Origin of the sequence: Gordonia insulae (genome assembly GCF_003855095.1) — a bacterium.
Taxonomy (GTDB): domain Bacteria; phylum Actinomycetota; class Actinomycetes; order Mycobacteriales; family Mycobacteriaceae; genus Gordonia; species Gordonia insulae.
Map to the genome: position 1 here is coordinate 5913182 of NZ_CP033972.1, position 48995 is coordinate 5962176.

At 67.7% G+C, this 48995-nt stretch carries 48 protein-coding genes, 2 tRNA genes and 1 pseudogene; 32 read left to right on the top strand and 19 right to left on the bottom strand.

What is annotated here, in order from left to right; genetic code table 11:
- The first annotated feature begins 166 nt into the window (after positions 1-166).
- The 9 genes and pseudogenes from D7316_RS26775 (at position 167) to D7316_RS26815 (ending at position 9041) form a co-directional block, all read left to right on the top strand.
- Positions 167-952 (top strand): electron transfer flavoprotein subunit beta/FixA family protein, encoded by a 786-nt coding sequence (locus tag D7316_RS26775; protein ID WP_124710959.1) that lies wholly within the window; start codon positions 167-169, stop codon positions 950-952.
- 59 nt (positions 953-1011) lie between these two features.
- Positions 1012-1967 (top strand): annotated as a pseudogene (locus D7316_RS26780) (electron transfer flavoprotein subunit alpha/FixB family protein).
- Positions 1968-2222: 255 nt separating this feature from the next.
- Positions 2223-3026: a GNAT family N-acetyltransferase gene (locus D7316_RS26785; protein WP_232017100.1), complete on the top strand. Its 804-nt coding sequence runs from the start codon at positions 2223-2225 to the stop codon at positions 3024-3026.
- The gene (locus D7316_RS26790; protein ID WP_124710960.1) at positions 3023-3919 is read left to right on the top strand and encodes a lysophospholipid acyltransferase family protein; all 897 of its coding nucleotides are present in this window, start codon (positions 3023-3025) and stop codon (positions 3917-3919) included. Before D7316_RS26785 ends, D7316_RS26790 begins: the two co-directional genes overlap by 4 nt.
- 109 nt (positions 3920-4028) lie before the next feature.
- Complete coding sequence (locus D7316_RS26795; RefSeq protein WP_124710961.1) at positions 4029-4514, top strand: DUF4334 domain-containing protein; 486 nt, start codon at positions 4029-4031, stop codon at positions 4512-4514.
- A gap of 4 nt (positions 4515-4518) precedes the next feature.
- Positions 4519-5604: an NAD(P)-dependent alcohol dehydrogenase gene (locus D7316_RS26800; RefSeq protein ID WP_124710962.1), complete on the top strand. Its 1086-nt coding sequence runs from the start codon at positions 4519-4521 to the stop codon at positions 5602-5604.
- A 70-nt stretch (positions 5605-5674) separates the two neighbouring features.
- On the top strand, positions 5675-6883 hold the full coding sequence (locus D7316_RS26805) for a cysteine desulfurase family protein (RefSeq protein ID WP_124710963.1): 1209 nt from the start codon (positions 5675-5677) through the stop codon (positions 6881-6883).
- Positions 6883-8022 (top strand): tRNA 2-thiouridine(34) synthase MnmA, encoded by a 1140-nt coding sequence (gene mnmA, locus D7316_RS26810; RefSeq protein ID WP_197718310.1) that lies wholly within the window; start codon positions 6883-6885, stop codon positions 8020-8022. Before D7316_RS26805 ends, mnmA begins: the two co-directional genes overlap by 1 nt.
- Positions 8019-9041, top strand: a complete 1023-nt coding sequence (locus D7316_RS26815) for a uroporphyrinogen decarboxylase/cobalamine-independent methonine synthase family protein (RefSeq protein WP_269462518.1) — start codon at positions 8019-8021, stop codon at positions 9039-9041. Before mnmA ends, D7316_RS26815 begins: the two co-directional genes overlap by 4 nt.
- An 8-nt stretch (positions 9042-9049) precedes the next feature.
- Here D7316_RS26815 and D7316_RS26820 read toward each other — a convergent pair whose 3' ends face one another.
- Positions 9050-9436 carry an MmcQ/YjbR family DNA-binding protein gene (locus D7316_RS26820; RefSeq protein WP_124710964.1) on the bottom strand — a complete coding sequence of 129 codons (387 nt, stop codon included), beginning with the start codon at positions 9434-9436 and terminating at the stop codon, positions 9050-9052.
- A gap of 43 nt (positions 9437-9479) precedes the next feature.
- On the opposite strand from D7316_RS26820, the gene ligA reads away from it, so the two are divergent.
- Positions 9480-11567 carry an NAD-dependent DNA ligase LigA gene (ligA, locus tag D7316_RS26825; protein WP_232017101.1) on the top strand — a complete coding sequence of 696 codons (2088 nt, stop codon included), beginning with the start codon at positions 9480-9482 and terminating at the stop codon, positions 11565-11567.
- Between the two features lie 8 nt (positions 11568-11575).
- Here ligA and D7316_RS26830 read toward each other — a convergent pair whose 3' ends face one another.
- Positions 11576-12244 (bottom strand): ACT domain-containing protein, encoded by a 669-nt coding sequence (locus tag D7316_RS26830; protein WP_124710966.1) that lies wholly within the window; start codon positions 12242-12244, stop codon positions 11576-11578.
- Positions 12245-12334: 90 nt separating this feature from the next.
- Between D7316_RS26830 and D7316_RS26835 the strand changes: the two genes are divergently transcribed.
- The 3 genes from D7316_RS26835 (at position 12335) to gatA (ending at position 14819) form a co-directional block, all read left to right on the top strand.
- Entirely contained in the window at positions 12335-12919 is a 585-nt protein-coding gene (locus D7316_RS26835) for an antibiotic biosynthesis monooxygenase (RefSeq protein WP_124710967.1), read from the top strand.
- 98 nt (positions 12920-13017) lie between these two features.
- The gene (gatC, locus tag D7316_RS26840; protein WP_124710968.1) at positions 13018-13332 is read left to right on the top strand and encodes an Asp-tRNA(Asn)/Glu-tRNA(Gln) amidotransferase subunit GatC; all 315 of its coding nucleotides are present in this window, start codon (positions 13018-13020) and stop codon (positions 13330-13332) included.
- Positions 13329-14819 carry an Asp-tRNA(Asn)/Glu-tRNA(Gln) amidotransferase subunit GatA gene (gene gatA, locus D7316_RS26845; RefSeq protein ID WP_124710969.1) on the top strand — a complete coding sequence of 497 codons (1491 nt, stop codon included), beginning with the start codon at positions 13329-13331 and terminating at the stop codon, positions 14817-14819. The genes gatC and gatA overlap by 4 nt, the downstream gene beginning before the upstream one ends.
- Positions 14820-14839: 20 nt before the next feature.
- On the opposite strand, the gene D7316_RS26850 is transcribed toward gatA, so the two are convergent.
- On the bottom strand, positions 14840-16069 hold the full coding sequence (locus D7316_RS26850) for an alpha/beta-hydrolase family protein (protein ID WP_124710970.1): 1230 nt from the start codon (positions 16067-16069) through the stop codon (positions 14840-14842).
- Positions 16066-16728 carry a hypothetical protein gene (locus D7316_RS26855; RefSeq protein WP_124710971.1) on the bottom strand — a complete coding sequence of 221 codons (663 nt, stop codon included), beginning with the start codon at positions 16726-16728 and terminating at the stop codon, positions 16066-16068. Before D7316_RS26855 ends, D7316_RS26850 begins: the two co-directional genes overlap by 4 nt.
- 180 nt (positions 16729-16908) lie before the next feature.
- On the opposite strand from D7316_RS26855, the gene D7316_RS26860 reads away from it, so the two are divergent.
- From D7316_RS26860 to D7316_RS26870, 3 genes are all read left to right on the top strand, one after another.
- Positions 16909-18225: a sensor histidine kinase gene (locus D7316_RS26860; RefSeq protein ID WP_124710972.1), complete on the top strand. Its 1317-nt coding sequence runs from the start codon at positions 16909-16911 to the stop codon at positions 18223-18225.
- A 9-nt stretch (positions 18226-18234) separates the two neighbouring features.
- Complete coding sequence (locus D7316_RS26865) at positions 18235-18894, top strand: response regulator (RefSeq protein ID WP_124710973.1); 660 nt, start codon at positions 18235-18237, stop codon at positions 18892-18894.
- Positions 18895-19016: 122 nt separating this feature from the next.
- A complete protein-coding gene (locus D7316_RS26870) occupies positions 19017-20051 on the top strand; it encodes a 6-phosphofructokinase (RefSeq protein ID WP_124710974.1) in 1035 nt (344 codons plus the stop codon).
- 1 nt (position 20052) lies between these two features.
- On the opposite strand, the gene D7316_RS26875 is transcribed toward D7316_RS26870, so the two are convergent.
- Positions 20053-20307 carry a PspC domain-containing protein gene (locus tag D7316_RS26875; RefSeq protein ID WP_124710975.1) on the bottom strand — a complete coding sequence of 85 codons (255 nt, stop codon included), beginning with the start codon at positions 20305-20307 and terminating at the stop codon, positions 20053-20055.
- 144 nt (positions 20308-20451) lie between these two features.
- Between D7316_RS26875 and gatB the strand changes: the two genes are divergently transcribed.
- On the top strand, positions 20452-21954 hold the full coding sequence (gatB, locus tag D7316_RS26880; protein ID WP_124711608.1) for an Asp-tRNA(Asn)/Glu-tRNA(Gln) amidotransferase subunit GatB: 1503 nt from the start codon (positions 20452-20454) through the stop codon (positions 21952-21954).
- A gap of 10 nt (positions 21955-21964) precedes the next feature.
- Here the strand turns inward: gatB and D7316_RS26885 are convergent, their stop codons facing one another.
- The 3 genes from D7316_RS26885 to D7316_RS26895 form a co-directional block, all read right to left on the bottom strand.
- Complete coding sequence (locus D7316_RS26885; RefSeq protein WP_124710976.1) at positions 21965-22423, bottom strand: Imm63 family immunity protein; 459 nt, start codon at positions 22421-22423, stop codon at positions 21965-21967.
- Positions 22423-23154 carry a TNT domain-containing protein gene (locus D7316_RS26890; RefSeq protein WP_124710977.1) on the bottom strand — a complete coding sequence of 244 codons (732 nt, stop codon included), beginning with the start codon at positions 23152-23154 and terminating at the stop codon, positions 22423-22425. Before D7316_RS26890 ends, D7316_RS26885 begins: the two co-directional genes overlap by 1 nt.
- A gap of 141 nt (positions 23155-23295) precedes the next feature.
- Complete coding sequence (locus D7316_RS26895) at positions 23296-24393, bottom strand: PQQ-dependent sugar dehydrogenase (RefSeq protein WP_124711609.1); 1098 nt, start codon at positions 24391-24393, stop codon at positions 23296-23298.
- A gap of 163 nt (positions 24394-24556) precedes the next feature.
- On the opposite strand from D7316_RS26895, the gene D7316_RS26900 reads away from it, so the two are divergent.
- Positions 24557-25693: a DoxX family protein gene (locus tag D7316_RS26900; RefSeq protein ID WP_124710978.1), complete on the top strand. Its 1137-nt coding sequence runs from the start codon at positions 24557-24559 to the stop codon at positions 25691-25693.
- A gap of 14 nt (positions 25694-25707) precedes the next feature.
- Here the strand turns inward: D7316_RS26900 and ilvD are convergent, their stop codons facing one another.
- The 3 genes from ilvD to D7316_RS26915 all read right to left on the bottom strand — a co-directional run bounded on the left by ilvD (position 25708) and on the right by D7316_RS26915 (position 29600).
- Entirely contained in the window at positions 25708-27552 is a 1845-nt protein-coding gene (ilvD, locus tag D7316_RS26905) for a dihydroxy-acid dehydratase (protein WP_124710979.1), read from the bottom strand.
- 186 nt (positions 27553-27738) lie between these two features.
- The gene (gene mgtE, locus D7316_RS26910) at positions 27739-29079 is read right to left on the bottom strand and encodes a magnesium transporter (RefSeq protein ID WP_124710980.1); all 1341 of its coding nucleotides are present in this window, start codon (positions 29077-29079) and stop codon (positions 27739-27741) included.
- Positions 29080-29156: 77 nt separating this feature from the next.
- Positions 29157-29600 (bottom strand): PH domain-containing protein, encoded by a 444-nt coding sequence (locus D7316_RS26915; protein ID WP_232017102.1) that lies wholly within the window; start codon positions 29598-29600, stop codon positions 29157-29159.
- 282 nt (positions 29601-29882) lie between these two features.
- Between D7316_RS26915 and D7316_RS26920 the strand changes: the two genes are divergently transcribed.
- The 3 genes from D7316_RS26920 to ilvC all read left to right on the top strand — a co-directional run bounded on the left by D7316_RS26920 (position 29883) and on the right by ilvC (position 33448).
- Positions 29883-31844, top strand: a complete 1962-nt coding sequence (locus D7316_RS26920; RefSeq protein WP_197718312.1) for an acetolactate synthase large subunit — start codon at positions 29883-29885, stop codon at positions 31842-31844.
- Positions 31841-32344: an acetolactate synthase small subunit gene (gene ilvN, locus D7316_RS26925; protein WP_124710982.1), complete on the top strand. Its 504-nt coding sequence runs from the start codon at positions 31841-31843 to the stop codon at positions 32342-32344. The genes D7316_RS26920 and ilvN overlap by 4 nt, the downstream gene beginning before the upstream one ends.
- Before the next feature lie 90 nt (positions 32345-32434).
- The gene (gene ilvC / locus D7316_RS26930) at positions 32435-33448 is read left to right on the top strand and encodes a ketol-acid reductoisomerase (protein WP_124710983.1); all 1014 of its coding nucleotides are present in this window, start codon (positions 32435-32437) and stop codon (positions 33446-33448) included.
- Between the two features lie 201 nt (positions 33449-33649).
- On the opposite strand, the gene D7316_RS26935 is transcribed toward ilvC, so the two are convergent.
- The gene (locus D7316_RS26935; protein WP_124710984.1) at positions 33650-34315 is read right to left on the bottom strand and encodes a chymotrypsin family serine protease; all 666 of its coding nucleotides are present in this window, start codon (positions 34313-34315) and stop codon (positions 33650-33652) included.
- Between the two features lie 310 nt (positions 34316-34625).
- Here D7316_RS26935 and serA point away from each other — a divergent pair, with 310 nt between their 5' ends.
- Both serA and D7316_RS26945 read left to right on the top strand, forming a co-directional pair.
- On the top strand, positions 34626-36221 hold the full coding sequence (gene serA / locus D7316_RS26940; protein WP_124710985.1) for a phosphoglycerate dehydrogenase: 1596 nt from the start codon (positions 34626-34628) through the stop codon (positions 36219-36221).
- Positions 36218-37228, top strand: a complete 1011-nt coding sequence (locus tag D7316_RS26945; RefSeq protein WP_124710986.1) for a 3-isopropylmalate dehydrogenase — start codon at positions 36218-36220, stop codon at positions 37226-37228. Before serA ends, D7316_RS26945 begins: the two co-directional genes overlap by 4 nt.
- Positions 37229-37333: 105 nt before the next feature.
- Here D7316_RS26945 and D7316_RS26950 read toward each other — a convergent pair whose 3' ends face one another.
- Entirely contained in the window at positions 37334-38533 is a 1200-nt protein-coding gene (locus D7316_RS26950; protein WP_197718405.1) for an MFS transporter, read from the bottom strand.
- A gap of 166 nt (positions 38534-38699) precedes the next feature.
- Between D7316_RS26950 and D7316_RS26955 the strand changes: the two genes are divergently transcribed.
- The 9 genes from D7316_RS26955 to D7316_RS26995 all read left to right on the top strand — a co-directional run bounded on the left by D7316_RS26955 (position 38700) and on the right by D7316_RS26995 (position 43524).
- Positions 38700-39473: a fumarylacetoacetate hydrolase family protein gene (locus D7316_RS26955; RefSeq protein ID WP_124710987.1), complete on the top strand. Its 774-nt coding sequence runs from the start codon at positions 38700-38702 to the stop codon at positions 39471-39473.
- Complete coding sequence (locus D7316_RS26960; RefSeq protein ID WP_232017103.1) at positions 39470-40300, top strand: alpha/beta fold hydrolase; 831 nt, start codon at positions 39470-39472, stop codon at positions 40298-40300. Before D7316_RS26955 ends, D7316_RS26960 begins: the two co-directional genes overlap by 4 nt.
- A 38-nt stretch (positions 40301-40338) precedes the next feature.
- Positions 40339-41814, top strand: coding sequence for a glutamate--tRNA ligase (gltX, locus tag D7316_RS26965; RefSeq protein ID WP_124710988.1), 1476 nt, complete (start codon positions 40339-40341; stop codon positions 41812-41814).
- A gap of 109 nt (positions 41815-41923) precedes the next feature.
- Positions 41924-41995, top strand: a tRNA-Gln gene (locus D7316_RS26970).
- Positions 41996-42080: 85 nt separating this feature from the next.
- A tRNA-Glu gene (locus tag D7316_RS26975) sits at positions 42081-42153 on the top strand.
- 158 nt (positions 42154-42311) lie between these two features.
- Entirely contained in the window at positions 42312-42602 is a 291-nt protein-coding gene (locus D7316_RS26980; RefSeq protein ID WP_124710989.1) for a hypothetical protein, read from the top strand.
- A 12-nt stretch (positions 42603-42614) separates the two neighbouring features.
- The gene (locus tag D7316_RS26985) at positions 42615-42839 is read left to right on the top strand and encodes a hypothetical protein (protein ID WP_124710990.1); all 225 of its coding nucleotides are present in this window, start codon (positions 42615-42617) and stop codon (positions 42837-42839) included.
- A 182-nt stretch (positions 42840-43021) separates the two neighbouring features.
- Positions 43022-43285 carry a type II toxin-antitoxin system RelE family toxin gene (locus D7316_RS26990; protein WP_124710991.1) on the top strand — a complete coding sequence of 88 codons (264 nt, stop codon included), beginning with the start codon at positions 43022-43024 and terminating at the stop codon, positions 43283-43285.
- Positions 43282-43524, top strand: coding sequence for a type II toxin-antitoxin system Phd/YefM family antitoxin (locus D7316_RS26995; protein ID WP_124710992.1), 243 nt, complete (start codon positions 43282-43284; stop codon positions 43522-43524). Before D7316_RS26990 ends, D7316_RS26995 begins: the two co-directional genes overlap by 4 nt.
- A 250-nt stretch (positions 43525-43774) precedes the next feature.
- Here the strand turns inward: D7316_RS26995 and D7316_RS27000 are convergent, their stop codons facing one another.
- The 6 genes from D7316_RS27000 to D7316_RS27240 form a co-directional block, all read right to left on the bottom strand.
- Positions 43775-45085: a glycine-rich domain-containing protein gene (locus tag D7316_RS27000; protein ID WP_124710993.1), complete on the bottom strand. Its 1311-nt coding sequence runs from the start codon at positions 45083-45085 to the stop codon at positions 43775-43777.
- 233 nt (positions 45086-45318) lie between these two features.
- Positions 45319-45603: a phage fiber-tail adaptor protein gene (locus tag D7316_RS27005; RefSeq protein ID WP_124710994.1), complete on the bottom strand. Its 285-nt coding sequence runs from the start codon at positions 45601-45603 to the stop codon at positions 45319-45321.
- Between the two features lie 13 nt (positions 45604-45616).
- Complete coding sequence (locus tag D7316_RS27010; protein WP_124710995.1) at positions 45617-46045, bottom strand: hypothetical protein; 429 nt, start codon at positions 46043-46045, stop codon at positions 45617-45619.
- A 37-nt stretch (positions 46046-46082) separates the two neighbouring features.
- The gene (locus D7316_RS27015) at positions 46083-47879 is read right to left on the bottom strand and encodes a hypothetical protein (RefSeq protein ID WP_124710996.1); all 1797 of its coding nucleotides are present in this window, start codon (positions 47877-47879) and stop codon (positions 46083-46085) included.
- Positions 47876-48589, bottom strand: a complete 714-nt coding sequence (locus D7316_RS27020) for a cutinase family protein (RefSeq protein ID WP_164473856.1) — start codon at positions 48587-48589, stop codon at positions 47876-47878. The genes D7316_RS27015 and D7316_RS27020 overlap by 4 nt, the downstream gene beginning before the upstream one ends.
- Positions 48586-48888, bottom strand: a complete 303-nt coding sequence (locus tag D7316_RS27240) for a putative phage holin (RefSeq protein ID WP_164473857.1) — start codon at positions 48886-48888, stop codon at positions 48586-48588. Before D7316_RS27240 ends, D7316_RS27020 begins: the two co-directional genes overlap by 4 nt.
- Positions 48889-48995 lie beyond the last annotated feature (107 nt).

Consider the following 48995-nt stretch of genomic DNA (forward strand, 5'->3'; position numbering starts at 1 on the left):
CGTGGCCCATCGCTGACAACGCGATGGGCCACGGTGCGTCTGTGCGGCGTTATGTGAGGTAGTCGATGTTTTGTGCCGAGATGGCAGACGCTAAAGTAGGGGAGACCGAGAGCAACTTACTTGTCGGTAAGGTGCTTACACCGACGCAGGAGGTCGACGCAGACCCATGACAAACATTGTCGTTCTGATCAAGCAGGTTCCCGATACGTGGTCCGAGCGCAAGCTGTCCGATGGTGATTACACCCTGGACCGCGAGGCCGCCGACGCCGTTCTCGACGAGATCAACGAGCGCGCGGTCGAGGAGGCCCTGAAGATCAAGGAGGCCGACGGCGGCGAGGTGACCGTGCTGACCGCCGGTCCCGAGCGCGCGACCGAGGCGATCCGCAAGGCGCTGTCGATGGGCGCCGACAAGGCGATCCACATCAAGGACGACTTGCTGCACGGCTCGGATGCGGTGCAGACCTCATACGTGCTGGCGCGTGCACTGGGCACCGTCGAGGGTGTCGAGCTGGTCATCGCCGGCAACGAGGCCACCGACGGTCGCGTCGGTGCCATTCCCGCGATGATCGCCGAGTACCTCGAGCTCCCGCACCTGACGCACCTGCGCAAACTGTCCCTGGAGGGCGAGACCCTCAAGGGTGAGCGCGAGACCGACGACGGCATCTTCCACGTCGAGGCCGCGCTGCCGGCCATCGTCAGTGTCAACGAGAAGATCAACGAGCCCCGCTTCCCGTCCTTCAAGGGCATCATGGCCGCCAAGAAGAAGGAAGTTCAGGTCCTCACGCTGGCCGAGATCGACGTCGAGCCGACCGATGTGGGGCTGGAGAACGCGGGCACCCAGGTGACCGCTTCCAACCCGAAGCCGCCGAAGACCGCCGGTGAGCGCGTCACCGACGAGGGCGACGGTGGCACCAAGGTCGCCGAGTACCTGGTGTCGCAGAAGATCATCTAGTCCTCGCGGGCACAGACAGCAACCGGCGAAATCAGAGACATTCAGGAGATAGAAGAAACATGGCTGAAGTACTTGTGCTCGTGGAGCAGGACGCCGAAGGCGCCCTGAAGAAGGTCACCAGCGAACTCATCACCGCGGCCCGCGCACTGGGCAGCCCGTCGGCGGTCGTCGTCGGGGCACCGGGGTCGGCGGACGGCATCATCGACGGTCTGAAGGAGGCCGGCGCGGAGAAGATCTACGTCGCCGAGTCCGACGATGCGGGGTCTTACCTCATCAGCCCGCAGGTCGACGTCCTGTCGGCGATCGCCGAGCAGGCGTCGCCCGCCGGCATCCTCGTCGCCGCGACCGCGGACGGCAAGGAGATCGCCGGACGCCTCGGCGTGCGCCTGGGCTCGGGTGTGCTCGCCGACGTGATCGACGTCAAGGACGGTGCCGTGGGCATCCACTCCATCTTCGGTGGCGCGTTCACCGTCGACGCCGTCGCCAAGGGCGACACCCCCGTGTTCTCGGTGCGCCCGGGTGGCGTCGAGGCCGCCCGCAGGCCGGCGCCGGCGAGCGCGTCGACGTCGAGGTCCCGGCCCAGGCCGAGGGTGCGGTGAAGATCACCAAGGTCGAGCCGAACGTCGGTGGCGACCGTCCCGAACTCACCGAGGCATCGATCGTCGTGTCCGGTGGACGCGGTGTCGGCAGCGCCGACAAGTTCTCCGTGGTCGAGGAACTCGCCGACTCGCTCGGTGCCGCCGTCGGTGCATCGCGTGCAGCGGTCGACTCGGGTTACTACCCCGGTCAGTTCCAGGTCGGTCAGACCGGCAAGACCGTCTCGCCGCAGCTCTACATCGCCCTGGGCATCTCGGGTGCGATCCAGCACCGCGCGGGCATGCAGACCTCGAAGACCATCATCGCGGTCAACAAGGACGAAGAAGCGCCGATCTTCGAGATCGCCGACTTCGGCATCGTGGGCGACCTGTTCAACGTCGCGCCGCAGCTGACCGAAGAGGTCAAGAAGCGCAAGTGAGGTAGGGCGCCTGGGCGCCCCACCATCCGATGACCCCCGGGTCGCGTCGCACGCCGACGTGTCCGGGGGTCATCGGCGTCTGTGGACGTTCACCGCATGAGCACCGACACGTCACGTCGTCGTGGTCGTCGTGTCGCCCGGAGTGGCTGTCATCAGGGCATGACAGTCCGACTTCCCGTCGCTTCGCTTGCCCCGGTGACATCTCCTGTCGCTTCGCTCGCCCCGGTGACATCTCCCGTCGCTTCGCTCGCCCCGGTGACATCTCCCGTCGCTCCGCGACCCATCCTGCGCGCCGGTCCGACAACGGTCGAACTCACCGACGACCCCCACGACGTCGCCGAGATCCAGCGGCTGCGCTATCGGGTGTTCGCCGACGAACCCGGGTTCGCGGACACCATCGGCGACGCGGACACCCACCTCGACGCCGACAGGTTCGACGAGTTCTGCGAACATCTCGTCGTCCGCCACGTCGACGACGGGATCATCGGCTGCGCGCGGCTGCTTCCGCCGGCACGGGCCGTCGCCGCCGGCGGGTGGTACACGAGCACCGAGTTCGAGGTGGCAGAGCTGGACGGGATACGTTCGGCGACAGTCGAAATGGGTCGGGCGGTGGTCGCGTCCGCCCACCGGCAGGGGTCGACCACGGCACTGATGTGGGCCGCCCTGCTGCAGTACCTCGACGAGGCCGACTGCCGCTACCTCGTCGGCTGTGTCTCGGTCCCCATCGATGGACCCGGCCCCCGCGGCGCCACCCTGCGCGGGGTGCGCGACGAACTACGCGATCATCATCAGGCGCCGTGGCAGGTGTATCCACACGCCCGGGCGATGGTCGACGGTCGAGTGCTCGACGACATCGAACCGCCGGACAAGGCGCCGATGCCCGGTCTGTTGCGTGGATACCTGCGTATGGGCGCCAGAGTCTGTGGCGAACCCGCGGTCGACGACGTGTTCGACGTCGGTGACTTCGTCACCGTGCTCGATCGCGAGCGCGGCAACCGCCGATATCTCGAACGGCTGCAGGCCGCGGTGACGCGACTCGCGGTGGACGGACACCGATGACCGCCGCGATCGCGACCGACGGATTCGTGTCGACGCCGGCCCCGGCAGCACTCGCGGCCGCTCCGAGCCGGCCGACCGTGCTGCCGGTGCCGTCGATCCCGGCCCGTCACGCGTGGTACCCGGAAAGTGTGTGCGGGACCGGGTGTCGGCAGTCCGACGACGTCGACATCGCCGGCGGTCTCCGCGTGGTCGTGCGGACGGTCGGCCTCGCTGCGGTGGTGCTGGTGCTGGTGCTGACGGGTCCGCTGGTCGTGATGGCGCCCCGCATGATCCGGCGCCGCTATCTGGGTCGCGCGGCCCGCGGGTTGTTGTCGGCGATCGGCGTCGCGATCTCGGTCGACGATCGCCGGCCGTTCGCGGGGACCGCGCGGGGGCTGATCGTCGCCAACCACATCTCCTACCTGGACATCCTCGCGCTCGCGGTGGTCAGCCCGGCCCACTTCGTCGCGAAGTCCGACGTCGCCACGATGCCGGTGATCTCGGCTCTGGCCCGGCGCCTCGGCGTCATCACCATCGACCGGGCATCTCTGCGCGGGCTTCCGGCCACCGTGCAGAGCGCCGTGTCCCATCTCCATCGGGACACCTCGGTCGCGGTCTTCCCCGAGGGCACCACCTGGTGCGGACGTGAGGCTGGCCGATTCCGGCCGGCGTTCTTCCAGGCTGCGATCGACGCCGGTGTGCCGGTCACCCCGGTCCGGCTCCGATTCGTCGGGGAAGACGGATCAGCCACCACCGCAGCGAGTTTCATCGGCGACGACACGCCACTGGACACGTTGCGCCGCGTGTTGCGGGCCCGCGGCATCACGGTGGAGATCCGTGTGCACGAGATGCAACTCCCCGATACCGATCGGCGCAGCCTGGCCGCCCGGTGCGAACGGCTCGTCGCCGCCTGACCTCGCCGCCCGGGCGATGATGACGCGTCCACATATCTCATATATGTTGTGTCGGTGACCGGGCATCCGTCCCGGCCAACGTGATCCGACATCAGGAGGCGTCGCCGTCATGACTTCCGCACCGGCCCTGTCCCGAGCCGAGGCCCAAGCCCGATTCACCGAACTCCGGTCGGTCACCGGACTCGTCGACGACGCCGAGCTCGACGCCGTCTGGGCCGCGCTGGACACCATCCGGCCCGAGGAGATGCTGGGCGCCTGGAAGGGCGACGAGTTCGTCACCGGGCACCCGGTGAACGGGATGCTCGCCAAGGCCGGCTGGTTCGGCAAGACCTTCACCTCCCGCAACGACGTGCAGCCGCTGATCTGCCGGAACGCCGACGGTGAGCTGTTCTCCAACACGAAACTCGGCAAGGGCGAGGCGAGTCTCTGGGCGGTGGAATTCCGTGGTGAGGTGACCGCGTCGATGGTCTACGACGGCCAGGCGGTCATCGATCACTTCAAGCGGGTCGACGACACGACCGTCATGGGGATCATGAACGGCAAGGCGGCGGTCGTCGACGGCCGGTACCTCTACTTCCTGCTCGAACGGGTCTAGCCGCGTGCGGATCGACGCCGCCGTCGTCACGACGCCGGGCGGACCCTTCGAGGTCGTGCCGGTCCACATCGACGCCCCGCGGGCGGGCGAAATCCTGGTCCGCATGCGGGCCGTCGGGATCTGCCACACCGATCTGGGGATGAAGGCCACCTGGCCTGAACGCCGGATGCCGCAGGTGTTCGGCCACGAGGGCGCCGGCGTCGTCGAGGCGGTCGGCCCGGGTGTCACCGGCCTCGCCCCGGGACAGACGGTCTGCCTCACGTTCCGCAGCTGCGGTACGTGCGTGCAGTGCGCCGATGGGCATCCCGCGTACTGCAGCACCGGACTCAACACCGCCGGGCGAGCGGACGGGTCGCCGACCCTCACCCGCGACGGCGACCCGGTGTTCGGCGGGTTCTTCGGGCAGTCGAGCTTCGCGACGTATGCGATCGCCCACGCGGACAACGCGATCGCCGTTCCGGAAAATCTCCCACCGCACATCGCCGCGCCGCTCGGGTGCGGCGTGCAGACCGGGTACGGCACCATCACCCGGGTGCTGCGGCCCGCACCGGACTCGACCGTGACGGTCTACGGCGCCGGCAGCGTCGGTCTCTGCGCGGTGATGGCTGCGGTTCGCGCGGGCGCGCGGGTGGTGGCCGTCGATCCGATCGAGAGCCGTCGCACGCTCGCCGACGGACTGGGCGCGATCGGCACCGTCGACCCGACCGAGGTCGGCGACGTCGCGGCGGCGGTCACCTCCTGCCATGGCCGCGGCACCGACCATGCCGTCGACACCACCGCGCGCCAGGATGTGTTCGCCGCGGCAGTCGCGGCCGCCGAGCCGCGTGGTGGCATCGCACTCGTCGGCATCGGTCGCCGCCTCGAGTTCGATGTGATGCAGGTCCTCTACAAGGGCCTGACGATCCGCGGTGTCATCGAGGGTGACGTCGTGCCGGGCGAGATCATCCCGGAGCTCGCGGCGCTCTACTCGGCGGGCGAACTGCCGATCGACAACCTGATCGAGGTCTATCCGTTCGCGGACATCGAGCGGGCTGCGGCCGACTCGATCTCCGGGGCCACGGTGAAACCGGTGCTGGTGTTCGACGCCTGATCGGCCGGATCCCCGTCCCGATCAGGCGGGAATTGGTCGGCGGTCCTGACGCGTTTATCCTTGCAAAGACATGTCCACGCCCTCCCGAGCCCCCGTCTACCTCGATCACGCCGCTTCCACTGCCATGTTGCCCGAAGCCATCGAGGCGATGACCGCTGTCTTCGCCCAGCCGGGCAACGCGTCGTCGCTGCACGGGTCGGGTCGATGGGCGCGGCGCCGACTCGAGGAGGCCCGCGAGTCCGTGGCCGGATCGGTGGGTGCGCGACCGTCCGAGGTGATCTTCACCGGCGGTGGCACGGAATCGGACAATCTCGCGCTCAAGGGCATCTACTGGGCGCGACGCCAGGAGGATCCGGCGCGCCGACGGATCATCGTGTCCGCGGTCGAGCACCACGCGATCCTGGACCCGGCGATGTGGCTGCAGAAAGCCGATGACGCCGACCTCGTCGTCGCGCCGGTCGACGACAACGGGTTCGTGTCGCCGTCCTGGTTGCGCGACGACCTCGCCGCTCACGCCGGCGAGACGGCCGTCATCTCGGTGATGTGGGCCAACAACGAGATCGGTGCCATTCAGCCGATCTCGGAGATCGCGGCCGTCGGCGCCGAATTCGGCGTACCCGTGCATTCCGACGCGATCCAGGCCGTCGGACATATCCCCGTCGACTTCGGTGCGAGTGGGTTGTCCGCGCTGAGTCTTGCCGCGCACAAGTTCGGTGGTCCGCAGGGCGTCGGCGCACTGCTGCTGCGTCGCGACGTCGAGTGTGTGCCGCTGCTGCACGGGGGCGGTCACGAGCGTGACGTCCGGTCCGGCACGCAGGACGTCGCGGGCGCGGTGGGGATGGCGACGGCACTGCGGGTGTCGGTCGATCGTCTGCCGGCCAGCACGAGTTCGGTGCAGGCCCTGCGCGAGCGGCTGTTCGACACGCTGCTCGCCGTACCCGGTGCCACGGTCAACGGACCGCGTGACGACCGCCGACTGCCCGGCAACGTGCACGTCTCGTTCGAGGGATGTGAGGGCGACTCCCTGCTGATGCTGCTCGACGCCAACGGCGTCGAGTGCTCGACGGGGTCCGCGTGCACGGCCGGTGTGGCGCAGGCCAGCCACGTCCTGCTCGCCATGGGTCTCGACGTCCCGACCGCGCGTGGATCGCTGCGCTTCTCCCTCGCGCCGAGCACCACCGAAGCCGACGTGGACGCCGTCGCGGAGGTGATCGGCCAGGTCGTCGACCGGGCGCGAGCCGCGGGCCTGGTGTCCTCGCCGACCGGAAAGGGGCACTGATGCGGGTTCTCGCCGCGATGAGCGGCGGCGTCGACTCGTCGGTGGCCGCGGCGCGCGCCGTCGACGCCGGGCACGACGTCGTCGGGGTCCACCTCGCGCTGTCGACCGCGCCGGGCGCACTGCGCACCGGATCGCGTGGCTGCTGCTCGCGGGAGGACGCCTCTGATGCACGCCGGGTCGCCGACGTCCTCGGCATCCCGTTCTATGTCTGGGACTTCGCCGACCGATTCAAGGACGACGTGATCGACGAGTTCGTCGATGCCTATGCCGCAGGTCAGACGCCCAATCCGTGCCTGACCTGCAACGAGAAGATCAAGTTCTCCGCACTCGCGCAGAAGGCGGTGGCACTGGGCTTCGATGCCCTCGCCACCGGTCACTATGCCCGCCTCGCCGACGGTGAGCTGCGGCGTGCGGTCGACGAGGACAAGGACCAGTCCTACGTGCTCGCGGTGCTGAGCGCGGACCAGCTCAGCCGGGCGATGTTCCCCATCGGGGACACCCCGAAGAGTGAGATCCGCGCCGAGGCCGCCCGCCGTGGACTGTCGGTCGCGGAGAAGCCCGACTCGCACGACATCTGCTTCATCCCCACCGGCGACACCCGCGCCTTCCTCGGCGCCCGGATCGGTATCCGGCCCGGTGCGGTGGTCGATGCCGACACCGGCGACCGGCTGGCCGAGCACGACGGAGTGCACGGCTTCACGATCGGGCAGCGTAAGGGCCTCGGCATCGAGGCGCCGGCCACCGACGGCCGTCCGCGCTACGTCACCGACATCGATCCCGAGTCGGGGACCGTGACCGTCGGTTCGGCGGCACACCTCGACGTCTGGTCGATCACCGTGCATCGTGCCGTCTGGACGTCGGGACAGGCCCCCGACGGACCCGTCGACGTCATGGTGCAGGTCCGCGCGCACGGCGGGCTGGCCCCCGCCCGCGCGACACCGATCGAACGGGACGGACACCCGATGATCGACATCGCGCTGACCGAACCCCTGACCGGGGTGGCGAAGGGCCAGGCAGCCGTGCTGTATCTGCCCGACGCCGATCGGGGAGACCTGGTGCTCGGGTCCGGTCGCATCGTGGCGACGGATTCCGACCCCGCATCGGGCGTGCACACGGTCGCGGTCGGCCGCGACGCGTGAACCCGGTGCACGAGGCGCTCGCCGGCGGAATCGGAACCGGGATCGGTTCGATGCCGGGCACGGATGCCCGTGAGGCGACCGCCATCATCAACGGTGAACTCGACCTCCCGTTCCTCGCCGAACTACCGGATCGTGGTGCCGGTGCCGACATGATCGGACGTATGGCCGCCGTGCTCGTCGATCTGCCGATGGACGCGGGCACCTGGGGCTACCGTCTGGCGCAACGTGGATCGGCAGTGTCCCGACGGGCCCGCGACTTCCTCAACGCGGATCTGGATGCCGTCGAAGAGCTCTGGGACGCAGCAGGTTTCGTGGGGTCAGGGCGCCTCTTCAAGATCCAGGTGTGCGGGCCGTTCACCTTCTCCGCGTCGGCGGAACTCCCGGCCGGACACAAGGTCCTGCGCGATCGCGGTGCGTGGCACGACGTCGTCGCGTCCACCGCCGAAGGAGTCCGTGAGCTCGTCGGCGAAGTGTCCCGGCGACTGGGCGCCGAGGTGGTCGTGCAACTCGACGAACCGCTGATCGGCACGGTCATCGACGGCGCGGTCACCCCGCTGACCAGGTTCGACACCATCCCGGCGGTCCCGGTGATCGAGGTGGTCGAGGCGTTGACCCAGATCGTCGACCAGGCCGGGCGGCCGGTGATCGTGCACAGCTGCGCCGCACCGCGCTGGGATCTGATCGAGCAGATGCGTGGTGTCGCATGGTCACTCGACGTCACCGATCCGTCCACGGCGGATCTCGACGGTATCGGGGCACTCATCGACCGGGGGGATGTGCTGGTGGCCGGGGTGATCCCGACGGTGGGCGGCGATCGCCGGGTCCGCGCGGAGACCGTCGCGACCCGACTCGCCGCGCTGACCGACCGGATCGGATTGTCGCGGAAAGCCCTGGCGTCCAACGTGATCGTCAGCCCGACCTGTGGTCTGGCCGGCGCAACCCCGGAGTGGGCGAAGAACGCGCTCACCATCAGCGCCCGGGCGGGCGAACTACTCGCCGCCGACCCCGACGCCCTCTGACGTCGCGGTCAGCGCGCGTCCAGCTTGGCGATCGAACGTTTCGGTGCGATCTGCCGATAGCTGGCGTCCAGGAGTTCGCCGACCTCGTCCCAATCGGTCGCCTCGTCCAGCAGCAACCCGAGCCAACCGTACGGCCCCAGGTAGGCGGGCAGGAAGAATCGAGGATCCTCTTCCAGCGCTTGTCGTTCGGACTCATCGGGGATGAACAGGATGCACTGGTCGTGCCGCACCTTGCTGCCCTTGACGCTGCCACCGTAGTTGCCGAACATCTTGCCGCAGCGAAAAGTGGGCCGGCCGTGGGCGACCACCTCGGTCGCGTCCGGTAATGCCAGCGCGACCTCGCGCACGCGCCCGAGGATCGGATCGGTGTCGTCGAACATGATCGGGTGCGGCATGGGGATCAGGATATCCGTCGGTCCGCTCCGATACTCTCGGTACGTGGCAGAAGACGTCGGCACGACAGGCCCCAGCGGCGATCTGCGCGAGGAGTGGACCGCTCTCGCGGACGAGATCCGGGAGCATCAGTTCCGCTACTACGTCCGCGACGCCCCGATCATCACCGACGGCGAATTCGACCGCCTGCTGCGGCAACTGCAGGAGATGGAGGACGCGCATCCGGAGCTCGCGACCCCCGATTCGCCGACGAAACTCGTCGGCGGGGGATTCTCCACCGCGTTCACCCCGGTCGATCACCTCGAACGCATGATGTCTCTCGACAACGTCTTCGATGCCGACGAGATGCGGGCCTGGGTCGACCGTGTCGAGGCCGAGACGGGTTCGGGTACCGACTTCCTCTGCGAACTGAAGATCGACGGCGTCGCGCTCGGCCTCGTGTACACGGACGGGACGCTGACGCGCGCGGTCACCCGCGGTGACGGCCGTACGGGCGAGGACGTCACCCTCAACGCGCGCACCATCGAGGACGTCCCGCAGCGGTTGACCGCCACCGACGACTACCCGATCCCGGCCGTGCTCGAGGTCCGCGGCGAGGTCTTCTTCCGCGTGGAGGATTTCGAGACGCTCAACGCATCGCTGGTGGCCGACGGCAAGGCCCCGTTCGCCAACCCGCGCAACTCCGCCGCCGGCTCGCTGCGGCAGAAGAATCCGCAGATCACCGCGCGCCGCCGGCTCCGCATGATCTGCCACGGGATCGGCCACACCGAAGGGTGGCGCCCGGCGTCGCTGCACGATGCGTATCTCGCCCTCGGCGCATGGGGCCTGCCGGTCTCGGACCACACCACCAAGGTCGAGGGCACCGGGCAGATCCTGGACAAGATCGCCTACTGGGGTGAACATCGGCACGACGTCGAGCACGAGATCGACGGGATCGTGGTGAAGGTCGACGACGTCACCGCGCAACGACGTCTCGGCGCCACCTCCCGCGCGCCGCGATGGGCGATCGCATACAAGTATCCGCCGCAGGAGGCCACGACCAAGCTCCTCGACATCAAGGTCGGTGTCGGACGTACCGGCCGGGTCACCCCGTTCGCGTTCATGGAGCCGGTGCTGGTGGCCGGCTCGACCGTCGCGCGCGCGACCCTGCACAACGAGTCCGAGGTCCGGCGCAAGGGCGTCCTGATCGGTGACACGGTCACCATCCGCAAGGCGGGCGATGTGATCCCCGAGGTCCTCGGACCCGTCGTCGACGTCCGCGACGGCAGCGAGCGCGAGTTCGAGATGCCGACCCGTTGCCCGGAGTGCGGCACCGAGCTACGCCCGGAGAAGGACAGTGATGCCGACATCCGTTGTCCCAACGCGGAATCGTGCCCGGCGCAACTCCGCGAGCGACTCTTTCACCTCGCCGGCCGCGGCTCCTTCGACATCGAGGCTCTGGGGTACGAGGCCGCCACCGCGCTCCTCACCTCGGGCGTGATCGGCAACGAGGGTGATCTGTTCTCCCTGACCGCGGAGGATCTGGCCGAGACCGACCTGTTCACCACCAAGGCAGGTGCGTTGTCGGCCAACGGCAAGCGGTTGCTCGCCAATCTGGAAGGCGCCAAAGACGTTGCGCTGTGGCGGGTCCTGGTCGGCCTCTCGATCCGGCACGTCGGCCCGACCGCGGCCCGCGCACTGGCGACGGATTTCGGTTCCCTGCAGGCGATCGAGGACGCGACCATCGAGGATCTCGCCGGTGTCGAAGGCCTCGGCATGACCCTCGCGCAGAGCATCAACGATTGGTTCACCGTCGACTGGCACCGTGAGGTCGTCGAGAAGTGGCGCGCGGCAGGTGTTTCCATGGAAGACGAACGCGACGAGTCCATCGCGCGGACGCTCGAGGGCAAGACCCTGGTGGTCACCGGGTCGCTGGAGGACTTCTCTCGCGACGGCGCGAAGGAGGCCATTCTCCAGCGTGGCGGCAAGGCGTCCGGTTCGGTGTCGAAGAAGACCGACTTCGTCGTCGTCGGTGACTCGCCCGGCACCAAGGCGGCGAAGGCCGAACAACTCGGCGTGCCGATCCTCGACGAGGCCGCCTTCAAGCGTCTGCTGGAGACCGGGGAGTACGACGGCGCCGTCGACGACGACTGATCTCGCCGTCAGCTCTCTGCCCGGACCACCGTGCTCACGATTCCCGCGAGGTAGCCCAGTCGGGCGACCTCGGACGGGCGGAAATCGGGGCCGCCGATCCGACCGAGGAGGATCGCCTTCTCGCCGTCACCGAGCGGCGCGGCGGCGAGTCGGGTGTCCATGTCCTGCCAGGCCTCGGGCACCCAGTCCGCGGACCCGTCGAGTTGCGCGGCTCGTTCGAGCGGTAGCCAGTCGGCTCGCGTGAGTGGGGTCTCCGGAGCGCCCGAGCTCCCGAAGAGTTGCAGCACACCGCCGCTCGCCGATGTGATGACCATCGCCCACGACACCCGGAGGACCCGCGGAGTGTTGTCCACCAGTACCTGCAGCCGGTGCCGGTCGGTGGTGGCCACCTGATCGACGAGTTCGAGCTCTCGGTGGGTGTCCAGCACGCCCGCGTAGGGCCGGATCGAGTCCACCCGCACACCTTTGAGCTTCTCGGCGGCGGTGATCAGGCCGTCCGGTAGCGATCCGGGCGCGATGTCGACGACCAGGTCGTCGACCGCGTAACCCTCGCCCCGCTCCACGACCTCCAGCGACAGGATGTCGGCGCCGACCGAGCCGAGTTGGACAGCGAGCAATCCGAGGCTGCCCGGTCGATCCTCGAGGTACACGCGCAGCAGGTAGGACACGTCGGCCATTGTTTCATTCCGATGTGACCGTCGCGTGACGAGGCCGTCGCACCCGGGGGTGACCGTGCGCCGGGTCGTCGGCGGGGTCACCATGGGGCCATGGCCGAGGAGAATCAACCGCTTGCGGACCCCGATGGCTCGACCCAGGTCACGGCATCCGTGGCACGCCGCATCGAGCCCGGACGCGAACACGACTTCGTCGGCTGGACCGATGCGGGTATCGCACTGGCCCGGACGTTCCCCGGCTTCCTCGGCGGCGGATGGCTGCGCAACTCGCGGATCGACGACGAGTACTACATCGTCTACCGTTTCGCCGACGAGGCGTCGATGGACGACTGGGTGTCATCGCCGGTGCGCAAGGCGTGGCTCTCGCGCGGCGAAGGTGTCGCCGTCGAGTACGCCACGCACCGGCTCTCCGGTATCGAAGGCTGGTTCGAGCCGCAGCAGCACCTGACAAATGCGGTGAGGGTCCAGGGCGCTCCGCCGCCGCGCTGGAAACAGGCGATCACCATCTGGCTGGGGTTCTTCCCGTTGTCGCTGGCCATCAACCTGCTGGTGATCGGTCATCTCGACGGCGTACCGGTGGTGCTCAAGACGTTGATCGCGACGTTGATCAACACACCGCTCATGGTCTATCTGGTGCTGCCCTGGATCACCGCGCGACTGCACCGCTGGTTGTCCTGAGGGGCTCCGCTGCGGGACATCGCGACGCCGTCGCATCGCCGGTACCCGGCTCCCATAGGCTGGTGGGGCACACGCACGACACGGCGAAAGGACCCGGCATGTCCAGCGGATCAGAGTCGGCGATCTCCCGGGAGGAGGTCGCGCACCTGGCGCGACTGTCCCGGCTCGCGCTGACCGACACGGAGCTCGATCAGTACGCGCAGCAGCTCGATTCGATCCTGGCCCACGTCGCCCAGGTCGCCGAGGTGGCCGCCGACGACGTGCCCGGCACGGCGCACCCCGCCCAACTCGCCAACGTCCTGCGGCCGGATGTGCCCGCACCCTGCCTGACGACCGAGGAGGCGCTCTCCGGTGCCCCGGCCGTCGAGCAGGACCGATTCGCCGTCCCACAGATCCTGGGAGAAGAGCAGTGACCCCATCGACGCGTAGCACGAACGAGATCACCGGTCTCTCCGCGGCGGAGCTGGCGGGCAAGATCGGGGCCGGCGAGCTCTCCTCGGTCGAGGTCACCCAGGCGCATCTGGACCGGATCGCCGAGATCGACAGCGAGTTGGGTGCGTTCCTGCACGTCAGTGGCGCCGAGGCGCTGGTGGCTGCGAAGGCCGCCGACGACGCGATCGCCGCGGGTGAGTCGCCATCGGCCCTGGCCGGCGTCCCGATCGCCCTGAAGGATGTGTTCACCACCACCGACGCGCCCACGACATGTGGTTCGAAGATCCTCGAGGGGTGGGTGCCACCCTATGACGCCGCGGTCACCGAGCGACTGCGGGCCGCGGGGATCCCGATTCTCGGCAAGACCAACATGGACGAGTTCGCGATGGGCAGTTCCACCGAGAACTCCGCGTATCAGGTGACCCGCAATCCCTGGGACACCACCAGGATCCCCGGCGGCTCGGGCGGCGGTAGCGCCGCCGCGCTCGCCTCCTATCAGGCACCGCTGGCCATCGGCACCGACACGGGCGGGTCGATCCGGCAGCCCGCCGCGGTCACCGCGACGGTCGGTGTGAAACCCACCTACGGCACGGTGTCGCGCTACGGACTCGTCGCGTGTGCGTCCTCACTCGATCAGGGCGGGCCCTGCGGACGCACCGTGCTCGACACCGCACTGCTGCATTCGGTGATCGCCGGACACGACAAGCGGGACTCCACATCCATCGATGCGCCCGTGCCCGACGTCGTCGCGGCGGCGAAGTTCGGTGCGGAACAAGACCTCTCGGGTGTGCGAATCGGTGTCGTCACCGAATTGCAGGGTGAGGGCTATCAAGCAGGCGTGCTCGACTCGTTCCGGGCCGCGCTGCAGGTGCTCACCGACCGAGGCGCCGAGGTCGTCGAGGTGTCCTGCCCGCACTTCACCTATGCGCTGGGTGCCTACTACCTGATCCTGCCGTCCGAGGTCTCCTCGAACCTCGCTCGCTTCGACGCCATGCGCTACGGATTGCGGGTCGGCGATGACGGGACGCACAGCGCCGAAGAGGTCATGGCGCTGACCCGGGACGCGGGGTTCGGTCCGGAGGTCAAGCGGCGCATCATGATCGGTACCTACGCATTGTCGTCGGGCTATTACGACGCCTATTACGGTCAGGCGCAGAAGGTGCGTACGCTCATCGCGCGGGATTTCACCGCAGCCTTCGAGAAGGTCGACGTCCTGGTGTCGCCGACCACGCCGACGACTGCTTTCGCGTTGGGGGAGAAGGTCGACGACCCGCTGGCGATGTATCTCTTCGACCTGTGCACCCTGCCGGTGAACCTGGCCGGGATCGGCGCGATGTCGGTGCCGTCCGGACTGTCCGCCGACGACGGGATGCCGGTCGGGCTGCAGATCATGGCACCGGCGCTGGCCGACGACCGGCTCTACCGGGTGGGGGCCGCCTACGAGGCTGCACGCGGCCCGATCGGGTAGGCGTCGCGGCCGCCCGGTGATCAGGATCGCGCAGGTGGTGAGGACTGCTCGGGTCCATACCGGTGTCCCACACCGGCCGGACCGTCGAGGGAGACCAGCAGGTCGGCGCTGGTCTGAACGAAACCGGCCACCGGGAGCCAGGGTGGACGTCGCACCGGGCGACCGGTGATCAGGGTGCCTGCCGGCTGCTGAACAGGCCGCCACAGGACCGAGATCGACCATCTGGGTACCGGATCGGATGCGTTGGCGCGGATGACGCGCACCGAGCCGGGCCCCGGCCCGGCATCGACGGATCCGCCGGGCACACCGGTCAGCAGGGTTTCGGTGACCGCGCCGGGGCGATGGATCGCTGCCCACACCCGGGCGTCCTCCGCGCCGATCGCGCCGAGGCTCTGCCCGTAGACGATGATCTCCGGACGCGCTCCGGTGGGACGCGCCCGGGTGCGATCGATGACCTCACGGAGTACGGCGGTGGCGCTGCGACCAGCCGCGGAGCGATCGCCGACAAACGCCCGCCAGGACGGCTGATCGCCGTATTGCAGTGCGAGGACCGCGACGTCGCCGTCGAACCGATCGACGAATCCGGACACCGCCCCCGCATCGACCCACCCGGACCCGGTCGGCACGGCGATGACCACGGCGCGCCGGTCGAGACCGCCCGCGGACACCCAGCGTGACGCGAGGGCGTGACTGCGTTGCGCGAGCGGCGCATCCTCGACGCCGCTGTAGATCACCGTTGCCGGTGCGCGGGGCGCGGGCTGTGCGCCGTCGGCCTGAGCGGCGGGCAGGTAGCCCGCCAGGGTCGCGGTGACGGTCGCCGTGATCAGTGCGGTGACGCGTGGCAGGTAGACGACCGCGGCGAACAGGATCGACGCGGGCACAACGGAAACCGCGAACCACTCGGCCCCGACGGCAGGAGCGCCGAGATCGCCGCGCAACGCGTTCTGCCACGCCAGACTCAGCACGCCCGCGCAGACGACGATGCCGGCGGCGACCGCGGCCGACGCGACTCGTGTCGGCGGTCGCGCCGACCGCCGGCGTGCGACGACCAGCCCGAGGACTGTCGCGATTGCGGTGCACACGGCGGTCACGGCCGCCGAGATCATGGCGTCGCGGGGAAGTCCGCTGGGCCAGAGTCCGATCACCGCCCCGACGGCGGCTCCGAGCGAGACGATCGGATGCGGGAGGGGCGACCCGGTTCTGCGGGGGTGACGCAGATCGCCGGCGGGCCGCGCGGTCTCGATGCTCATGAGGTCGCCCCCGATCGTCGGCCGGTCAGGTCCGCCCAGCCGCGGCCGACGCCGGACGAGACGATCTCGATGGGGGATTCGGCGGGAGTCGGTGCCCCGTCGAACTGCCGCCAGGTGTTCACACGCAGACCCACCTCGGCGAGCGCGGCGGCCGCGTCGCAGATCGGCGAACTGCAGGAGGCATGCATCCGCTGGATGAGCATCCGGTCGAGGCGAAGCCGCGCCCACCCGCCCAGTGGGTGGCCGTCCCGGGACGCGAATCTCAGCACGTCGTAGCCGAAGTCGTGGGTCCGGCACAGATCGTCGAATCGCCGTGGTAGCGCGATCGGCGACGAGCAGTCGCCGGTCGGATCGACCGGATAGCCGCCGGCCAGACGCGGTCGATAGCCGAGCTGGGTGCTGAATGACTTTGGCAGGGAATGGAATACGCTCTCCGGGTGGGGACCGGTGAGCTCCCACACCACCCGGCCTGCGGGCGTCGCGAGGTCGTCGGGGGTGGCCTCGGTGGATGCGTCCACCGCGTCGGGCGTCGCGGTGTGTCCACCCGATTGTGCTGTGGACACACCGAATCCGACGCTGAGTGTGGTGGCGGTCGCGACCAGTGACGCCGCGATCGCCATGGCCGTCCGGTGCCTTCTGGATGGATGCTGAGGTCTCATGACGATGACGCTAGGAACCCGCACCGCCACACCACATCGCACGAGATGGTGAAGGGTCGATCATCTCGTGGGTCGGCCTCTCGCACTCACCTGGCTCCGCGGGGTGAGTGCGGAATCCCCCGGAAGTATGACGACGGGGGAGGGCCCGGCGACCTACGGTGGGTAGTCGAGGTGATGAAGATGTTTCGACGAATACGCTCGGCGGCCGGCGCGGCCGGCTCTGCGGCGATCCGTGGCGTGACCGAACTGCCGGCCGCCCAGGACCCTGCCGTGCAGCGCTACTTCCGGTCGCGGGCCAACTGGTTCTTCCTCGCGGTCGCCGCGATCATGTATTCGATCGCCTGGCCGACGTTGTCGCTGACCCATGTGCTGCCGACGTATGCCTTGCCGGTGGTAGCCGCGTTCGCGGCGTTCCCGATCGCGTTGGCGTGGTCGGCCCCGGTGATCGGTTGGGCCATCTCGGTCGTCTCGGCACAGCTGATCGGGATCATCGTGCCGACCGTGCCCGGGTGGCCGTGGACGATCCAGGTCACGCACCTGATCGAGCTGCTGGTTCTCACCTTCTTCGCCTACCTCCGGTGCGGCCTCCGCTGGATTCCGGTGGTGTGGGTCAGCACCTCGATCGTCCTGGCGATCGCCGCACCCGCCGACGCGCGTGGCGGGTGGGTGTTCGGACTGACGTTCCTCGCGGTCGTGGTTGCCCTGCTGAGGTTCCTCCTCCGGTCGCGTCGACAGCTCGCCGAGAGCACCGAGCAGACTCAGCTCATCGAGTCGCAGAAGGCGATCCTGCAGGAGCGCACTCGCATCGCCCGCGATCTACACGATGTTGTGGCACACAGGATGTCGGTCGTGGTGGTGATGGCGCAGACCGCGCGCTACCGTCTCGACGACGTGAGCGAGGAGGCCGCCGCCGAGTTCGAGGCGATCGCGGTGTCGGCACGTGCCTCTCTCGATGAGGTCCGGCAGATGCTCGGTGTGCTGCGGACCGACGGTGACGTCGCGGCGGCACCCAATCCAGGTCTGGGCGACATCGGCACGCTGGTGATGCAGACGCGGATGACCGGCGCCGTCGTCGGATTGTCGGACTCCGTGTCACATCAGGCCATCGGCGACGCATCGGGTCTGGTGATCTACCGCATCGTCCAGGAGAGCCTGGCCAACGCGACCCGGCACGCACCGGGTGCGCAGATCGAGATCTCTCTCACGCCCCACGCCGAGGGGGGCACCGAGGTCGAGGTCCGGAACTCGGCGCCGACGGTTGAACCCGTACAGATGGCCGGCCCGGGCAGCGGGATCCCGGGCATGCGCGAACGGGCCGCCGCGGTCGGGGGCACGGTGATCACCGGCCCCACTGCCGACGGTGGATTCGTCGTCCGTGCGCTCATTCCCCGGCAGGGGCACGCCGCCACCGTCACGACAGACCCCACCGTCGCGACAGACCCCACCGTCACGACAGACCCGGCCGCCGCCGATTCGGGCGCCCGCGCCGGCGGTTAGGCTCGGCCCGTGGCTGTGACGGTGGTCGTCGTCGACGACCAGGCGATGGTGCGTCAGGGATTCTCGGCGCTGCTCGGTGCCCAATCCGACATCTCGGTGCTCGGCGATGCCGCGGATGGCGTCGCGGCGGTGGAACTCTGTGCGCGCGTACGCCCGGACGTGGTCCTCATGGACGTGCGGATGCCACGCAAGGACGGTCTCCGGGCGGCCGATGAGATCCTGCGTGCGGCGTCGGGCACAGGCGACGCGGCGACCAGGGTGCTGATGCTGACCACCTTCGACATCGACGACTACGTGTACGAGGCGCTGCGGATCGGCGCCTCCGGATTCCTGCTGAAGGACGCGCCGGCCGACGAGCTGGTGCGCGCCGTGCGCGTGGTCGCCGCGGGCGAGGCGTTGCTGGCGCCGTCGATCACCCGGCGGCTCATCGCCGAGGTGACGTCGCGGCGCGCCCGGGCACCGCGGACGTCTGCGGTGGATGTGCTCACACCCCGGGAACGCGAGGTCCTCGATCTGGTGGCCGACGGCAAGTCGAACTCCGAGATCGCGACCGAGCTGTTCGTCTCCGAGCAGACGGTCAAGACGCACGTCAGCAGCGTTCTGGGAAAACTCGGTCTGCGCGATCGGGCGCAGGCGGTGGTCTTCGCGTACGAGAACGGTCTCAAGTAGGGCCAGAACTGGTATCGCCGCGACGGTCCGCTGATGCGGCGACAATCCGGCAGATGATCGTCGCGCCCACTAGATTGAGTGGCGTACGCGTCACGGTCGCTCGGCAGGGAGGTCCCACGGCAATGGCCAAGAGGTTCGGCATTCTCACCAGCGGAGGCGATTGCCCCGGTTTGAACGCGGTGATCCGCGGGGCGGTGCTCAAAGGTGAAACCGTCTACGGGCATGAGTTCGTCGGCTTCAAAGACGGCTGGTACGGCCTCGTATACGGCGACATCATGGAGCTGAACCGCACGACGGTGCGCGGCCTGTCGCACGAGGGCGGAACCATTCTCGGGACCAGTCGGTTCGGGCCGTACCAGGAGCCCGACGGCGGCCCGGAGAACATCAAGAAGGTGCTCAAGAACCTCGGTATCGACGGTGTCATCGCGATCGGCGGCGAGGGCACCGCGTCGGCATCCAAGCGCCTGTTCGAGGATGGCATCAACATCGTCGGCGTGCCCAAGACCATCGACAACGACATCGATGCCACGGACTACACGTTCGGTTTCAACACGGCGGTGGAGATCGCGACCGAGGCGATCGACCGGCTGCGCACCACCGGGAACTCGCACCGACGATGCATGGTGCTCGAGGTGATGGGGCGCCACGCCGGTTGGATCGCACTGCATTCGGGGATCGCCGGTGGCGCGCACGCAATCCTGATCCCGGAGCAGCCCGAGAGCCTCAATCAGATCTGTGCCTGGGTCACGAGCGTCAAGAGTCGCGGCCGTTCCCCGATGGTGGTCGTCGCCGAGGGCTTCAAGCTCCCCGACATGGAGCAGGCCTACTCGGACAAGGGACTGGACGGATTCAACCGCCCGCGGCTCGGCGGCATCGGTGAGGTTCTCGCGCCGCTGATCCAGGACCGCACCGGCATCGAGACCCGGTCCACCGTCCTCGGCCACATCCAGCGTGGCGGCGTGCCCACCGCCTTCGATCGGGTGCTCGCCACCCGGTTCGGCATGGCCATCTCCGATGTCGTCGCCGACAAGGACTGGGGCAAGATGGTGGCCCTGCGTGGCACGGACATCGTGCGGACGACGTTCGACCAGGCTCTCGCGAATCCGAAGCAGGTCCCCTCGGAGCAGTATCAGGAGATCCGGGTCATCTTCGGTTGAGTCAGATCGTGCCGGGCGGATATGTCGCCGGATAGGTCACCGGGGGCTGCGCGACCGGTTCACGCGGGATGACCAGCCAGAGCACCAGATACAGAAGTACCTGGGGGCCGGGCAACAGGATCGACGCCACGAAGAGCACGCGGATGAGAGTGGCGTCCCAGCCGAATCGGGTGGCGATACCGCCGCAGACGCCACCGAGCCAGGCGTCATCGCGGGAGCGCATCAGTCGGGTGGTCGCGGGAGTGGTTGTGGTCATCGGTGATCCTTTCTCACACCATCGACGCTACGCAGCCCGGTGCCCTCGGGCATCGGGGTTCACCCTGACGCCGACCCGGGTTTCCGGGGCCGGGTCCACCGGCCCGTGCGGCCGGTGAAACCGTGGAGCAATAAGATGGCTGACATGACTGCCGCTGCCACCGAACTGCTCGACTACGACCAGGTCATCGCGGATTTCGATCCGGTCATGGGTCTCGAGGTCCACGTCGAGCTCGGCACCGAGACAAAGATGTTCTGCGGATGCCCGACCGCGTTCGGTGCCGACCCGAACACCCAGGTGTGTCCGGTCTGCATCGGACTGCCGGGATCGTTGCCGGTGGTCAACGGGAAGGCGATCGAGTCGGCGATCCGGATCGGGCTGGCGCTGAACTGCTCGATCCGTCCGTCCAGCGTGTTCGCCCGGAAGAACTATTTCTATCCGGACCAGCCGAAGAACTATCAGATCTCCCAGTACGACGAGCCGATCGCATTCGACGGATATCTCGAGGTGCTGCTGCCTGACGGCACGCCGTGGCGGGTGGAGATCGAGCGGGCCCACATGGAGGAGGACACCGGCAAGTCGCTGCACATCGGCGGCTCGGGTCGTATCCACGGTGCGAGTCACTCGTTGCTGGACTACAACCGCGCAGGCGTCCCGCTGGTGGAGATCGTGACCAAGCCGATCGTCGGTGCCGGCGAGCGTGCACCGGAGGTGGCGCGCGCCTACGTCACGGCGCTGCGGGATCTGCTCAAGGCGCTCGGGGTCTCCGACGTCCGGATGGACCAGGGTTCGCTGCGCTGCGACGCCAACGTCTCGTTGATGCGCAAGGACGCGACCGAGTTCGGCACCCGGACCGAGACGAAGAACGTGAACTCGCTGAAGAGCGTCGAGATCGCGGTGCGCTACGAGATGCGTCGCCAGGCCGCGATCCTCGAGGCCGGCGGCGAGATCGTGCAGGAGACCCGCCACTTCCATGAGGAAGACGGGTCGACCTCGCCAGGTCGCCGCAAGGAGACCGCCGAGGACTACCGGTATTTTCCGGAGCCGGATCTGCCTCCGGTGCAACCGGATTCAGCGTGGATCGATGAGCTGGCGACCACCCTTCCGGAGATGCCATGGGTGCGCCGTGCGCGCATCCAGGAGGACTGGGGTGTCTCCGACGAGGTGATGCGCGACCTGGTCAACGTGGGCGCCGTGGACCTCATCATCGAGACCGTGGATGCCGGTGCGAGTCCGGAGGCCGCACGGGGCTGGTGGGTGTCGTTCCTGGCGCAGCAGGCCAACTCGCGCAGTGTCGAGCTGTCCGAGCTGCCGATCTCCCCGGCTCAGGTCGCGGCCATCGTCGGCCTCGTCGACGAGGGCAAGCTGACCACCAAACTCGCCCAGCAGGTCGCGGTCGCGGTCCTCGACGGCGAGGGTGAACCCGCGCAGATCGTCGCCGACCGCGGTCTCGAGGTGGTGCGCGACGACTCGGCCCTGCAGAAGGCCGTCGACGAGGCACTCGCCGCCAACCCCGATATCGCCGAGAAGATCCGTGGTGGGAAGGTGCAGGCGGCCGGCAAGATCGTCGGCGACGTCATGAAGGCGACCCGCGGGCAGGCCGATCCGGCGCGGGTGAAGGAGCTCGTGATCGCCGCCTGTCAGTGACGGTTCGACGTCACGCCGGGCCGGGAAGCATCGCGAGGACGTCCGTGTCGGCGCCCGCCGCGACCAATCGGGAACGCATCGTCGCGAGCCAGGTGTCCGCCCACGACTGATCGACCGACGCGAGGATGTCGTACTGCGCCTTCCACGACGCCCGGCTGAAGTCGGGAGATCCCGGCGGGTGCAATCGCCGTGACATGCGCTCCGAGACCGATTCGGCCACCCAGCGGAGGAACTCGTCAGGATCGGCGGTGCTCCGGTCGGACAGGATGCGGTCGCGTTCGCGTGCGGTGAGGTGCCATCCGTCGGGACCGCGAAGGCAGTAGGGCGTCGAGTCGCCGCGCACCGAGCCGAGCACCGGCAGGTCCTGCGGCAGGGCGCCGATCCGGTTCGCCAGATCGCCGATCCGCGTGCGCATCCTCTCGTCGAGGAGGGCGTCCGATCCGTCCGGGCCCGCAGGCGTTCCGGGCATCAGCTCACGGCGGGAAAGGACTGGCGCAGATAGCCCGCACACTTCAGCCAGCCGACGCTCAACGTGCCGTCCTGGTTGATGAACGTCACGCACTGCGGAAACGCGGAGTCGGGGAGATAGGACCGCACCACCTCGTACTGGACCCCGCCGCCGCGCTGCTGGAACCACGGGGCGATCCGGCCGGTGTCCACCGGGAGCGGCTTGATCACCTCGTACACGTGGTAGTTGCAGTACTGTTCCTGCCCTTGGGGGCCGGAGAGATTCGACGGCGGTAGCGAGCGCGCGGCGTATTTCGTGCCGGGGACGGAGAGGAAGTTGCCGCCCTCGCCGCCGTAGCGATCCATGCGGGTCCCGGCCCTCAGCGTCGCCTTGTGTTTGATCGGCTTGTCGTCACGGTCGAGGACATAGCCTTGTTGCGGCGGGTAGATCCACCAGTTCGAATTGATGTCGTCGTAGTACGTCTCGTCGAACTCGTACTTGTTCATCGACGGTCCGAACCGTTGGTACCCGGCCAGTTGTGAGCCGGTCGGCGGCTGCGTCGAGAAGGTCTGCGGTCCGTAGCGACTGACCCCGTCGTAGGAAGCGGCCGAGCAGCCCTGGGTGGTCGGTCCGCCGAGCGATCCGAGGTCGAGTGAGCTGAACGGATCGGGTGCAGCGGTCGCGGCCGCTCCGGACGAGAAGCAGATGGAGATGATGAACGCGAGGACGATGACGGGACTGCGACGATTCATGATCGCGCCTTTCGCACGAGGTGATCGCGGATGCGAGATGCAGGCACGATAACCGACTCACCGCCGCGGCGTGCACGTCTTCGTCAACGTCGAGCGTTCAGGTGACGCGGAACCCGCTGGGTGCGACACGGTCGGGTCGGTTCAGGTCCGGTCCTCGGACGACGACGGCGGCAGCCACTTCACCACGCGGTCGTCGGTGCTGACCGGTTTGCCGTACTCCTTGTTGACCGTGGCGAACTGCAGAATCCCGTTGTCCAGGGCGACCATTCGGCCCAGCGCGCCATACCGCTTCTCCAAGACCACCACCGGGGGTGTGACGGCAGGCTTCTCGCGAGTCGGCTCGGTGAGTGCCTCGATGTGCTGGGTTCGCGTGGTGGAGACGAAGATCGCCCCGGACGTCACCGCGCAGCCCGCGATCTGCGGCCGGTCGGGCCATGTCCACAGGACCTTGGGGCCGGACGATTCGAGGACCTGCACACGATCTTCGGTCGGTGTCTGCTCGGCGAAGTACAACGATCCCGTGGTGGTGCTGGGGCACAGCGAGACGTTGGAGCCGAGGCCGGACGCCAGGATGCGCGGCGGCGGGTTCGCGCCCGACCGGAACGACGTGACGACCATGATCTTGCCGGCCAGGGACGACGGACTCGCGGCGGCGGCAGGGTCGCCCGCATTACCGGTGGCCACCACCAGTTCGCCCGGCGTACGGAAGAACATCGCCCCCATGTTCCCGGTGGCGCCCTTGGGGATTCCCACCAGGATCGGCTTCGGGACGTCGCCGGGTGCGAGTCGCACGATCCGGTTGTCGGACGGCGTGGTGATCAGTGCGTAGATCAACCGGTCCTGGGAGTAGGTGGGGGAGAACGCGAAGTCGATCAGCCCGCCGTCGCCGGAGCTGTCGACCGGTGCGGTCGCCAGCACACGTTGTGGTCCATAGCGTTTGGTGGTGAGGATCCTGCCGGTGGTGCGCTCGGCGACCACCGTGACGTCGCCCTGGTCGTCGCCGGGCATCACCGCGGCGGTGGAGGCCAGGCAGGTCGCGATCACGGCGGGGTCCGGGTCCACGCACGGTCCGGGCGGTGGTGGTACCGGAGGCTCGGTGGGAGACGGTCGTGGCTGTTCCTTCTTGGCCGCGGATTCGTTGTTGGCGCTGAAGGCGCCGGCATCCTTGGCGCGGTCCTGGTCGGTGAAGTCGGCGCAACCATTGAGCACGACGAGCACAGCGAGGACGGCCGCCACGATCCCCAGACGCGAGCCCGGTGTCCGGTTCCCCCGTGCCAACCGCTCCCGGTTGGGCGTTGTCGTCGGCCACCCCTTGCGCATGCCACCCAGAGTAGGTGATCGATTCCGACTCACCGCGTGCTGCACGAGCGACCCGGCGGCAACTGCGCCTACAGTCGGACGTGTGACCGAACGTGACATGGCTGCAGGCAGCGGTTCCAGTCCGTACGACGAGCCGACCGGCGAGATCGACCTGGGCGAGGCGGCGCCGATGCGCCGCCGCCGGGTCGCCGCCGACGACGATCGTGACTCGTTCTATGCACGGCATGCAAGTGGTGGCCGGTCGATGTCGCGTGTCGACGACCTCGACGACATCGACCCGGATGAGGTGGACACCCAGGCGATCCCGGCACGGACCACCGCGCCGCCGCCTTCCGCCGCGCCGGCGCCTGCCGCACCCGCACCCGCACCCGCGGCCGCCCCGGCCGAGACGGCACCCGTCGCCGACTCCGACGACGAGATCGACCGGGCCGAGGCTCCGACCCGGCGTTTCTCGGCGTCACCGGCCGCGGCCACCCCCGCGCCCGCGGAGGATCTGCAGACCGACGACTTCACCGCGCTGCCGCCGACCCGCGCCGCCGACTACGAGTACGCCGACGCCGACGTCGTCGACCGGTACGAGACCCCACCCCCTGCGGATGATCGCCTCCGGTCCGTCGAAGAGGATCTCGCCGACGCGCAGCGGCGGGCTCGGCGCGGCACGCTCGACATCGGGCTGCTCCTGCTGCGTTGTGCGGTGGGTGCCATCGCCATCGCCCACGGAACCCAGAAACTCTTCGGGTGGTGGAACGGTCCGCGGTTGTCCGGATTCGAGGACATGCTGGTCAACGCGCCCAACCCGGCCATCGGGTTCCAGGCAGACGCCGCCCGACCACTCGCGATTCTCGGCGCATTGTCCGAGACCCTCGGTGGACTGATGTTGGTCGTGGGGCTGTTCACCCCGTTGGCCGCGTCGGCGGTGGTGGGTGTGATGCTGGTCGCAGCCGCCTACAAGGCGACGCTGGCGGGTGGGGTGTGGTTCTTCGCCGCAGACCCCAACGGTGCCGGCCTCGAGTACGAACTGCTCCTCGTGATGTGCGCCGCCGCGATCATCCTGACCGGACCGGGGCGGATCTCGCTCGATGCCCCGCGTGGGTGGTCCCGACGGCCGTCCTGGGGTTCGCTCGCGCTGCTACTGGTGGGGATCGGTGCCGCGGTCGCGGTGTGGCTGGTGTTCAACGGCACCGATCCGTTCCAGTCGCCGGGGAATCCGGCGGGCTGACCGACTCTGCGGCGTCAGTCGACCTGCCGAACGGCTCCACGGTCGGCGGAGGTGGCCAGCTTCGCGTAGGCGCGCAGCGCGGTGGTGACCATACGCTGACGGTCCTTGGGCTGCCACGGCCGCTCGGAGGCCTCCATCTTGGCGCGACGTTCGGCCAGCACATCGTCGTCGACGAGCACCTCGAGGCGACGGGTCTTGACGTCGATGAGGATCGGGTCCCCGTCCTCGACCAGACCGATCGCACCGCCCGAGGCGGCCTCCGGTGACATGTGACCCACCGAGAGACCCGACGATCCACCGGAGAACCGGCCGTCGGTGATGAGCGCACACTTGCGGCCCATCCCGGTGCCCTTCATGAAGGCGGTCGGGTGCAGCATCTCCTGCATGCCCGGACCGCCGGCCGGACCCTCGTACCGGACGACGAGGACCTCGCCGGCCTGGATGGTCTTGGACAGGATGACCTGCACCGCGTCTTCCTGGCTCTCGACGACGCGTGCCGGGCCCTCGAAATGCCACAGGTCCTCGTCGATGCCTGCGGTCTTGAGCACGGCGCCGTCGGGGGCGAGGTTGCCACGCAGCACGCACAATCCGCCCTCGACGGTGTAGGCGTGGGCGAGGTCGCGGATGCAACCGCCGGCGGCGTCGGTGTCCAGCGAACTCCACCGGTTGTCGGTGGAGAACGGGGTGGTGGTGCGCACGCCGCCCGGCGCGGCGTGGAACAGCTCGACGGCCGCATCGATGGCGGTGCCGCTGCGGATGTCCCAGTCGTCGAGAAACTGCGCCAGGGTGGGGCTGTGCACGGTCGAGGTCGTGACGTCGATGAGGCCGGCGCGACGCAACTCACCGAGGATGGCGGGGATGCCACCGGCGCGATGCACGTCCTCCATGTGGTAGTCCGAGTTGGGCGACACCTTCGACAGGCACGGCACATTGCGGCTGATCTCGTCGATCACCGACAGGTCGAAGTCGGCGACCTCGCCTTCCTGTGCGGCGGCCAGGATGTGCAGGACGGTGTTGGTCGATCCGCCCATCGCGACGTCGAGTGCCATGGCGTTGCGGAACGCGGTCGGGGTGGCGATGTTGCGGGGCAGGACGGAGGCGTCGTCGTCGCGGTACCAGCGCTGGGCCGCCTCGACGACCACGCGGCCGGCGCGCTCGAACAACGCGTGGCGCGCCTCGTGGGTGGCCAGGGTGGAACCGTTGCCGGGCAACGCGAGTCCCAGGGCCTCGGTCAGACAGTTCATCGAGTTGGCGGTGAACATGCCCGAACAGGAGCCGCAGGTCGGGCAGGCCGAGCGTTCGACCTCGGAGAGCCCTTCCTCGTCGACCTCGCTGTTGGCCGAGGCGGAGATGGCGGTGATCAGGTCCGACGACGGGTGCGCGACGCCGTCGACCACGACCGCCTTGCCGGCCTCCATCGGGCCACCGGAGACGAACACCGTGGGGATGTTCAGGCGCATCGCGGCGTTGAGCATGCCGGGAGTGATCTTGTCGCAGTTGGAGATACAGACGAGGGCGTCCGCGGTGTGGGCGTTGACCATGTATTCGACGGAGTCGGCGATGATCTCGCGACTCGGCAGTGAGTACAGCATGCCGCCGTGACCCATCGCGATGCCGTCGTCGACGGCGATCGTGTGGAACTCGCGCGGCACACCACCGGCAGCCCGGACGGCATCGGCGACGATCTCGCCGACATCCTTGAGGTGCACGTGGCCGGGCACGAACTGGGTGTAGGAGTTCGCGATCGCCACGATCGGCTTGCCGAAGTCGTCGTCGGTCATCCCGGTCGCCCGCCAGAGCGATCGGGCGCCGGCGGCTTCGCGTCCGACGGTGGTGGTTCGGGACCTCAGGGCTGGCATCGCGATGTACCTCGATCAGATCAGTGACTCCGCGGGGCGGAGTGGCGGTGGGGGCTGTGCTGTCAACGTCGTTCGCCGGGTGGATTATTCGCCCGGGGATGAGCGTTGGGTCGCCGATGACACCGATCAGGTGCGTCGGCACCGCGCGAGCACGAGGCTACTCCGCTGTGATCTGCGTGAACAAACTCAGATACCCAGCACGGCTTTGGCGATCGAGAAGTAGATGATGAGCCCCGTCGCGTCGCAGAAGGTGGAGATGAACGGGGTGGAGAACACTGCGGGATCCACGCCGATGGACTTGGCGATCAACGGCATGATGCCGCCGACGGTGGCGGCCATGATGCAGATCGCAAGAATCGTCGTGCCGATCACAGTGCCGATGTCGGTGTCGTAGACCGTCGATGCGACCGCGAAACCGGCGAGTCCGAGGATCGCGCCGAGCGTGACGCCCACTCGCATCTCCTTGCCCGCGACACGGAGGACGTCTCGGGGAGCGACGTCGTCCACGGCGAGCGCGCGGGTGACGGTGGTGGCGGCCTGCGATCCGGTGTTGCCGCCGATGCCCGTCAGCAGGGGTATGAACAGGGCGAGAGCGACCATTTGGTCGAGAGTGCTCTCGAAGATCTCCAACACATTGACCGTGAGTATCGCCGATACAGCGAGGACGAACAGCCAGACGATGCGCGCGCGGGTGATCGCGATGATCGACGACAGCAGGTAGGGCTGCTTGAGGGGTTCGCGTGCACCCGCGCGAGCTTCGTCGGTGTCGCGGGCCTGCTCGATCACCTCGACCGCGTCGTCGATGGTCAACACTCCGACCAGTCGGTTGTCGCGGTCGGTGACCGGCATGGCCAGAATGCCCCGATCGACGCAGCGCTGCGCGGTGCTCTCGGCATCGTCGTCCGCGCCGGCGTAGATGGGTGTCTTCGCGATGGCGCCCACCAACGTGTGGGCGTCGGCAAGGAGTAGGTCCCGCAAGCTGACCACCCCATGTAACCCGCGCGCACGGTCGATGACGGGCACCGTGTAGATGGTCTCGGCGTCATGTCCCCGGAGTCGGACACGATCGAGCGCATCGGAGACCGTCTCGTCGGGATACGCGTGGACATACTCCGGACTCATTCGACGTCCGACCGATTGTCTCGGATATCCCAGGATGACTCCGGTCATCTCGCGCTCCGTGGTCGACAGTTGCTGCACCAGGCTGCGGGCGACAGATGCGGGGAGTTCGTCCAGCAGTTCGGCGCGGTCGTCGGGGTCGAGGTTGTCGAATGCCTCGGCGACGTCCGCGGTGCCCAGGTCCGCTATCAGCTCGCTCTGGGAGTGCGCGCTCAGGGCATCGAAGACGCCTATCGCGGCGCTTTTGGCGAGGAGGCGAAAAGCGATACCCCGACGCTTGCGCGGGAGGTGGTCGAGTACGTCTGCGATGTCTGCCGGCGGCATGGCCGTCAGCGTGGCCGACACCTCAGCGAGCGAACCGCCGGTGATCTGGGCGTCGATTTCCTGGGCGGACACAGGTGCGATCATTCGCCGAACAGTAATCCCGCAGACCTGTCCGGGATCGGCGAGGACGACCCCGGGCGGCGTTGGTCACCGAGAGTTCATCACGTGTTCTCGTGGCTGCGGGCGTACGTCTCGTACGGATCGGGAATTCTCCCGCGACTGGCCGCCGACAGCCGGGGCAGATCGGCGAAGGTGATGGCCGGGAGGCGCACACGCGCACCGTTGACGAGCACCGCACGGACTGATCCCCAGCGCGGGAACTGCACCCCGTCGACCTCGTCCCACGCGATCTCGCGGGTACCGAAGGTATGGACCGCGCGCAGTCCGTCCTCGGTGACGACCGTCCGGATCCGCACGATCCACCAAGCGAGCACAATGGGCAGGACCAGGGTCCACCCCAGCCAGACCAGTGAGGCGCCGGCGAGGATCACCGTCACGATGAACATCATCGGGACTGCGAAATAGGCGATCCGCTGGATGCGGAACACCTGCGGGAGCTCGAGCGCCGGCGTGGAATCGGGGGAGGCGGGGGATGGCGTTGACACAGTCCCATTGTCTCATCCCGCGGAACACGCCGATCTCGCCGATCCACCTGTGCTTTCTCAGCATGTGGGACGCGAATAGGTGCGGTTTGACTCTTGACGTGCGGCGGTCCTACCGTGAAGGCGTGATGCAGGATCAGAACCTCGTAGTAATCGGCCGGCGCGTCGTCGCCTGACCGGTCACTTCGTAGACCTCCAGCATCGACGCGCCACCCTCGAACAGCCCAGCTGTCGGGGGTTTTTTCTTGTCAACAATCCGAAATCGAAGAAGATGAGGAACGTGCAGTGAGCGCACCAACAGCACGAGCCGCCGGGAGCCCAGCGAATGGTTCCCCGGACCCGACCGACGCGACGCGTCAACAGTCACCCGCCGGCGGGAATCTGCGGGCCGTAGGCCAGCACACCGTCGCGCCCGAGCGCGTCAGCGGCGCGCAGTCGGTGGTCCGTTCTCTCGAGGAACTCGGTGTAGAGGTCGTCTTCGGTATCCCCGGCGGATGCATCCTCCCGGTCTATGACCCGCTGCTCGACTCCCAGAAGGTCCGCCACGTCCTCGTGCGCCACGAGCAGGGTGCGGGTCACGCCGCCACCGGCTACGCCCAGATCGCCGGTCACGCCGGTGTCTGCATGGCCACATCGGGTCCGGGTGCCACCAACCTGGTCACCCCTCTCGCCGACGCCCAGATGGACTCCGTTCCCGTCGTCGCGATCACCGGACAGGTCGGTCGGTCCCTCATCGGCACCGACGCCTTCCAGGAGGCCGACATCTCCGGCATCACGATTCCGGTGACCAAGCACAACTTCTTGGTGAGCGACCCCGCCGACATCCCGCGCGTGATCGCCGAGGCGTTCCACATCGCGGAAAGCGGCCGTCCGGGTGCGGTTCTCGTCGACATCCCGAAGGATGTGCTGCAGGCGCAGACCACGTTCTCGTGGCCGCCGCAGATCGATCTGCCGGGGTACCGGCCGGTGACCAAGCCGCACGGCAAGCAGGTCCGGGAGGCGGCCCGTCTGATCGAGGCGGCCAAGGCTCCGGTGCTGTACGTCGGCGGTGGCGTCATCAAGGCGAACGCGTCGGCCGAGCTGATGGAACTCGCCGAACTGACCGGACTCCCGGTGGTCACCACCCTGATGGCACGCGGGGCCTTCCCCGACAGTCATCAGCAGCATCTGGGCATGCCCGGTATGCACGGGACCGTCGCGGCGGTCGCGGCGCTGCAGCGCAGCGATCTGCTGGTCACACTGGGCGCACGTTTCGACGACCGCGTCACCGGCCAGCTGTCGTCGTTCGCGCAGAACGCCAAGGTCATCCACGCGGACATCGACCCAGCGGAGATCGGCAAGAACCGCCACGCCGACGTGCCGATCGTCGGTGACTGCAAGGCGGTCATCACCGATCTGATCGAGACGATCCGCAACGAGCGTGCGACCACCACCGCTGCGCCGGACCTGTCGGAATGGTGGCGCTACCTCGACGGTATCCGTCGTACCTACCCGCTGAGCTACGACCGCCCCGCCGACGGTTCCATGTCGCCGGAGTTCGTCATCTCGGCCATCGGCAAGGCCGCCGGACCGGATGCCGTGTACTGCGCGGGTGTCGGTCAGCACCAGATGTGGGCCGCTCAGTTCATCTCGTACGAGAAGCCCCGGACGTGGCTCAACTCGGGCGGTCTCGGCACCATGGGCTACGCCGTCCCGGCCGCGATGGGTGCCAAGATGGCCTCGCCGGAGACCGAGGTCTGGGCCATCGACGGTGATGGTTGCTTCCAGATGACCAATCAGGAGTTGGCGACCTGCGCGATCGAGGGCATCCCGATCAAGGTCGCGCTGATCAACAACGGCAACCTGGGGATGGTGCGTCAGTGGCAGACGCTGTTCTACGACCAGCGTTACTCCAGCACCGACCTGGCCACGCACTCGCGGAGGATCCCGGACTTCGTCAAGCTCGCAGAAGCGTTGGGATGCGCGGCATTCCGCGTCGAGCGTGAGGAAGACGTCGACGAGGTCATCGCCAAGGCCCGCGCGATCAACGATCGCCCGGTGGTCGTCGACTTCATCGTCGGCGCCGACGCGCAGGTGTGGCCGATGGTCGCGGCCGGCACCGGCAACGACGAGATCATGGCCGCCCGTGACATCCGCCCCCTGTTCGACGACGACGAGTCGGCGTCGGATCCGGTGGACATCCACGAGGCGATGGGACGCCCGGACAAGGCGTTCCCGTCGGGGTCCGCACGAAAGGACGACAAGTGAGCACCACCCACACCCTCAGTGTTCTGGTCGAGGACCGGCCGGGCGTGCTCGCCCGCATCTCCGGCCTCTTCTCCCGTCGTGGGTTCAACATCGAATCCCTCGCGGTCGGACCCACCGAGCTGAAGGGCATCTCGCGGATGACGATCATGGTCGCCGTCGACGACTTCCCCCTCGAGCAGGTCACCAAACAGCTCAACAAGCTGATCAACGTCATCAAGATCGTCGAGCAGGATCCGGCGAACTCGGTGTCCCGCGAATTGATGATGGTCAAGGTCCGCTCCGACGCATCGGTGCGCACCGAGGTCATCGAGGTGGTCAACCTGTTCCGCGCCAAGGTGATCGACGTCTCCCCGGAGTCGTTGACCGTCGAGGCGACGGGTACCGCCGAGAAGCTCGAGGCGCTGCTGCGGATGCTCGATCCGTACGGTATCCGCGAGATCGCCCAGTCGGGAGCGGTCACGCTGGGGCGTGGCCCGAAGAGCATGTCGGCCAACCGCTGACACACGGCGCAAGCCGCACATACGAAGTACACCGGCCCTCAAGACATCAGAAGCCTTTGAGGGACAACAGAAATCGAAGGGAAACCAACTGTGGCGATCGAACTGTTCTACGACGACGACGCCGATCTGTCGATCATCCAGGGTCGCAAGGTCGCGGTGATCGGCTACGGCAGCCAGGGACATGCGCACTCGCTGTCGCTGCGCGACTCCGGGGTCGACGTCGCGGTCGGTCTGCGCGAGGGCAGCAAGTCGCGTGAGAAGGCCGCCGAGCAGGGCCTGAAGGTGCTCTCGGCCGCCGAGGCCGCCGAGTGGGCCGACGTCATCATGATCCTGGCGCCGGACACCAGCCAGGCCAAGATCTTCACCGACGAGATCGAGCCGAACCTGAAGGACGGCGACGCCATCTTCTTCGGACACGGCCTCAACATCCACTTCGACCTGATCAAGCCGGCCGCCAACATCACCGTCGGCATGGTGGCGCCGAAGGGTCCCGGACACCTCGTCCGTCGTCAGTTCGTGGACGGTAAGGGCGTGCCCTGCCTGATCGCGATCGACCAGGACCCCAAGGGCGAGGGCCAGGCCCTGGCGCTGTCCTACGCCAGCGCCATCGGCGGCGGTCGCGCGGGAATCATCAAGACCACCTTCAAGGAAGAGACCGAGACCGACCTCTTCGGCGAGCAGGCAGTGCTCTGCGGTGGCACCGAGGAACTGGTAAAGACCGGCTTCGAGGTCATGGTCGAGGCCGGTTACGCCCCGGAGATGGCCTACTTCGAGGTGCTGCACGAGCTCAAGCTCATCGTCGACCTGATGTACGAGGGCGGCATCGCGCGCATGAACTACTCGGTCAGCGACACCGCGGAGTTCGGCGGCTACCTGTCCGGCCCGCGTGTCATCGACTCCGACACCAAGGAGCGCATGCGCGGCATCCTCCGTGACATCCAGGACGGCACCTTCGTCAAGCGTCTCGTCGCCAACGTCGAGGGCGGCAACAAGGAACTCGAGGATCTGCGCAAGAAGAACGCCGAGCACCCGATCGAGGTCACCGGCAAGAAGCTGCGCGACCTGATGAGCTGGGTGGATCGCCCCATCACCGAGACTGCGTAAGCGCCTCTCACCGAACACGCTGTAGCCGTTGTCGCCGTGGCGACGACGGCTACAGCTTTGTCCGCAGCAGCTGAACGAAGCCCGCTCACGCCACCGATCGTCCGATGTCAACGCGTAGATCCGGGCTTCCGTGGCGTCGGTCGACGATGACGAACGAGGCCCCGGGACCGATGTCCCGGGGCCTCGTTCAGCTCATACCGATCAGATCGGGCGGAACCCGCCGTACTGCGGCAGCGAGCCGACGCGCTTGAGCACCGGCGCGATGTTGGTACCGGTCTCCGGGCCGAGGCACGCGAGGAAGTAGTAGGCGTTGACCATGCCGACGAGGCGGTCTCCCACGACGACCGGGCTACCCGAGTCGCCCTCGATCACGCAGAGCTGACTGAAGTGGGCGTTGCCGTCCGAGAACCAGCTGATCCCGCAGGTGTTGCCGGTGGTCCGGCCCTCCTTGCAGGCCACGGTCGGGAAGGCCAGCGGGCGGGTGTCGACCGAGCGGATGGTGACGCCGCGGACCGTGCGCAACGGAACGACCTTCGCCGGGTTGAACTCGATGACGGCGATGTCGAGGTCGCTCGCCGAGTAGGTGATGGTGCCGGCCTGACCCCGGTTCTGGAACGTCTCGGAGTAGACCTTCTGGCCGGGCTTGCCGCAGTGTCCGGCGGTGATCCCGATCAGCTTGCCGGTGTTGGACTTACCGATGGTGGTCAGGGTGCACGCCGCGGCCGAGTTGCCGCCCTTGAGCACCAGAATCCCGGAGCCGCCACCGATGTAGATCTTCGCCGGTGCAGCGTCTACGGAGCCCGCCCCCCAGCCGGCCAGCACGGTTGCAGCCAGAACCGCCAACAGTGCTGTCAGCTTCCTCATCATCCAAACTCCACTCGTCGACGCACAGGACTCTTCGGCCCCGAGCGTCCTGACTCGGGGCCAAGCACACCGTACCGGTCGGTTGCCGCGCCGTGCGGTGCGCGGAATCGTCCCGGGGTCGGTTTGCAACCTATCCGTAATGCCGATCACAATCTACCTGCATCCCGTCACCGCCCGAGCTGACCTGTGCCGCCCGGCTGTCAACCGGGGAACCGGCGACCACTAAGCTGTTCGCGGAAGTCGTCGCGGTCGCCGGAGCGTGTCGCGGTGCCCTCCGAATCCATTTACTTGGCCCCCGACCATGGAGAATATTGTGACCTCAGCTGGCCGTCCGGTCGTTCTGATCGCCGACAAACTGGCACCCTCGACCGTCGAGGCCCTGGGAGACGACGTCGAGGTGCGCTGGGTCGACGGCCCGGATCGCCCCAAGCTGCTCGAGGCAGTCGCCGACGCCGACGCCATCCTGGTCCGGTCGGCCACGACCGTCGACACCGAGGTGCTCGAGGCGGGCCCGAAGCTGAAGATCATCGCGCGTGCCGGCGTCGGCCTCGACAATGTCGACGTACCCGCGGCGACCCAGCGTGGCGTCATGGTGGTCAACGCGCCGACGTCCAACATCCACACCGCCGCCGAACATGCCGTCGCCCTGCTGATGTCGGCGGCGCGTCAGATCCCGGCCGCCGACGCGACCCTGCGCGAGCACACCTGGAAGCGGTCGTCCTTCAACGGTGTCGAGATCTTCGACAAGACCGTCGGTGTCGTCGGACTGGGTCGGATCGGCCAGCTCGTGGCGGCGCGACTGGCGGCCTTCGAGACATCCATCATCGCCTACGACCCCTACGTGTCCCCGGCTCGCGCGGCGCAGCTCGGCATCGAACTGGTCACTCTCGACGAACTGCTCGAGCGTGCCGACTTCATCACGGTGCACCTCCCGAAGACCCCGGAGACCCTGGGCCTGATCGGCAAGGATCAGCTGGCCCGCACCAAGCAGGGCGTGGTGATCGTCAACGCGGCGCGCGGTGGGCTGATCGACGAGCAGGCACTGGCCGATTCGATCAACGCGGGTCATGTCCGGGCAGCCGGGCTCGACGTCTACGCCACCGAGCCGTGCACCGACTCGCCTCTGTTCGAGCTCCCACAGGTGGTCGTGACGCCGCACCTCGGTGCGTCGACCAGCGAGGCCCAGGACCGGGCGGGAACCGATGTCGCGAAGAGCGTGCGGCTCGCCCTCGCCGGTCACTTCGTGCCGGACGCGGTCAACATCACCGGCGGCGCGGTCGACGAGGAGGTCGCACCGTGGCTCGAGGTCGCCCGCAAACTCGGCGTCCTGGTCGGCGCGATCAGTGACGAGCCGCCGACATCCCTCGTCGTCGACGTCCGGGGCGAGCTCGCCGCCAACAATGTCGAGGTGCTCGGCCTGTCGGCCCTTCGTGGACTGTTCTCGGCCGTCCTCGACGAACCCGTCACCTTTGTGAACGCCCCCGCCGTCGCGGCCGATCGTGGCGTGACGAGCGAGGTGACCACTGCACCGGAGAGCCCCAATCACCGCAGTGTGGTGGACGTGAAGGCCGTGTTCGCCGACGGATCGGTGCACAACGTCGCGGGCACCCTCACCGAACCCCGACTCGTCGAGAAGATCGTCAACATCAACGGTCGCAACTTCGACCTCCGCGCCGAGGGGCAGAACCTCCTGGTCAGCTACGCCGATCAGCCGGGTTCGCTGGGCAAGATCGGCACACTGCTGGGCAATGCCGGCATCGACATCAAGGCGGCCGGTCTGTCGCAGGATGCCGAGGGTGGCGGCGCGACCGTGATGCTCCGCGTCAGCGGCAAGCTCGGTGACGACGTCATCGCCTCCATCGGTGAGGCCGTCGGCGCGACCCTGATCGAACAGGTGGACCTGTCATGAAGCTCGCCATCATCGCCGGCGACGGCATCGGCCCCGAGGTCATCGGGGAGGCGCTCGGAGTTCTCGAGGCCGTCGTCCCGAATGTCTCGACCACGGAGTTCGACCTCGGCGCCCGTCGGTACCACCGCAACGGGGAACTGCTGACCGAGGACGACCTCGCGTCGCTCCGCCAACATGACGCGATCCTGCTGGGTGCGATCGGCGATCCGTCGGTGCCCTCGGGTGTGCTCGAACGCGGGTTGCTGCTGACCATGCGCTTCGCGCTCGACCATCACGTCAATCTCCGGCCGTCGCGCAAGTTGGCCGGCGTCACGTCGCCGCTGGCCGGCGACCCCGACATCGACTTCGTGGTGGTCCGTGAGGGCACCGAGGGTCCGTACACCGGCAACGGCGGGGCCATCCGGGTCGGCACGCCGCACGAGGTCGCGACCGAGGTGAGCGTGAACACCCGCTTCGGTGTGGAGCGCGTGGTGCGCAACGCGTTTGATCGCGCGCGGGCGCGACGCAAGAAGCTCACCCTCGTCCACAAGACCAACGTGCTGACCTTCGCCGGGTCGATGTGGAGCCGCACGGTCGCCGAGGTGGGTGCCGAGTACCCCGACGTCACCACCGACTACTGCCACGTGGACGCCGCCACCATCTACCTGGTCACCGACCCGGGACGGTTCGACGTCATCGTCACCGACAATCTGTTCGGCGACATCATCACCGACATCGCGGCCGCGGTCACGGGTGGTATCGGTCTGGCGGCATCGGGCAACATCGATGCGACCGGGGCGAATCCGTCGATGTTCGAACCCGTCCACGGCAGCGCTCCCGACATCGCGGGTCAGGGCAAGGCCGATCCCACCGCGGCGATCCTGTCCACCGCGCTGCTGCTCGACCATCTCGGCGAGACCGACGCCGCGGAACGTGTGGAGAAGGCGGTCGCCGACGATGTCGCCGAGCGTGGTTCGGAGACGCTGAGCACTTCCGAGATCGGCCGGCGCATCCGCGAGCGGGTCTGACAGATCGGGTCTGACAGAACGGGTCTGACGAAAACGAACCCCGCCCGGATCATCCGGGCGGGGTTCGTCGTCATCTCGTCGAGGCGTGCACGGCCATCGGCGTGGTCAATCATCCCCGGGATCGCGGGGGACCAACGGCACCGCGATGAGCGGGGTCAATGCGGTGAGCGCGAAGGCGATCGGGAACCCGGCGGCACCGATCAAGGCGCCGAGCACGGGCGTGGTGGCGGCCGTCGCCAGATACTGCGCCGTGTTCTGGACAGCCAGACCACGGCCACTCCATCCGGGACCGGCGAACTCGGCGATCGCCGTGAAGGCCAACCCGTTGTCGGCGACCGAGGCCACCGTCGCGATCGCCATCACGATCGGTGCCACGGGACTGTGCAGCCAATCGGTCAGGGCGAGCGTTCCCATCGCCACAGCCGCCGCGAGTGCGATGACCCGGATCGGCCGCATCCGTGACCCCCAGACGTCGGAGACCCGTCCCGCGACGATCCGCCCGAGCGCGCCGATCACCTGCGTGACGGTCACCAACAGGCCCGCAGTCGTCGGTGACCAGGCGTGCGCGACGATCAGCCAGGTGGGCACGAAGGTCCACAGCATCGACTGCGGAATCACCAGCAGGACACTCACACCGTGTACGCGAGCGAGGAAACTGCTTGCCCGATAAGGGTTGTCGGAGCGAACCGGAGCACTCGGTGTACTCGACTGGGCGCCAGAGGGATTGACGAGCGGGGGATCGATCACGCCGACGACGCACGCCACCAGACCGAGCGCGGTGACCGTGGCCGGGACGAGCAGGGCCGCGGTGACCCCATGACGATCGGCGATGAACGGCATGGTCAGCGCGCAGACCGCGATACCCAGGGGTTGGGCCATCTGGCGCACGCCCATCGCGGTCCCCCGCTGGCGTACGGGGAACCAGCCGACCACGATCCGGCCGCTCGCGCCGTTCGCGGCACCCGCGCCCAACCCGCCGATGAACAGTGCGACGGCCAGCGCCCAGAAGGGTGCGTCCGCGGCCGATACCGCGGCGGCGGCGCCCGTGCCGAGCAAGGTGATGCACAACGAGACGGTGAGGATGCGGCGTTCACCGAACCGGTCGAGCAACGCGCCCCACGGGATGATCAGCAGCATCAGGCCGACCGTCGGGACGGTGGCCAGCACCGACGCCTGGGTCAGGGACAACCCGTGGTCCGTGTGCAGTGCCGGGATGAGATAGGCCACACCGCTGACCGCACAGGTGGTGGTCATGGCAGCCACGAGGGCGCAGCACAACATGATCCATCGGCGGCGCGGAGTCATCGCGTCCGGTGCGGGCAGGAGCCGTTGTCCGATGCCGTCGGTGACAGGCACAGTGTTCACCTCGTCTCATACAATGGGATTGATTGTCCATATTCTAGAACGTCTGCCGGATCCGTCCAACCGGTGTCCCGAGGTTTGGGAATCCCTGGTGCGATATCGTCGTGCCATGCGTTTAGGACGAGTTGCCAGCCCGGACGGGGTTGCGTTTGTGGCCATCGAAGAAGCCGAAGACGGCACTCGGGCACGGGAGATCGCGGAACATCCGTTCGGCACACCGACCTTCACCGGACGGTCGTGGGCACTCGCCGACGTCCGGCTGCTCGCGCCGATCCTCGCGTCCAAGGTGATCTGCATCGGGAAGAACTACGCGGCCCATGCCGCCGAGATGGGTGGTGAGGCACCTGCCGAACCGGTCATCTTCCTGAAGCCGAACACGTCGATCATCGGACCCGAGGTTCCGATCGTGCGTCCGCCGAGCTCGGAGCGGGTCGATTTCGAAGGGGAGCTGGCCGTGGTGATCGGCCGACCGTGCAAGGACGTCAGCGCAGCAAAGGCCAAGGACGTGATCCTCGGGTACACCGTCGCCAACGATGTGACCGCCCGCGACCAGCAGAAGGCCGACGGTCAGTGGACGCGCGGCAAGGGTTACGACACGTTCTGTCCGCTGGGTCCGTGGATCGAGACCGAATTCGACCCCGCCGATGTGGAACTGGTGACCGAGCTCGACGGGGAGATCAAACAGCGCTCCAGGACGTCACTGATGCTGCATGACATCGGCGAGATCGTGGAGTGGATCTCTCGCGTGATGACATTGTTGCCGGGCGACGTGATCCTCACCGGCACCCCCGAGGGCATCGGGCCGATGGTGGCTGGTCAACGTGTGTCGGTGACCGTCGAGGGTCTCGGCACGCTGTCCAATCCGGTGGTGGACAAGCCGTGAGTGCGGCGCGGGGGCCGAAGATCGCGCAGGTCAACGGAATCGACATCGCGTACGACGAGGTCGGTGTCGGTCCGCTGGTCGTGATGGTGATGGGCACGGGCAGCCCGGGCAGGGTGTGGCACGCCCATCAGCAGCCCGCCCTGGCCAAGGCCGGCTACCGGGTGGTGACCTTCGACAATCGCGGCATCGCGCCGTCGTCGGAGTGTGCGGACGGATTCACCCACGACGACATGGTGGCCGACACCGCGGCACTCATCGAACATCTTGGTGGGGGACCGGCCCTGGTGGTGGGTACCTCGCTGGGCGCACGGATCACCCAGGAACTGACGCTCGCCCGCCCGGATCTGGTCCGGGCGGCGGTCATGATCGCCACGTACGGCCGCAACACGCCTCTGCAGCAGGCCATCTCGACCGGCGAACGGGCTCTCTACGACCAGAAGATCACCCTCCCGCCGGAATACGAGGCGGCGATCACCGCCCATCTGAACCTGTCGCCACACACTCTTGACGACGACCGGACGGCCAAGGACTGGCTCGATGTCATCGGTTTCTCTCCGCAGACGGTCACGCCGGGTGTGCGCGCGCAGCTCGAGTTGCACGATGGCGAGGCCGAGCGGCTGACCGCCTACCGCGGCATCACTCGTCCGTCGATGGTGATCGGATTCGCCGATGACCGCACGTTGCCGCCGAAGCTGGCCCGCGAGGTCGCGGATGCGATTCCGGGGGCGCGCTACGAGGAAGTCGCGAAGGCCGGACACTTCGGTTACCTCGAGCAGCCCGCCGAGGTGAACCGGCTGCTGCTGGACTTCCTCGCCGGACAGGTCTGAGACATGAGGTCGGCGGTCGATTCGATACGCTGACCTCCATGAGTGACACCGCTGTCCGCGTCCGATTCTGTCCGTCTCCGACCGGAACGCCCCACGTCGGTCTCGCGCGTACGGCGCTGTTCAACTTCGCCCAGGCCCGGCACGACAAGGGGACCTTCGTCTTCCGGATCGAGGACACCGACGCCGCGCGGGACAGTGAGGACTCGTATGCGGCGATCCTCGATGCGCTGCGGTGGCTGGGGCTCGACTGGGACGAGGGACCCGAGGTCGGTGGACCGTACGGCCCGTACCGGCAGTCGGAGCGACGCGACATCCATCTCGACGTCGTGGCGCGCCTGCTGGCCGCGGGTGAGGCCTACGAGGCCTACTCCACCCCCGACGAGGTCGAGGCACGGCATCGGGCGGCCGGGCGTGATCCCAAGCTCGGCTACGACAACTTCGACCGGAACCTGACCGACGAGCAGCGCGCCGGGTTCGCCGCCGAGGGGCGTAAACCTGTTGTCCGCCTTCGCATGCCGGATCACGACATCACCTGGGACGATCTGGTCCGTGGTACCACCACCATCAAGGCGGGTACCGTTCCCGACTTCGCGCTCACTCGGGCCAGCGGGGAACCGCTGTACACGTTGGTCAATCCGGTCGACGACGCGATGATGAAGATCACGCACGTGCTGCGCGGCGAGGATCTCTTCTCCTCCACGCCGCGCCAGATCGCCCTCTACGACGCGCTGATCCGCCTCGGGGTCGCCGAGCGCGTCCCCGACTTCGGGCATCTCCCGTTCGTGATGGGGGAGGGGAACAAGAAGCTCTCCAAACGAGATCCCGAGTCGAACCTGTTCCACCACCGCGATCGCGGATTCATCCCGGAGGGGTTGCTCAACTACCTGGCGCTGCTCGGCTGGGGCTACTCACACGAGACCGACGTCTTCTCCCTCGACGAGATGATCGCCGCCTTCGATGTGCGTCAGGTCAATTCGAACCCGGCACGCTTCGACCAGAAGAAGGCCGACGCGATCAACGCCGAACACATCCGGCGATTGGACCTGGGCGATTTCGCCGCGCGCCTGAAGGAGTTCCTGGTGCGGCAGGGGCGGCCCATGGATTCGGTCGACGACGCGTCGTTCACCGCACTGGCCGAGATGGTGCAGACACGTATCCAGGTGCTCGCGGAGGCATGGCCGCTCATGTCGTTCCTCTATGTCACCGACGAGGAGTTCGTGATCGACGAGAAGTCGGCCGCCAAGAATCTGGGCGCCGACGCCGGCGAGGCCCTCGACGCCGCCATCGCGTCACTGACCGATCTGCCGGGCTGGACCGGGCCAGAGATCGAGGCGGCCCTCAAGAGCGCGCTGGTGGAGTCGCTGGGCCTCAAACCCCGCAAGGCGTTCGGCCCCGTCCGGGTGGCGGTCACGGGTTCGCAGGTGAGCCCACCCCTGTTCGAGTCGATGGAACTCCTCGGTCGCGACAAGAGCCTCGCGCGACTGGCGCAGGCGCGCGAAACCGTGCCGAGTTAGTCGTTTGACCTGGCGATTTGTGATCAGAGGGCACCCCTCGGTACTCTTCTCCTCGGTCCTTTTCCGACCGGGCAGCGAGTAGGTCCGGTCAGTCGGGAAGGGGAAACCTTGGGGTATGGTGTAATTGGCAACACAGCGGTTTCTGGTACCGCCATTCTAGGTTCGAGTCCTGGTACCCCAGCGAGTTTTCGGGTGACCGACCTCGAACAGAGGCCATACTCGGAGATGTCAACTGAATAAGCGCGTTCATCCGAATGCACAGTCATGGCCCCGTCGTCTAGCGGCCTAGGACGCCGCCCTCTCAAGGCGGTAGCGCGGGTTCGAATCCCGTCGGGGCTACAACGAGAAGAAGCGCCCCTCACCTGCAATCGAGCAAGGTGAGGGGCGCTTCTCATGTCGGGATGCCAATGCGGCGTGGACACGGTTTGGACACAACCAAACTCGAACACACCCTCGATCGACGGTAACTCGTCGGTGGTGGGCCATAGGCTGCAGCCATGGCTAAGGAAGAGAAGAAGGTCTGGGAGTTGTCCGGCAATGACCTGGGCAAGTACACAGCGATCATTCGGTACGCGAGCGGAACACAAGTGTCGGCGATCGCGGGGAGAATCTATTCGATCGAGCACGAGTTAGACGGGCGGAATGTCGAAACACTGGTACGTCTGCAAGTGGCCAGCACGGAGACGATCGCGATACGCCCAGACGGTCGGCTGTTCCTGTTCGACACTCTGCAAGAGGCCGCATCGATTTGGGGTCAGAACGACGAAGCCGGTGAGGTCACGGAGTAGCGCCGGCGACGGGTGACCGATCGTGACGTCCTGCGCGCTGCTGCCCGCGACGTCCGGACGTTGATGCGCCGTCACCAGGCCGAGGCCTCCCACGTCGCCGGTGAGTGGGAGCCGCCTGACCCTATCCTGATCGCGTTGGCGGTCGAATGCGACGACGTCGTGTACAGCCAGATCCGCGAGGCGCCCGACCTCCCCGACCGGCTGACCGCGGTGCTCGGCGACGGCTGGGAGCCGTGACGGTCAGGGCTGCCGGTCGAGTAGCCAGACGAGGGCGGCGGCGACGACGGTGAGCGCGAGGGTGTCGAGGATCATGCACCTTGGACGCACCGCCCCGGATAGGGGTTCCACTCGCCGACATAGTCCACAATTGTGGTCCACAATCTGTTGCGGATTGTGGACCACATTGGTAGACTACTTACATGAGCGGTTACGAACTCCGGATCACGAGCAGCGCGGCGAAGTCGCTGATGAAGCTGCCCCGCGTGGAGCAGAAGCGTATCCGCACCGCGGTCGATGCGCTCCCCGCAGACCCTCGCCCACACGGCGTGACCAAGCTGTCGGGCACGACCGACAGCTACCGGATTCGCGTCGGCAACTACCGCATCGTCTACACCATTGACGATGGCGAACTCATCATCGTGGTCGTCCGCATCGGCCACCGGAAGGAGGTCTACAACCGATGAGCTATTCCATCCGCGAGGCCAAGGCCAAGCTTTCCGAGGTTGTCCGTGATGCCGCCGACGAACCGGTGACCATCGCCAACCACGGCAAGCCGGCCGCCATCGTGCTATCCCCCGAACGATACGAGGGGCTGATCGAGGAGATCGAGGATCTCCGCGACCGCCTCGCCGTGTACGAGTCTCGCGACGAGCCGACCATGTCGTTCGACAAGCTGGTCGCCGAGCTCGGCCTCAACGACTGACCGAACGACGAAAAGACCCCCGACCCTCGCGTGGAGGATCGGGGGTCTTCGTGGTTGTCCAGGTTCAGAGCGGGTGTCGCATCATGGGCCTCTGCGATCGGAGTCTCAATGTATCTTCGCTCAAATCCCCTCGCGCGGGCTCCTGGCGGGGCCGGGGCGTGGGAGTTGGTGTCTGTTCCTGACTCTCACCCGCTCTGAACTTGTGAACACAGTCTGACACGAATCATGTTGTGGTGCAACATGTTTAGCGTCAGTACGACCGGAACCGAACCCACACGCGGCCGACGCCGCCGTTGGCGCCCTTCTGCCATGCCGAGAAGATGCCGCCCGCGCCGCCCGCGCCGCCCGCGCCGGGTGAGCCGCCGACCGCACCGCTGCCTGGTGCGGAACCACCCGACCCCGCGGTGCCGGACTGCACGCCCGCCGCGCCGCCGGTGTGCGTGGTCCCGCCGAATGTCGTGTTGCCGGGTGCCGCACCGTCGGTCGAGCCACCTGACGTGCCGCCCGCCCCGCCGCTGCCGCCGGTCGACGTGAGCGAGTTCGCGCCGTGCGATGCTGTCGAGTTCCCGCCCGCGGCACCCGCCACGGCGCGTGTGACGGCCTGTCCGACTCCGGCTGCGCCGACGGTGTACGAGAGTGTGCCGCCTGGTGTGACGGTCCATGTTGCGGTCTGCCAGGATGCGGCGCCGCCACCCTTGCCGCCGCCATTCATCGAGCCCTCACCTGATCCACCACCACCACCGCCGGCGATGATGACGACATCAGCCTGAGTGGCCCATGCGGGGATCGCGAACGAGCTCGCCCCGGCGGTTGTCGCCGAGGCGATCGACTCGCGGTAGGTGATGACGGTTCCGGCGGGCGCGCTCGCGGCGGCCGTGGCAACGACACCTGAGATCGCGGTGGCGCGGACGGTGACAACGACACCGTTCGGTGCGAGCCCGGTCGATGATGCGACGAAACCGGCCGGTGAAGCTGTGCGCGTCGTCGCGACTGTCCCGGCTGGCGCGGCCGAGCTCGCAGCGCTGACGACGCCGCTGATGGTGGTGGTGCGGATCGCCGACACCGCCCCCGACGGGGCGGACACGGCCGCCGACGTCAGGACGCCGGTGATGGCGGCGTTGATGGACTGCTCGGCCACACCAGCCCACGCGGCGGCGACCGCAGCGGCCGGGTCCGCGGTGACCGTGGCGTTGCGGATCGCCGACACGGCGCCGACAGCCGCGGCCACCACCGAGTCGGCGAGCACTCCGGTGACCGCGGTATTGCGGACGGTGGCAACTATCCCAGCCGGGGCGGCGGAGGTGACGGTGGCGAGCACGCCCCCGACGAACACGTGCCCTTCACCGCCCGCGAAGCCTGCCCCCGCGGTCGCCGTGGCCAACGCGATGACACCGGTGAGGGTGACGTTGCGGCTCGTCGACACCGCGCCCGTCGGAGTCGCCGCTGTGGCTTGCGCTGTTTGGCCGGGGATCTCCTCGTTCACCGAGATAGCACCTACGCGGCCGATCGCCGTCGATGTGGCGACGACACCGACGATGGTCGCCCCGCGGGTCGTGATCACCGCGCCGACCATCGCGGTTGCGGTTGCGGTCGCTGTGGGGGCATCTGCGCCCGCCGTTTGCGAGGATGCAGGCCCGCGATCCTCCCACGCAATGGTGGATACGCGGTCCTCCCCGGGCACCACGCAGCGACGTCCGTCCGCGGCCACCCGGAAAGTGCGCGACTCCGGGGGTACTGAGACCCGAAGCCGTTGGATGGTGGCGGTGGTGACGCGCCGCTCGGGAAGGACCCGCGTCATCGCTGTTCGATCCGGACTTTCAGGGTGCGATCGTCTTCGCGTCCCTGCGCGGTGGTGATGTGGTTGACCGCGTCGTAGGTCTTGCCGAGGGTGCCGCCGGCCAGCCACACGGTGGCTTCAGTGGTGGTGAACCCGGGATCAGAGTTCACGAGTGCGGCGTCGGGCCCGGTCACGGTCCAGGTGGAGGCGGTGATGGTGTCACCGGGTCTCAGCCAGTCTGACCAGTTGATGCCGTAGTCCAGCTTGGCATTCGGGTCTTTCTCGATCGTCGAGAAGTACACGAGGATGCTCCGATCAGGATGCGGTGATGGTGAAGATGCCGGACCCGGAGATGGTCAGTGTGAAGTTGCCGGACGACGACACTTCGTCTTGCCCGAAGTCCCAGTAGCACAGCAGGGTTGATGTTGCGTCGCTGCCGGTGCTGACGTAGAACACGGCGTAGCGTGCGGTGATTGTGGACGACGACCAGGTGACGTCGGCGGCGTCGAAGGTGAACGTGAGGCTCGATGTTCCCACTGTCTTGCTGGTGAGGGTGGCGCCGCCCGCGGTGTAGCCGGTGCCGGACGCCTCGTTCGTCACCGACGACTTGTACTTGTGCGTCGACTGGTTCGGGGTGTAGCTCGACGTGCACAGCATCACCTTGATGGTGTCGGTGTCGAGGTCGACCTCTTTGTTGAATACCGCCTCGAATCCCTTCGAGTACATCTTCGCAGTGACGGCCATGGTGTTCTCCTTCTACTTGGGGTTGGCGGGTGGGGCCCTATTCGACGTCGGCGGCGACGAAATTGTCGGCCGCGCCGGTGTTTCCGAACGTGCCGCCGACCAGCAGCCCGGTCCACCGGTTGCCGTTGCCGTGCGGAACGATGTTCGTCGAGTCGACCCACGAGTCGAGGAACACGCCGTCCTTGTACGCCCGATAGGTGTTGTCGGCGGGGTCGTAGGTCAGCTGGTATCGGCCGTCGCCGCCCGACATTGTCTTGCGGGTGGTGCGGGAACTGAACGTGCCCGTCTGGATGTATGAGCCACCGGAGTCGGCGGCCAGCCACGCCCCAGTCATGACGTAGGTACACGACAGTCCAAGCCCCGCATAACCGAACGCCGACACATCAAGATCGGCTTCGATCGAGTTCTTGTCGGTGAGCAACTGCTGTCCGTACATCGCGATGCCGTCGTTGCCGGAGCCGTCCTTGACGAGCCGCCCGTCATCGAGTGCGACGTCTTCGCCGCGGGTTGCCCACCGGATGCCGAGCGTCGCACGGTTGAAGTCGTCGTAGAAGTAGCGCGGAAGTTCGGTCTGTCCGACGTCGATGCCGATCGACACGAACGGCACCGTCCCGACGTACATGGCGTCGCGGGTCGCCGTGGCGATCGTCGACGGCACCGGTGTCACCGACGGGTCGCGACCCGAACCGGGCGCGTACGGCCGGAACCCTGAAATGGGCGTCGCGTACGGCAGGTTGGGTCCGGCGATGCCGACCGAACCTCCGCCGGTGGTGCGCCACTGCACCTCATACACGTCACCGATGTCGGGCAGGATCGGGTCGGGCATGACGACCTGTACCCAACTCAGCCCGGCGCCGATCGACGACGCGATGTTCGGCGATGACCACACGAACGTCGACGAGCCGTCAGGCTGCATCTTGTAAACATCGACGTTGACGGTCGTGAGAGTGCCCGAGCCGAGTGCCAGGAACGTCAGCAGCGTGCGCTCCGCGGGTGACGGAAACCGCACCGACGCCCACGGTGCATAGGTCGGGGTCGCGTACACCAGCGGCACCGTCATGTTGTCGACCGAGCCGCTGCCGGTCAGGCTGTTGGTGTGCGAGTGTGTCGAGGATGCGCTCGTCGCGCTCAGGGAGCCGGCCGCATGCGTGTGCGCCGGACTGGTTGACGACGAGCTGCCGGTGGTGCCGCCGACGTCGTGAGCGTGCGAGCCGCCCGTGATGGTGCCCGAGATGCTGATCGTCGACAGCGTGTGCGAGTGCAGCATCAGCGCCCACCACGGGATCGACACCACGCCAGTCGGGTCCGGCCCGGCATCATAGATCGGCACGCCCGCCTTGATCGCGATGACCTGCTGCACGTAGTTGACCTGAGTGCCGACGTTCTGCGCCGATTCATGCGCGGTGACTGCGGTGGTGTTCAGGCTGCCGACGTCGGAGACGATCTCGGCCAGCGACCCGCCCACCACTGGGACCCCGCGAAGTGCCTGCAAGATCGCGTTGACGAGGCTCTGGATGAAGTCCGCGACGGCGGTGATGCCATCCCACTTGCCGCCGACGAACGACTGGATCGCCAGCAGGATCGGGTCGTCACCGGTGTAGTCACCCTCGAATGCGTCCCGCAGATCGGAAGGGTCGAACCCGCCGAGGAGGTTCGACCATGGATCGAGCATGGCTTCGATCTCGGCGATGGTGTCGAAGTCGGTCGGGTCGAGACCGAGTTTCGGCGCGATCAGTCGGGCCAACGGTGCGACGACCATTGCGTTGAGGACGGTCTCGTAGACCTCGCTCAGTTCATCGTTGCCGATGTTCGGGTTACGGCCGGGATACTTCACGCGACCCCCTCGATCATCCGCGCCAGCCGCTTCGCGTGGCCACCGGTCACATAGTCGGTGGTGTGCTTGGTGCCGAGGTATCCAGCGACATCGCTGATGGCGCGCTCGATGTCGTGCCAGCGCCACGGCGCCCACCAGGCTTGCGCCTTCTGCTTCGCCAGCTTCTCGACGACGTCGACCGCCCAACGCTTCCCGGCCTCGGGCGAACGAATAGACATCCACTCGGTGAGGTCGGCCGCCGACCGGCCGGGCGATCCCAGCGGTAGGTCGGCGATTGGATCACCCGGCGCGTACACCGACAACAACGGCCACGGCAGCGTGCCCAGCGGCCCGGCGATCCCGGCCCGGCCGACATGGATCGGCTGATGCGGGTTGCCGAGCGCCGCGACGGCCAGCACTTCGAGATCTTTACGCTTGGGCAGGATCTCGCGGGCGAACGCGACTGCCGCCATCGCGCCCTGCGAGTAGCCGCCCACCACACACAGATTCGGCGACTGCGCGACCGCCATGGTGAGGGCGATCATGCCGGCGCTGATCGACTCCGCCGGCGCCAGATCACCCACACCGGTGGCCGGCCCGAACTCGGCCGGGTAGTCGACGTAGGCGAATCGCACCCGGCTTCCGTCAACGGCGCGACGCAGCGCTTCCGACGGGGCCGAGCGCGCGCCGGGACGCGTCCAGGTGCCGTCGAGCCACAGAAGGTCGATCACTGCGAGTCCTTCCGTTGCATCCGCAGCAACAGCACGATCATCACGAGCGTGCCGAGAATGCCGAGCGTGTAGGCGATCGGCCGGACGATGTCGCGCAGCGGATAGCCCGAATCGGTCAACAGGGTCACCGACACCTGGGTGAGGGCGATCGACGTGCAGCAAAACGAGGTGAACAGGATTCGCCCTGCCTGCGAGGCACGCCACGGGGACCGGACGCCGTAGAGCAGGGTGAGGCCGATCTGCAGCAATGTCCAGGTGAAGATGGCAACATCACCGGCGTCAATCTCGGATACGGTCACGAATTCCTCCCCATCGATTTCACGATCGCCTCGGCGAAGTGATTGCGGCGTTCGGACTCTCGCGACACGTAGAGCAGTTCGGCTGCTTCACGCCGTCGCGCATCGAC

Bases quoted from the DNA above. Each gene is read 5' to 3' on its own strand.
- D7316_RS26775 (WP_124710959.1), top strand. From the start codon at position 167: ATGACAAACATTGTCGTTCTGATCAAGCAGGTTCCCGATACGTGGTCC.
- D7316_RS26790 (WP_124710960.1), top strand. From the start codon at position 3,023: ATGACCGCCGCGATCGCGACCGACGGATTCGTGTCGACGCCGGCCCCG.
- D7316_RS26795 (WP_124710961.1), top strand. From the start codon at position 4,029: ATGACTTCCGCACCGGCCCTGTCCCGAGCCGAGGCCCAAGCCCGATTC.
- D7316_RS26805 (WP_124710963.1), top strand. From the start codon at position 5,675: ATGTCCACGCCCTCCCGAGCCCCCGTCTACCTCGATCACGCCGCTTCC.
- mnmA (WP_197718310.1), top strand. From the start codon at position 6,883: ATGCGGGTTCTCGCCGCGATGAGCGGCGGCGTCGACTCGTCGGTGGCC.
- D7316_RS26820 (WP_124710964.1), bottom strand. From the start codon at position 9,436: ATGCCGCACCCGATCATGTTCGACGACACCGATCCGATCCTCGGGCGC.
- D7316_RS26830 (WP_124710966.1), bottom strand. From the start codon at position 12,244: ATGGCCGACGTGTCCTACCTGCTGCGCGTGTACCTCGAGGATCGACCG.
- D7316_RS26835 (WP_124710967.1), top strand. From the start codon at position 12,335: ATGGCCGAGGAGAATCAACCGCTTGCGGACCCCGATGGCTCGACCCAG.
- gatC (WP_124710968.1), top strand. From the start codon at position 13,018: ATGTCCAGCGGATCAGAGTCGGCGATCTCCCGGGAGGAGGTCGCGCAC.
- D7316_RS26850 (WP_124710970.1), bottom strand. From the start codon at position 16,069: ATGAGCATCGAGACCGCGCGGCCCGCCGGCGATCTGCGTCACCCCCGC.
- D7316_RS26855 (WP_124710971.1), bottom strand. From the start codon at position 16,728: ATGAGACCTCAGCATCCATCCAGAAGGCACCGGACGGCCATGGCGATC.
- D7316_RS26860 (WP_124710972.1), top strand. From the start codon at position 16,909: ATGTTTCGACGAATACGCTCGGCGGCCGGCGCGGCCGGCTCTGCGGCG.
- D7316_RS26870 (WP_124710974.1), top strand. From the start codon at position 19,017: ATGGCCAAGAGGTTCGGCATTCTCACCAGCGGAGGCGATTGCCCCGGT.
- D7316_RS26875 (WP_124710975.1), bottom strand. From the start codon at position 20,307: ATGACCACAACCACTCCCGCGACCACCCGACTGATGCGCTCCCGCGAT.
- gatB (WP_124711608.1), top strand. From the start codon at position 20,452: ATGACTGCCGCTGCCACCGAACTGCTCGACTACGACCAGGTCATCGCG.
- D7316_RS26885 (WP_124710976.1), bottom strand. From the start codon at position 22,423: ATGCCCGGAACGCCTGCGGGCCCGGACGGATCGGACGCCCTCCTCGAC.
- D7316_RS26890 (WP_124710977.1), bottom strand. From the start codon at position 23,154: ATGAATCGTCGCAGTCCCGTCATCGTCCTCGCGTTCATCATCTCCATC.
- ilvD (WP_124710979.1), bottom strand. From the start codon at position 27,552: ATGCCAGCCCTGAGGTCCCGAACCACCACCGTCGGACGCGAAGCCGCC.
- mgtE (WP_124710980.1), bottom strand. From the start codon at position 29,079: ATGATCGCACCTGTGTCCGCCCAGGAAATCGACGCCCAGATCACCGGC.
- D7316_RS26935 (WP_124710984.1), bottom strand. From the start codon at position 34,315: ATGATGAGGAAGCTGACAGCACTGTTGGCGGTTCTGGCTGCAACCGTG.
- D7316_RS26945 (WP_124710986.1), top strand. From the start codon at position 36,218: ATGAAGCTCGCCATCATCGCCGGCGACGGCATCGGCCCCGAGGTCATC.
- D7316_RS26950 (WP_197718405.1), bottom strand. From the start codon at position 38,533: ATGACTCCGCGCCGCCGATGGATCATGTTGTGCTGCGCCCTCGTGGCT.
- D7316_RS26955 (WP_124710987.1), top strand. From the start codon at position 38,700: ATGCGTTTAGGACGAGTTGCCAGCCCGGACGGGGTTGCGTTTGTGGCC.
- gltX (WP_124710988.1), top strand. From the start codon at position 40,339: ATGAGTGACACCGCTGTCCGCGTCCGATTCTGTCCGTCTCCGACCGGA.
- D7316_RS26980 (WP_124710989.1), top strand. From the start codon at position 42,312: ATGGCTAAGGAAGAGAAGAAGGTCTGGGAGTTGTCCGGCAATGACCTG.
- D7316_RS26990 (WP_124710991.1), top strand. From the start codon at position 43,022: ATGAGCGGTTACGAACTCCGGATCACGAGCAGCGCGGCGAAGTCGCTG.
- D7316_RS26995 (WP_124710992.1), top strand. From the start codon at position 43,282: ATGAGCTATTCCATCCGCGAGGCCAAGGCCAAGCTTTCCGAGGTTGTC.
- D7316_RS27010 (WP_124710995.1), bottom strand. From the start codon at position 46,045: ATGGCCGTCACTGCGAAGATGTACTCGAAGGGATTCGAGGCGGTATTC.